Consider the following 57,671-nt stretch of genomic DNA (forward strand, 5'->3'; position numbering starts at 1 on the left):
TTGATCATGAAGTTAGCGGACTTCTTGACCGGTCCAGGGATCCGCTAACTTCATGCTCAACGCGAACGGGAGGGGTGGGGTGGGGGTGGGGGTTAGGGTTTGGGGGTGGGTGGTGAGAGGTCTGGGGCGGGTGGGCGGGTGGCGCCGCGGTGGGGGATGTTCGCGCTGGTGGTGGCCGTCACGGTGCTGGCCCTGCTCGGCGGCCTGGCCGTGATCGGGCTGACCGGCAGGCGGCCCGAACCGGCTCGTTGGGCGGCGGCATCCGCCGGACCGGTCGGTACCATCCCGACGGCGTCAGCAGCGGCCCCCGCGACCGAGCGATCGATCCCGGCCCCACCGGCCCCCGCCGGCCTGCCGGTCATCGACTACGGGCCGGCACCGCACGGATTCCCCGCCGACCCCGAACCGCAGTCGACCAACCGGCTGACCGAGGGCCTGCACCCGACGACCCGAATCGCGGCCTATGACGCCCCGGGTGGCAGGCCGAAGGCGTTCCTCGCGCCGACCATCTCCCAGGTACCGCTGAACATGCCCATCGTCGAACGCCGAGCCGGCTGGGCCGCCGTACTGCTTCCGTCGGTCAACCGCACGATCGGCTGGGTGCCACCGACGGGCTGGCGGGCCGTACCGCTGCGCGACCTGGTGGTGGTGGAGCGCCGCTCGCACCGGCTGACCTGGCTGCGCGACGACCGGGAGGTCCGGTCCTGGCCGGTGGCGCTCGGCGTCCGGGCCACGCCGACGCCGCTCGGCCGGACGTTCATCCTCGGCCGCTCGTCCGCGCACGGGAAGGTGTACGCGAACACCGACGTGTTCGCGCTCGGCGCGATGCCGGACGCGGTGCACAACGTGCCGACCGGGCTGCGCGGGGCGCACACCGGCATCCACGCCTGGTACACCGACTCGGTGCTCGGCAAGAGCGTGAGCAACGGCTGCATCCGGCTCACCCCCACCGCGCAGCGGCAACTGCTGTCCGAGCTGGTCCCCGGCACCGAGGTCGTGGTCGTCGACAGGTGACGTTCCGGACCGGCCGCCCTGCCCGGAGCTGACGGTTGGCCCCTCCCGGGCGGTCGACATCTGGCGCGGGCGACCGCACAAATTGCGGGCCTCGGTCGTTCGGGTGACCATGCTGGAATGACAGTCGCCGCCACCGTCGTCCTGATCCGCCCGCTCGGCGGCTGGCGGGACCGGCTGCGGACGTACCATCTGATCATCGACGGCGCCGAGCGGGGCGCGATCCGGCCGGGCCAGGAACTGCGGTTCGTGGTCACCCCGGGCCGGCACCGGGTCCGGGCCCGGGTCGGTCGGGCGGACGGCCCGGAGTTCGAGGTCGAGGTCGGACCCGGCGCCGAGGTCCGGCTGCGGGTCGCGGCCGACGGCACCCACCCGGCGTCCCGGCGGCCCTTCAGCCGCAGCCGCCACCCGCGACTCAGCCCGCTCGACTGAACGCGGCCGGAGCCGGGATGTGGTGGAGACGAGCACGGTCCCGGCGGTTGACACCAGACCACCACACGTCCCGGCCGGCTCTGCCGGAGTGGCTGTCCGGCGCCGGTGATGACCCGTTGCCGGCCAGTCACCGGGTATCCGGTGCCGGGACTTCAGGTTACGAGAGGCGGATCCATGGGCACGAGCAACGCGGAGGTCGTACGGGCGGCGTTCGAGGCGTACCTGGCTCAGGACCAGCGGGCGGCCCAGCCGCTGTACGGCCCGCAGCTGCGGTTCACCAGCCCGCAGGACGACCATATCGACCGGGCCGCGTTCTTCGAACGCTGCTTCCCGACCGCGAACAGGGTGCGCTCGCAGCGGCTGCTGTACCTGACCGAGGCCGACGACCGCAACGTGTACGCGACGTACGAGTACGAACTGAACGAGGGCGGTACGTTCCGTAACACCGAGCTGATCACCGTCGAGGACGGCAGGATCGTTGAGGTGCAGGTCTTCTTCGGTGGCCGGTACGGCGGCTCTTCGTAACTGACCCACGGCGAGGTCCACGATTCACCGGCGGCGCGTCCTGGGCCACGGCGGTGTGCGCCACCGGTACGGCAACTCCTGCTGCGAAAATTCCGCGACGTGTCCTGCCGGCGCCCGGGCCGTTCGACGTACTGGTAGCCAGCCAACGGACCGGACCGACCGGCGGAGCTGGCGCCGAGAGGTCACCCGGCTGGTCCGGGCCGGACCGCAGACGCTACCGAGGAGAGACGATCATGCATTTCATGCTGCTGCTCAAGGGGGACTCGACTCCGGGCACCCCGCCGTCGGACGAGCTGATCGCGGCGATGAACCGGTACGGCGCCGAGTTGGCGAACGCGGGTGTGCTGCTGGACGCCAAGGGGCTCTTCTCCAGCGCGCAGGGCGCCCGGGTCATCTACTCCAACGGTCAGCGGAAGGTGGTCGATGGGCCGTTCGCCGAGGCCAAGGAGCTGGTGGCCGGGTACTACCTGATCGACGTGAAGTCCCGGGAGGAGGCCATCGAGTGGGCCTCCCGGTGTCCGGTCGAGTACGCCGTGTCCGGTGACCAGGAGGCGGTGGTCGAGGTGCGCCAGGCGGCGTCGGAGGTCGAGGAGGCGTATCCGGAGCTGACCGACCGCCGCTGAGCCGCCCCGCCGAGACGTTAGGAGGGGGCCCTTCCTATACAAAAAGCGATAACAAGGGCCCCTTCCTTTCCCCGAAGGCGTGCTGAAATGGCAGCGTGACGGGATCGGACACCAGCTCCGTGACGCGGGCCGACAGACGGCGGGCGGCGGAGGCGATCGAAGCGGTCTGGCGGATCGAGGCCGCCCGGTTGATCGCCGGCCTGGCCCGGCTGGTCGGCGACGTCGGCCTGGCCGAGGAACTGGCCCAGGACGCGCTGGTCGCCGCCCTGGAGCAGTGGCCCGCCGAGGGCGTGCCGCGCAACCCGGGTGCCTGGTTGATGTCCGTCGGCAAGCGCCGGGCCATCGACACGATCCGGCGCCACCAGCGGTACGCGCGCAAGCTCGCCGAGGTCGGCCGGGATCTGGCCGCCGCGCCGGACAGCGGGGTGGCGGCCATGGACGCGGTCGCCGAGGAACGCATCGAGGACGACCTGCTGCGGCTGATGTTCGTGTCCTGCCATCCGGTGCTGGCCACCGAGGCCCGGGTGGCGTTGACGCTGCGCCTGGTGGGTGGGCTGACCAGCGACGAGATCGCGCGGGCGTTCCTGCTGCCCGAGCCGACCGTGGCGAAGCGGCTGGTTCGGGCCAAGCGGGCACTCAGCGACGCCGGCGTCCCGTTCGAGGTACCGCAGGGCGCCGAGCGGATGGCCCGGCTGTCGTCGATCCTCGAGGTCATCTATCTGATCTACAACGAGGGCTATTCGGCGACCACCGGCGACGACTGGATGCGGCCGGAGCTGTGCGCGGAGGCGTTGCGGCTGGGCCGGATCCTGGCGACCCTGGTCCCGGCCGAGCCGGAGGTGCACGGCCTGGTGTCGCTCATGGAGATCCAGGCGTCGCGCGCGAGAGCCCGGACCGCCCCGGACGGCACGCCCATCCGGCTGCTCGACCAGGATCGCGCCCGGTGGGACCGGTTGCACATCCGGCGCGGGCTCGCCGCGCTCGACCGGGCCGCCGAGTTGACCGACCGGGCCGGGTCGTCCGGCGGGCCCGGGCCGTACACGTTGCAGGCGGCCATCGCGGCCTGCCATGCCCGGGCCCGGACCGCCGAGCAGACCGACTGGGTACGGATGGTCGCCCTCTACGACCTGCTGGCCCAGTTGACCCCCTCCCCGGTGGTCGAGCTGAACCGGGCGGTCGCGCTCGGCATGGCGTACGGGCCGGAGGCCGGGCTGGCACTTGTCGACCAGTTGACCGGTGATCCGGCGCTGCGCTCGTACCACCTGTTGCCGAGCGTCCGGGGTGACCTGCTGGCCAAGCTCGGCCGGACGGCGGAGGCGCGAACCGAGTTCGAGCGGGCCGCCGAGCTGACCCGCAACGGCCGGGAACGCACCCTGCTGCTCGACCGCGCCGTCGCGCTGTAAGGAAGGGCACCTTCTTATCGCTTTTTGTAGAGGAAGGGCCCCTTGTTAACGCCGGTCTCCGATATCCAGATCGGCCATGATGGCCCGATGATCCATGCGACTGGCTGGCCGGACCGGGCCACGGTCCTGGTGTCCGGCGCTCCCGGAGCCGGCAAGACCACCCTGGCCCGGCCGCTGGCGGCGGCCCTGGGCTTCGCGCTGCTGGCCAAGGATGACATCAAGGAGACGCTGCACGACGCGCTCGCCCCACCGATGGGCGACCTACCCTGGTCGCGTCGACTCGGCGGAGCCGCCATGGAACTGCTCTGGGCGCTCGCGGCGCGTTCCCCGTACGTGGTTCTGGAGGCCAACTTCCGGCCGCACAGCCCGCGGGAGCGGGCCCGGATCGCCGGCTTGGCGCGCCCGCTGGTGGAGGTCCACTGTGCCTGCCCGGCGGCCGAGTGCGCCCGCCGGTACGCGGCGCGGGCCGCGCACGCGCACCCTACGCACGTGCTGAAGACGCTGTCCCTGGAGGACCTGGCCGAGTATGACGGTCCGGTCGGGCCTGGCCCGGTCGTCACGGTGGACACCACCCGGCCGGTCGACATCGCCGCCGTCGCACGCGAGGTACGCGCCCGGCTGCAAGATCAACCCGGCCCCCACGTGACCGAGGTACCCGCCCGACCGCCGGCTCCGCCCAACCCGCTCTGACCCTGCGGTACGACCGCCCGACCCGGCCCAGCCGACGCCAGCCTCGCCCAGTGCACCCGTCCCCGCGCCCGCCGTACGACTCCCCGAGCCCCCCGCCGACGGCCGGTCACTCGGGGAAGCGGCCCCATGACGAGAGTGTGCAGAGTTGTTGTCGCCAGAACCACAACAACTCTGCACACTCACCCACGCGAACTGCGAGCACCGGTCAGCGCCGGCCCGCGCGAAGCCGCGGGAGCGCCGACCCGGCGGCGAACATCAACCCGGCGGCGCGCGTGGGACCGTTGGGCGACCCGGACGGACCGCTCAACGAACCGAACCCGAAGCAGCCTCGAATTCCATTGATGCGGGTCATCGCCGCCGGTACCGTCGCCGCCGTGGCACCCGATGGCCAGCCCGTTCGCCCCAACGAGCTGACGGTCCGCCCCTACGGTGATGGTGACCTGCCCCGGCTCCAGCAGACGGTGGCGGGCTGGATCGCCGAGGCGGGCCGGTGCAGCTACGACCATATCGGCGAGCTTCCGCACCGGATCTACGAGAACCTGCGCGGCCGGCGGCCGGTGGGCGAGCTGGTCCGGCTCTGGGAGTCGCCGCCGGGCATGATTCTCGGGGTGGCCATCTGCCTGCGCTTCAACGTGGCGTTCGACGTACTGGTCGCGCCGGGGCTGCGGGGCACGGACGCCGAGCGGACCATGCTGACGGCCGCGGCGGACATCACCGCCGAGGGGGCGCACGGGCGACACATCCTGACCGACGTGTGGGATCAGGACGCGGCCCGGATCCGGCTGCTCACCGAACTGGGCTTCGCCCGGTTCCGGGTCTGGGACCACATCCGGGAGCGCGGCCTGGCGACCGAGCCAGCCGAGCCGGCGCCGCCGGCGGGTTTCCGGCTGCGGTCGGCCCGGCTGTCCGACGCCGACGCCCTGGCCGCCGCCCGTAACGATTCGTTCGCGGAGGGCTGGACCGGGGATCGCTACCGGTCCGCGGTCATGACCAGACCTGGGTACGCTCCGGAGCGCGAGATCGTCGCGGTGGCGCCGGACGGCCGGATCGCCTCGTACGCGGTCTACTGGCTCGACGAGCACAACCGGGTTGGTCACTTCGAGCCGATCGGTACGGCGCGGGAGTTCCAGCGGCGTGGGCTGGCTCGGGCGGTGATGCTGGAGGCGATGCACCGGATGCGCGTCGCCGGCATGCGGACGGTGACCGTGAACCACAACGCGGAGAACGCACCGGCCCGCAAGTTGTACGAATCCCTCGGCTTCAGCCGGACCGCCCAGACGTACGGCTATCGCCGCTCCCGCTGGCCCCGGTAGGCCGGCTCGGCGGGACCGCGGCCGCAAAGGAACGCGGCGGATCAGGCCGCCGGAAACCGCTGGGCGGACCGGGGGCGGGGGCTGCTCGAATGTGAGTTCGGCGCTTGTGCGGGACAACAGGCTGTCCCGCACAAGCGCCGAGGTCTTCACCGCCTCGAAGATCAGGCGGTGTGGCGCCTACGCCGGACCGACCGGTGGCTCATCGCGACGAGCATCGCGCCAAGGCCGACCATGGTCAGGGCGATGGCGGCATAGGTCGAGTAGTCACCTCCGGTGACGGGCAGAATGCGCTTGCGGACCGTGATGCTCGCCGAGGCAGGAGAACCCGGGCCGCTCTCGTTCGAGGTGATGGCACTCGTCGTGTTCACCTTCTTCCCGATGGTCTTGCCGGTGACGTTCACTGACACCGCGCAGCTTCCGTTGGCCGGCAGGGTGGCACCGGACAGGCTGATGCTGCCGCTACCCGCGGTCGCCACGAGCGTGCCGGCGGCACAGTTGGTCCGGGCGCCGCTGGGAGTGGCGACCAGCAGCCCGGCCGGCAACGCATCGCTGAAGGCAACACCCGTCAACGCCGTGTTCGGGTTGGGATTGGTGAGGGTGAAGGTCACCAGCGTCGTCCCCTTGACGGAGATGACGGGGTACTGGAAAGCCTTCGAGATCTTCGGCGCTTTGACGACCACCGCGAAGACCTTGATCCTCGCCGATGCCGTGGCACCCGGACCGCTCTCGTTCGAGTCGACCGGACCGGTCGTGTTGACCTTCGTCCCACTGGTCGTACCGGTCACATCCACCGAGAACGTACAACTGCCGTTGGCCGGCAACGTCGCCCCCGTCAAACTGATGGTCCCACCACCAGCCGTCGCCGTGATCGTCCCACCACCACACGAACCAGTCAGACCATTCGGCGTGGCCACCACCAACCCCGCCGGCAACGAATCACTGAACCCGACACCCGTCAACGGCGTACCCGAGTTGGGATTCCGCAGGGTGAAGGTCAGCGGCGTCGTCCCACCCGCCGGAATCGTCGCGTCCCCAAACGCCTTCGCGATCGTCGGCGCGCGGACAACCGCCGGGCGGACCGTGACGGTTGCCGAGGCACCGGCACCCGGGCCACTCTGCACCGAGGTGACGGCAGCCGTCGTGTTCACCTTCGTTCCGGTGGTCGTGCCGGTGACGTTCACTGACACCGTGCAGCTTCCGTTGGCCGGCAGGGTCGCGCCGAACAGGCTGATGCTGCCGCTACCCGCGGTCGCCACGACCGTGCCGGCGGCGCAGTTCGTCTGCGCACCACTGGGAGTGGCGACCAGCAGTCCCGCGGGGAGGTTGTCCACGAAGCTCACGCCGGTCAGCGGCGTGCTCGGGTTGGGATTGGTGAGGGTGAAGGTCACCGACGTCGTCCCGTTGACGGGAATCGTGGCGTCCTCGAAGGCTTTGGTGATCGTCGGCGGCGCGGCGACCCGGACCGTGATGCTCGCCGCGGCGGGGGTACCCGGGCCGCTCTCGTTCGAGGTGATGGCGCTCGTCGTGTTGACCTTCGTCCCACTGGTCGTACCGGTCACATCCACCGAGAACGTACAACTGCCGTTGGCCGGCAACGTCGCCCCCGCCAAACTGATGCTCCCACCACCAGCCGTCGCCGTGATCGTCCCACCACCACACGAACCAGTCAGACCATTCGGCGTGGCCACCACCAACCCCGCCGGCAACGAATCACTGAACCCGACACCCGTCAACGCCGTGCTCGGGTTGGGGTTGCTGAGGTTGAAGGTCAGTGCTGTCGTCCCGTTGGCGCCGATGGTAGTGGCGCCGAATGTCTTCGAGATCGTCGGCGGGGTGGCTACCGCAACCGTGACGCTTGCCGATGCCGTGGCACCCGGGCCGCTCTCGGTCGAGTCAACCGGACCACTCGTGTTGACCTTCGTCCCACTGGTCGTACCCGTGACATCCACCGAGAACGTACAACTGCCGTTGGCCGGCAACGTCGCCCCCGCCAAACTGATGCTCCCACCACCAGCCGTCGCCGTGATCGTCCCACCACCACACGAACCAGTCAGACCATTCGGCGTGGCCACCACCAACCCCGCCGGCAACGAATCACTGAACCCGACACCCGTCAACGCCGTACCCGAGTTGGGATTCCGCAGGGTAAAGGTCAGCGGCGTCGTCCCACCCGCCGGAATCGTCGCGTCCCCAAACGCCTTCGCGATCGTCGGCGGCGCGACAACCGCCGCACCGACGGCCACGCTTGCCGAGGCGGTGGCACCCGGACCGCTCTCGGTCGAGTCCACCGGACCACTCGTGTTGACCTTCGTCCCGCTGGTCGTACCCGTGACGTTGACCGAGAACGTGCAAGTGCCACCAGCCGGCAACGTCGCCCCCGCCAGACTGATGCTCCCACCACCGGCCGTCGCCGTGATCGTCCCCCCACCACACGAACCGGTCACGCCGCTGGGGGTGGCCACCTCCAGGCCGGCCGGCAACGAGTCACTGAAACCAACACCCGTGAGCGACGTACCCACGTTCGGGTTGCTCAGGGTGAAGCTCAGGGACGTCGTCCCGCCGAGCGGAATCGTGGCATCGGCAAAAGCCTTCGAGATCGTCGGCGGCGCGACGGACGCGGCACAGAACGGTCGGGTGATGGTGTCGTGGATCAGGGTGACGGCGCCGTTGCGGGCCAGCACCCGCCCGGTGACGGTGGCGCCCTCGCCCAGCGTCGCCGACTGCAGCGCCAGGATGGTTCCGACGAAGACGCTCCGGGTGTTCAGCGTCGCCGAGCTGCTGACCTGCCAGAACACGTTGCACGCCTGAGCACCCCGGGTCAGGCTGACCCGGCTGTCAACCGCGGTGATCAGATCGGACCCGGCCTGGAAGATGAACACCGAGTTCGGATCGTTCTGTCCGTCCAGCGTGAGGGTGCCGGTCAGCGACATGGTGGCGGGCGACGTGTAGACCCCCGCGACCAGGGTCTGGCCGCCGAGGTCGGCGCTCACCGTTGCCGTCGAGGGTTCCGCCGCGGCGAAGTTGTACGCCGTGGTCAGGGCCGCCTGGGCCTGCATCGCCGCGGTGTCACCGACGTGCGTGGCACCGTTCACCACGGGAGCGCCGGTGACCGATGTGCCCGGCCAGACACCCAGGTCTCCGTTGATGACCGAAGGACCGACCGGAGGTGGTACGTCGGTCACCGCCTGGCCGGCCAGCACCCCGTAGGTCTCGGCGACCCCCAACGGGACCGGGGCCTGGGCCCACGCCGCCGACGGGCTGAGGACGCCGACGAAGGTCGTCGTAGCGGCGACGGCTCCCGCCAACGCCATCGCAGCAGATCGACGGCGTACGCGACAAGCGCGAGCCAAACCAAGCACCGACACAGCCTTCCCACCAATCAAGATTCCGCCCGAGCAAGGTCCGGGGCGTAGGAGTTGTCAGCCAAGGCCCATCGGGCAGGAACCCCGCAAGACCTGAACCGGCAGCTTATCCGCACGAAAGTCCCGTAATAGGACGAACTCCGCTAAAATGCATGAAGGCGGCGCCCGCACCGCACGGTCTACTGACGCTGGGCGAGGAACCGCAGGTACTCGACCCGGTCGAACGGGTTGCCATCGGAGCGCGGCCGGCGCGGCGGGTCCCCGCTCACCGGTCGATCACCGCCGGGCACCGAAGACCACAGGCCCTCCCCACCGGACAGGTCGGGCAGCCGTCGCTGCGCCGCCGACTCCAGTCGGGCCGGCAGCACTCCGCTGATCCGCCAGCCGGCGGCGACCTCGTCGGTGCCGTCGATCCGGGCACCGAGCTGGGACAGGTGGGACGTGAGGGTGCCGAGCCGGTCGGCCGGAACCTCCGCCTCGAACCGCCGGCACGGCTCGAAGACCCGGGTACCGGCCTCGGCGAGCGCCTGCATCAGCACGTACGGCGCCAGGTCCCGGAAGTGCCCGGCCGTGGTGATCGGCGACCAGTAGCCGCTGTGGGTGAGCGACACCGTCACGTCGGTGACCGGCCAACCGTGACGGCCCTGGTCGAGGGCCGCCCGCACGCTCGCCTCGATGGCCTTGTGGAACGACAGCGGCAGCGAACCCAGTTCAACCTCCAGCCGGTAGTCCACCCCCGTACCGGGCTCGACCCGGAACCCGACGGTGCCGAAGAAGCCGTGCCCGATGATCTCCAGCGCGGCCCCGACGCCCACCGGCCGTTCGAGGTGGACCAGCCGGCCCGGGGCGAACTCCGCCTCGATCCCGTACGACTCCGCCAGCGTGGCGGCCAGCACCTCCCGCTGGACATCGCCGTAGAGCAGCACGCTCGTGCCGCCGTCCGGGGCGACCCGGGTCCGGATGAACGGGTCGGCGTCGGCCAGCTCCAACAGCGCGGCGTGCAGGGCCGACACCCGGCCCGGATCGCGGGGTCGGACCACGGCCTCCAGGGTCGGCGCCGGAAAGTACGACCGCCCGTCCAACCCGTCCGGCGTGCCGAGCTGGTCACCGAGGCGTACCCCGGTCAGGCCGGCCACCCGGGCGATGTGCCCGGCGGTCAACCCGATCGGCTCGCGGCCGGCGCCGGCATCCGACCCTCGGCCCGCGTCAGCGTCCGGCTCGCGGACCCGGCCAGCGTCCGACCGCTGGCCCGCGCCGGCCGGATCGAGCCGGGTCACCCGGGCGCGCGTCGCGGTGATCCGGCCGTCCGGCTCCCGGCGGTACGCGGTGACCCGCTGCCGCTCACGTAGCTGCCCGCCGTACGAGCGCAGGTAGGCCACCCGCTCACCCGTCGTGTGATGCCGCTCGATCGCGAAAACCCGGGCCCGCAGGCCGTCCTCGGCGGGTGGCGAAGCCGGCAGCAGCCGGGCGATGGCGTCCAGCAGTTCCGGTATGCCAGCGCCGGACAGCGCCGAGCCGAACAGCAGCGGCTGGACCTGTCCGGCGGCGGTCTGCGCGCGCAGCGCTTCCGTCACCCGGTCCGGATCGAGGGGCAGCTCGTCGACCAGCGCCGCCAGCAACTCGTCGTCGTGTTCGGCGAGGATCTCGGCGATCAGGTGCACCCCGTCCGAGACCACCGGCGGCCGGGTCACGCCGCCCGAGGTCGGCAGCAGCCGGGTCTCGCCACCCGAGGTCGACGGCAGCCGGGTCTCGCCACCCGAGGTCGGCAGCGGCCGATACGCGCTGTCCGCGCCGGAGGCACCGCTCTGGTCGTACCGCGGCTTGTGGGGGTGGTAGGTGGCCTCGGCCGTGCCGGGCGCGCGAACCGTGCCCAGCGGAACCGCCGCCGGGGTGAGCAGCCGGCGGACGTCCGCGACCAGTTCGTCCGGACGGGCGCCGGCCCGGTCGATCTTGTTCACGAAGATGAGCGTGGGCAGGCACAGTGACCGGAGTACCCGCATCAGCCGGCGGCTGTGCGGCTGCACGCCCTCGACCGCGGACAGCACCAGTACGGCGGCGTCGAGCACCCCGAGTGCGCGCTCGACCTCCGCCACGAAATCGCTGTGCCCCGGCGTGTCGAGCAGGTTGACCTGGCGGTCGCCGACCTGGAACGTAGCGACCGCCGAGCGGATGGTGATCCCCCGGCGCCGCTCGATGTCGCCGGTGTCGGTGCGGGTGGTGCCCTCGTCGACGCTGCCCAACCGGTCGATGACGCCGGTGTCGTAGAGCAGGCGTTCGGTCAGGCTGGTCTTACCAGCGTCGACGTGGGCGAGAATGCCGATGTTGACGGTCTCCATGGGCTGACGGGTCCTCGAAAGCTCGCGTCCGGATGGGCGGGAAGGTTTCGAGTCCTCGCATCGCCGTTCTCCCGTCGTTCGATCGGTCTCGTGGTGCGGCTGTTCTGTGGCGGTTCCGCGGGGCCCGCCCACTCTGGGCGGTCAAGCTTGATCCCGTCGTGGGCGGGCCCCGCGGAACCCAAGCCGCGGCTCGCCGGAGTGACGCTTACATGGACGGGGGCCTGCGGTCCACCGAATAACACCGGCCGATGATCGAGCCGGTGGCCGCCGCCGAGGGCGTCGGCGCTTGATTAAATCGGGCAATGTCAATAGATTGGGGATGGGCGCCGCCGGAGTCCGGCCAAGCCGGGCCGCCAGCGGCTGACAGGTCCATCCGAGCCGGGCACCTCGGTGGTACGCGCCGACGCGTACCCGCCGTTTCTCCAGCGCAACAGGCGCGCCTGCCGCGCCACGCGCCCCAGCCCGACGCCTGAAGGACCCTTACATGAGGATTTCCCACCCCCGTCTCCGCCCGGCCCTGGCGGTCACCGCCGCCCTGGCCGCCGCCGTGACAGGCACCGGAACGATCCTGCTCACCGGCCCCGCCACGGCGGCTGCCGGCTGCCGGGTCGACTACCTACCCAACGTGTGGCAGGGCGGCTTCACCGCCAACATCAGGGTCTCCCCGGGGGACGCTGCCGTCTCCAGTTGGACGGTCACCTGGACGTACGGCGGTGACGAGCATGTCGTCAACGGCTGGAACGCCACCGTCAGCCAGTCCGGCAAGGTGGTGACCGCCCGCAACGTGTCCTACAACGGCAGTATCCCGGCCGGTGGCACCACCGAGTTCGGCGTGCAGGGCACCCTCAGTTCGTCGGGCGGCATGCCGACCGGGTTCACCCTCAACGGCACACCGTGCAACGGTGCCGGACCGACCGGCGGCCCGACCACGATGATGCCGACCACCGCGCTGCCGACCAGCGCACCCCCCACCAGCACGCCACCGACCAGCGCACCCCCCACCAGCGCGCCACCCACCAGCACGCCGCCGACCAGCGCCCCGCCCACCTCCGCCCCGCCGACCGGCTGCGCGGGTGCGACCCTCTGTGACGGCTTCGAAAGCCAGTCCGGCTCGACGCCGTCCGGTGACTGGACAGTGGTCAACCCGGACTGCTCAGGAGCCGGTACGGCGACGATCGACGCCGGCACCGCGCACAGCGGCGGCCGGTCGGTCAAGGTGACCGGTGCCGCCGGCTACTGCAACCACGTGTTCGTGAAGTCCACCCGCAACCTCAGCGGCGTGGGCAGCGTCCGGTACGGCCGTCTGTGGGTACGGCACACCACCGCCCTGCCCACCCAGCACACCACCATGCTGGCCATGAACGACGCCGCGGACGGCAACAAGGATCTGCGGATGGGCGGCCAGAACGGCGCCATGCAGTGGAACCGCGCCTCCGACGACGCGACGCTGCCCGAGCAGAGCCCGTCCGGGGTGGCACTCAGCGTGCCGCTGCCGACCAACCGGTGGGCCTGCGTGGAGTTCATGGTGGACGGCTCGGCCGGTCAGCTCCGCACCTGGCTCGACGGCACCGCCATCACCGGGCTGACCGCGGACGGTACGCCGACGCACGACATCGACGGGCAGTGGTACAACCGCACCTGGCGGCCCCAGCTCACCGATCTGCGGTTCGGTTGGGAGAGCTACGGCGAGGGCTCCGACACCCTCTGGTTCGACGACGTCGCGATGGGCAGCAGCCGGATCGGTTGCTGACCTCCGAACAACCGCGCTGACCGCCACCGCCGCATCTCGAGAGGCGGCCAGTTGAGATCTTGGACGGAAACCGTTCGCTGCGAACGGTTTCCGTCCAAGATTCGTTTTCGCGGCGTGTGGTGCGCGGCGTGTGGTGCGCGGCGCGTGGTGCGCGGCGCGTGGTGCGCGGCGCGTGGTGCGCGACGCGGTGCGGGGTGCGCGGTGCGGTGCGGGGTGCGCGGTGCGGCGCGGTGCGGCGCGGGGTGCGCGGTGCGGGGTGCGCGGCGCGCGGCGCGGGGTGCGCGGTGCGGGGTGCGGGGTGCGCGGCGCGGGGTGCGCGGGGTGCGCGGGCGCCAGCCGGCGACGGCCAGGGCCGCGCGGACGGTCCCGACTCACGGACGCCAGCCGCCGGCGACCAAGGCCGCGCGGACGGTCCGACTCACGGACGCCAGCCGGCGGCGACCAGGGCCGCGCGGACGGTTCCGGCGACCTCGTCGGGTCGCGACCGGACCAGCCAGGCCGGAAAGCGCAGGATCCGATCGCCGCTGATCCAGACCTCGTTCTGCCGGCGCATGTCGTCGGCCCACTGCCGTACCTCCATGTGGTGCGCGCCGTCGACCTCCACGTGCAGGCGCCACTTCCGCCAGTACGCGTCCAGCCAGCGCACCCGCCCCGTCCCGTCGGTGCGGCGTTCCTGAAGGTCTGGGCGGGGCAGTCGGTACCGTCGGCAGAGTCGAACAAAGTCGATCTCGGACAGCGATTCGGCGCCACCGGCGATGTCGGCCAGGGTTCGCCGGATCAGGTCTCGACGGGCCACCCGCGGTAACACGTCGAGCACGGCCCGGATCTCCGCGGGTGTCGCGCGGCGCTGCTGGCAGCCGGCGGCCAGCACCGCCTGCGCGTCCCGGTCGCTGCGCGCCCAGCCGGCGGCGTCGACCAGGGCACGCGCCATCGTGGTACGCGCCGGCCGCCCGATCTGCAGGTGTTCCCTGGGCAGCAGGGTGCTCCGGTGCGCCACCACCGCGGGCATGTCCGGTGGCAGCCGGCGTAGCAGCGTACGGCCGGTCCGCCGACTGGCCGGAATCAGCACGTGCAGTGGATCCGGCCGCAGGCCGCGTACCCCACCCTCGGCCGCGGCGGTTGCCCCCGCCAGCACCGCGCCCGGACCGTCGTCGACGGCGCCGTACCCGACCCTCGCCGCTGCGGGCTCGGCGCCGCCGGTCCGGGCCCCCACCATGGCGGGTTCGGCACCGCCGGGCCGGGTCCCCGCCATGACGGGCTGGGCGCCGCCGGTTGCCAGGACCGCGACCCAGAGTTGCTGGTCGCGGGTGAGCCGACCGTTGCCGGCGAGGACCAACCCGTGGCAGACCGAGCGCCACCGCCCGGAGCGGATCCGGCCCCGGATCGCGCCTTCGCCGAGGAACCGGCGAAGTTGCCCGGTCGTGGCCACCTGGGACTGTTCGAACAACAACCAGTCGAGCGCTCCGGCGTCGTCGGCCGGCGGAACTGAGAACATCCCTCGCACTATGCGCACCAGCCGAACCCGGCGCTGCCAGATCTTGGACGGAAACCGTTCGCTGCGAACGGTTTCCGTCCAAGATCCGTTTAACGGGCCGGGGTGGGGCGGTGTCACAGGTGGTTCACAGGTCTGTGTGTTCCGTGACGTTCGGGTGACGTCGCTCCGAGCAGACTGCCGGCCATGACGCGCGCGCCGAGGTCCCTCGACTCCGCCTCTGTCGTACCGGCTGGCGAGGCGATCCCGTGATCAGGACGATGTCCCGGATACGTGTTCTGCCGGGACTCGAGTCGGCCGTGGAATCCGCCTGGTGGACCGCCGCCCGGGAGCTCCGCGGGCTGTCTGGCAACCTCCGGCGGGACCTGCTGCGGGACGCCACCGAGCCGCGCTGGTTCGTCGTGGTCACCGAGTGGGTCGACGCGGCCGCGTTGCGCGAGTACGAGCGCGGGCCCGTCGCCGCCAGCTTCGCCGAGGCCATCCGCCCGCTGACCGAATCGCCCACCGAAGCCGGCTCGGGCGAACCTTCGGCGGCGGCCTGGTCGCTCGGCTCGGCCGAGCCCGCCGGAGTCAACCAACCCGGCGGGACGGGTGGGGCCAACGGACCAGGCGAGGTGGGGAACGGAACCCACGGACCAGGCGGGGCGGGGAGCGGGGCCAACGGGCCCGGCGGGGCGGATGGTCACCGGGTCATGAGCGACCGGGCCAGCACCGACCCGACGATCTTCGTGGACGTCGAGGTCACCGTGCCGGCCGCCCGGCTCGCCGAGTTCGAGGCCGGGTACGCCCAGGTCACCGCGCGGGTAGCCGGGGTGCCGGGCTACCGGCGCGAGGAACTGCTGCACGAGCCCGGTACGGACACCTTCCACATCTTCGCGGAGTGGCGCAGCGCGACCGAGTTCTTCGACTGGATCGGCGACCCGGACCACGCGCAGCGGGAGGCCGGCCCGATCGCACCGTTCCTGCTCGACTTCCGGCGACGCATCTTCCACCCGGTGGAACTGCCCGCAGCGGGCCGGGAACCGCTTCCCGGAACCGCCCGGGAAGCACTCCCGGAAGCCGCCAGGGAAGCACTCCCGGAAGCCGATCGGGAGGCCGCCCGGGAAGCGCTCCCGGAAGCCGACTGGAAACCACTCCCGGGAGCCGGTTGGGAACCCCGCACGGAGAAGGAGACAGACGTGCAGCAGACGACCACGGACGTACTCGTCGTCGGGGCCGGGCCCACCGGGCTGACCGCCGCCGTCGAGTTGGCACGGCGCGGTGTCGCCTGTCGGCTGATCGAGAAACGGGCCGTGCCACCGGGCCACGCCGACAAGGCGATCGGCGTCCACTGCCGGACCATGGAGATCTGGGCCGAGCAGGGCATCGTGCGGGACGCGATGGACGCCGGGATCTGGCTCACCGGCAACCTGGTGTTCGTCAACGGAGTCCAGGTCGGCCGGGTGGACTGGGACCTGCCCGACCTGCCGTACGCGCATCTCGGCCTGCCGCAGTACGAGACCGAGCGCATCCTCACCGAACGGCTCGGCACGCTCGGCGTACGACCCCAGCGCGGCACCGAACTGGGCGACTTCACCCAGGACGACGACGGTGTGCTGGCCACGCTGCGCACCCCCGGCGGGACGGAGACCGTACGCGCCAAATATCTGATCGGGTGCGACGGCGCGCGCAGCAGGGTCCGCGAGCTGCTCGGGCTCACCTTCACCGGCGGCCTCGGTCAGTTCCCGCAACTGTTCATGCTCTGCGACGTCGACGTGGACTGGGACATGCCGGCCGGCCACCTGCTCCGGTTCATGCACGAGACGGACGGCGAGATGGACGGGATGCTGGTGTGCGTCCCGCTGCGCGGCGAGTCCCGGTACCGGATCGCCACCCTGGCGCCACCCCGGTTCTTCGCCCAGACCGGCGGTCAGGACGCCCCACCCGGATTCAGCGAGGAACTCGCCGAGCCGACGCTCGCCGACCTTCAGGTGGCGCTGGACCGGCTCGCCCCGCCGGGCACCCGGGCGTCGAACCTGCGCTGGTCGTCGGTCTTCCGGATCAGCCACGGCATCGTCGACCGGTACGGCCGGGGCCGGGTCTTCGTGGCCGGTGACGCGGCGCACCTGCACCCGCCCGCCGGCGGTCAGGGCATGAACACCGGCATCCAGGACGCCTGGAACCTGGGCTGGAAGGTCGCGCTGGCGGTCCGGGGCGTCGCCGGGCCCGGTCTGCTGGACAGTTACGAGGCCGAGCGTCGCCCGGAGGGCGCCGAGATCGTCGGACGGGCCGTGCGGATGGCCTTCACCGACGAGCTGGACCGTGAGGATCTCAAGCGGCAGTTCCTCCAGGAGATGGGCATGCTGCTGACGTACGCGGAAAGCCCGCTCGTCGGTGAGTCGCTGGCCGCCCCGGAGGCCCTGGCGGCCGGTCCCGGGCCCGGCGACCGCGCGCCCGACGTCGGTAACCTGTCCCGGCACGGCGTCGGACACCCGCTGCGGCTGCACGAGCTGACCGCCGGCCCCCGGCACACCCTGTTGTGTTACGCGGACGGCTCGGCCACCGACGCGCTGGCAACCGTGCCGGAACTGGTTGCCACGGTCCGTCGGCTCACCGCCGGCGAGATCGACACGTACCTGCTGGTGAGCCCGGACGCGAACGTGCCCGCCCTGCTCGACCCGCCGGTGGTGCGGGATGCCGCGGGGGAGTTCCGGGCCGGGTACGGGGTGGCTGGCTCGGCCGTCTACCTGATCCGCCCGGACGGCCACGTCGGGTTCCGCAGCCAGCCGATCGACGCCGACGCGCTCCGGAAGAACCTGCAACTGGTGTTCGGCGGCCCGCGATGAGCACGGCGCCCACGGCGCCGGCAGCCGGCCCGGCATCCACACCGCCGGCCGCCGTCCCGGTCGCCGCCACGGACCCGACCCCCGGGACGGGTGCGGTGCGCACCGTCCTGGCGATGCGGATCAGGGCGGGTTGCGAGCGGCGGTTCGAAGCGGCGTGGCGCTCGGCCGCCGAGGAGATCCGCCAGTTGGACGGGTGCCTGCGTCAGGACCTCGTACGCGACGCCGACGACCCCCGCGAATACCTGATCATCAGCGACTGGGCGGACCGGGCCAGGCTGGACGCCTTCGGCCGCAGCGAACACCGGGACCGGCTGTTGACCATGATCCGTGAACTGCGTGAATCCGCGCAACGGCACACCTATCAGGTGCTGCACACCGTGCCGAGCGAGTCCGAGGAGGCAGGATGAGCGAGTCCGCCGAACCAGTTTCTCCCGTACCCACATCTCCGGTGCCGGCCGCGGAGCTGTACACCGACGGGTTCGCGGCCGACCCCTATCCCGCGCTGGCCCGGCTGCGGGAAACCCAGCCGGTGTGTCCGGTCAGCTCGCCGCGGTTCGACTCGTACCTGATCACCCGGTTCGACGACGCCCGCGCGGCGTTGACCGACTCCCGGCTGTCGAAGGACCTGTACGGGCCGGGCGAGCACTACCTGCGGATCTTCGGCCCGAATTCGGCGGCGTTGAACAGGAACATGCTCAACTCCGACCCGCCGGAGCACAGCCGGCTGCGCCGGCTGGTGTCGCAGGCGTTCGCGCCGCGCCGGATCGAGGCGCTACAGCCCCGGGTGGCGGCAACCGTGGACCTCCTGCTCGACCGGATCGTCCCGCACGGGCACGCCGACCTGATGCGGGACTTCGCGATCCCGCTGCCGATGACGGTGATCTGCGACCTGCTCGGGATATCGAACACAGACCGGGAACCGCTGCTGGAATGGACCCAGGTGATCAGGACGTCCGGGTCCTCGGGTCGCCGGCCCGAGCAGGAACGGGCGGCCGTGCAGGAGGCCCAGCTCCGGTTGCACCACCTGCTGGCCGACATCGTCCGGGCCAAACGCGACGATCCGGGCGACGACATGCTCACGGCGCTGATCGAGATGTGCGACCAGGACGGCACGCTGTCCGAACGGGAGCTGGTGACAACCACGTTCCTACTGCTGTTCGCCGGGCACCAGACCACCGCCGACTTCCTCGGCAACGCGGTCGTGGCCCTGCTGACCCACCCGGACCAGCTCGAAGTGCTGCGCGGCAAGCCGGACCTGCTGCCCGCGGCGATCGAGGAACTGCTCCGGTTCGACGGCCCGCTGCCGGTGGCCAGCCCCCGGATCGCCACCGAGGACGTCCAGTACGGGGACGTACGCATCCCGGCCGGGTCGATCGTCGGAGTGGCGATCAACGCGGCGAACCACGATCCCGAGTACTTCGCCGACCCGGACCGGTTGGACCTGTGCCGCGAACGCGGCCCGCACATCGGGTTCGGCTACGGCCTGCACTACTGCCTCGGGGTCTCGCTGGCCCGGATGGAGGCACGGATCGGGCTGGGCGAGCTGCTGCGTCGACTGCCGGAACTGCGCCTCGGCGTACCGGTCGAGCAGTTGCGCCGGCTGCCGGCGGCGTCGCCGTTCCGGGGCCTGCTGGAGCTGCCGGTCCGGTTCTCGGTGTGAAAGGTCCCCGGTTCTCGGTGTGAAAGGTCCCCGGTCTCGGGGTGAGAGATCCCCGGTTCTCGGGGTGAAGGTCCCCGGTTCTTCGTCGGAGAAATCCGCCCGAGACCCCCGTTCGAGCCTTGAGGAGCAGCAATGGTCTTCCGGAACGTGATCGTGTGCCACATGGTCCCGGGAAGTGACAAGACGGTCGGTGACGTCTTCGACCACTACGACCGGACCACCCGACCGCAGGATCTCGGTGTGACAGGACGGCGCCTGCTGTCCCACCACGACCTTTACATCCACGTCATCGAGCGCAGGCAGGATCCCCGGATCTCCGGCCAGACCCGTGGGCTGCCGGCGTTCCAGAAGATCGCCGAGGCCATCGGTCCGTACGTGACGCCGTACCCGAAATACTGGAAGAACCCGTCCGACTCGGTCGCGAAGGAGTTCTACCGCTGGCCTCCGGAGGCCGGCGCGAGCGCGACTGCCGGCCCGGAGAACAATTCGGGTACCGGCCCGGAGAACAATTCGGGTACCGGCCCGGGGAACGATTCGGGTACCGGCCCGGGGAACGATTCGGGTACCGGCGCGGCGGCAGGTGCCGGTGCCGACCTGGACACCACGCTGACCGTGATCGTCGGCCGGTTCAAGCCGGGCGCCGAGGCCGACGTGGCGCGCATCTTCGCCGAATCCGACGCCGGGGCGCTGCCGGTCACCCTCGGCGTCACCGGGCGCTGGCTGTACTCGATCGACGACGTCTACGTACACCTGCTGGAGCAGAAAACAGCGGCGGCCGAGGCCACCCGGTCCAGCCACGCCGAGCCGGCCTTCACCCGGATCATGCAGGAACTCGGTCCGTACATCGGCCCGTACGACCCGGAAAGCTGGCACGGTCCGCAGGACTCGGTGGCCACCGAGTTCTACCGCTGGCAGGCTCCGCCGGAGTGATGGACCGGCCGGCCACCAACGCGGGCCGCCGGAGCACGGACCCGGCGGTCAGCCGTGCCACTGGCGCCACAGGGCGGCGTACGGGCCGTCCCGGTCGATCAGGTCGTCGTGGGCGCCCAGTTCGATGATCCGGCCCGCGTCCATCACGGCGATCCGGTCCGCGTCGTGGGCCGTCTGCAGGCGGTGAGCGATGGCGACCACCGTGCGGTTGTGCAGCACGGCGGCCAACGCGCGCTCCGCGGCGCGGGCGGCCCTCGGGTCCAACAGTGCGGTCGCCTCGTCGAGGATCACCGTGTGCGGGTCGGCCAGCAGCACCCGGGCCAGCGCCAACTGCTGCGCCTGGGCACCGGTCGGCGGGTGCTCGCCCAGGTCGGAGTCGAGGTCGGTGGCCCAGTCCGCCCCGACCACCCGCAGCGCCTCGCGTAGCTTGTCGTCCGGTGCCGTCACCATGAGGTTGTTCCGCAGCGTCTCACGGAACACGTGGTGCTCCTGTGTCACCAGCACCACCTGGCGGCGAAGCCGGTCCGGCGGCAGTTCGGCCACCGGCACGCCACCCACGGTCACCGTGCCACTGTGTGGACGGTCCACCCCGGCCAGCAGCCGGCCCAGGGTGGACTTGCCGGCCCCGGAGAGCCCGACGATCGCCAACCGTTCGCCGGGCTGGACCGTGAGGTCCACCTCGTGCAGCACGTCGGGGCCGCCGGGGTAGGCGTACCGGACGCCGGTCACCTCGATCCGGTCGCTCGCCGGGACGGCGGTGACCGTCGCCGGGGCGGGCGGCACGGCGGCCAGCCCTTCGATCCGGGCGAACGACGCGGTGCTGCTCTGTAGTTGCTCCAGCCAGATCAGGATGGTGTCCATCGGCCCGATCAACTGCCGCAGGTACAGGGTGGCGGCGGCGGTCGTGCCCAGCGTGATCCGGCCGTCGAGGTAGAGCAGGCCACCGAGCAGCAGCACGAGCACGACCGGGATGTTGTACGACGCCTCGGCCACCGGGAAGTACACCGACCGTAACCGGAGGGTGGCCAGCCGGCTGCGCCTGGTCCGCGCGATGGCCGCCTGGCCCACGGTCAGCCGCGACCGGTGCAGGCGGAATGCCTCGATGGTGCGTGCCCCGGCGGTGGTCGCGGCCAGTTCCTCGGCCAGTTCCGAGTTGGCCGCCCCCTCCTCCAGGTACGCGTCGCGAGCCCGACGCAGGTACCAGCGCCCGGCGAAGATGAGGCCGGACAGCCCGAGCAGACCCGCCACACCCAGCAACGGGTTGAGCACGACCACCGCGCCGACCAGGAACAGGGCCTGCATGCCGGCCACGGAGACGTTGGGCAACACGTCCCGCAGGCTGCCGGCGACCGCGTCCACATCGGTCGTACCCCGGGCGGCCAGATCGCCCGGGGGTACCCGCTCGATCACCGAGGCTGGCAGACTCAGCGTGCGGGACAGGAAGCCGTTCCGGATGCGCGCCGCGGTTCGCTCGCCGAACCGGTAACCGACCAGCAACGCCCACCGCGCGAGGACCGTCTGGGCCAGCGCGCACAGCAGCACAGCGGCGGCCAGCAGGTCGATCCGGGCGTGGGCGTCGCCGGGTCCGGTGACCGCGTCGATGATCCGACCCAGCAGGTACGGTGCGCCCAGGGCGGCCCCGGCGGCCAGCACGTTCAGCAGCAGCGTGCCGGCGACGGCCCGCTTGTCGGCGGCGATCAGCCGCCCGGCCGCCCGGGCGAGCTGACGGGTGTCGGCGATCGGCAGCGTGCCGGTACTCATCGCACCTCCTCGACCAGGATGGGTGTTTCCCCGCTGAAGGTGCGACTGACCAGGTCGCGATAGCCTGGCTCGCGTTCCGACAGCTCACGGTGCTTCCCGGCGGCGGCGACCCGACCGTTGACGAGGTAGAGCACGACGTCGGCCCGATCCAGCAGCACCGGCGACGTGGTGGCCAGCACCGTGCCCCGACCGGCGCGGGCCGCGATCAGCCGGTCGGCGATGGCCGCCTCGGTGTGCGCGTCGACCGCCGAGGTGGGCTCGGCCGCGAGCAGCATCTCCGGGTTGGCGTGCAGCGCTCGGGCCAGCCGGACCCGCTGCCGCTGGCCACCGGACAGGTTCCGGCCGTCGCGCTCGATGTGGTGGTCGAGCCCGGCGATGTCGGTCGCCACCGCGGCCGTGATCGCCCGCCGGACCGCGTCGTCGTCGCCCTTCGTGTGGCCCGCGACCACGTCCCGCAGGGTTCCGGCGAACAGGTCGGCCTCGTGATCGGCGACCAGGATCCGCTCACGCACCGCAGGTTTCGCCACCTCCGCGATCCGGTAGGGGCCCCAGGTGGCGGCGGTCTGTCCGTACCGGCCGAGCCGGTCGATGATCACGGCCCCGTCCTCGGGCCGGGCCGATGCGAGCACGGTCAGCTGACCCGGCTCGGCGACCACGCCGGACTCCGGATCGCGTAGGACGCTCGGGCCGTCCGGGGCGGCGCCGTCGCCCGGTTCCTCGATCGGCAACCGCAGAAACGCGATGATCCTCCGCGCGGCGATCACCCCTCGGCTGACGTCCCCCGCACTCATGATCAACATCCAGGTGGGTACGACCAGCACCGCCACGTATCCGTACACGGCGACCAGCTCGCCAACGGTGAGCTGGCCACGGACCGTGAGCCGCGCGGCGAGCCAGGTCACCACGGCGAGGAAGATCGTCGGCAACCCGTCGCCCAGCGCGATGATCCAGCTCAGCGCCCCACCCACCCGATAGCCCTCGGCCTGCACGGCCTTCGACTCGGCGGTGTACCGGCGCAAGTGGGCCTCCTTGCCGCCGAGGCCGTTGAGGATGCGCAACCCACCGATCACGTCGACGAGCCTGGCCGCCAGCCGGCCCTGCCGGTCCCGGTACTCACCGCCGGCGGTGTTCAGCCGGTTCAGCAGCGGCCCGAGCAGCACGCCGAGCACCACCACCCCGCCCGCCACCACGAGCGCGACCATTCCGGACACCCGGGTCAGGAGCGTCATGACCACCGCGTACGCGATGATGGCGCCCACTCCGGGCCCGGTCACGGTCAGCGCCCGAGCGACCAACCACACATCCGCGATACCGATGGTGACCACCTCGCCCGCGGTGATCCGCCGGGGTAGCGCCGCGCCCAGGTCGACCGCGTGGGTCATGACCGCGTCAACCGTGCGCAGCCCGCCGTCCAGGCGGATCTTCGTCATCGTCCGGTGCCGGAGGATGCCGAGCGCGGCATTGGCCACGCCCACCACGAAGACCGCCGCGGCCCAGATCACCAGGGGCTCCACCTGCCGCGGGCGCAGGCCACGGTCGATCGCCTGGGAGATCAGGTACGGCGTCACCGCCAGGCTGATCATCCAGAGCGAACTCCACAGTCCGCCGAGGATGATCCGCCGCTTCTGCCGCCACGTCAGCCAGCCCAGGTATCGTCCCGGTCCCCCTGTCCACACCCACCCATCCTGTCCGATCGGCGGGCGAAGACCGAACCGGTTATCCGCTCGGGTCGACTCCCGGACCGCGAGACACTGATCACCTGACCCACCGATCGAGTCATCCGCATCTTCGGAAAGGATGACGGAATGCTTCGCACGCCTCGCGCGCTCCTGCTGGACTTCGGCGGCGTCCTGGTCGACGCACCGTCCCAACCCGCGGCCCCGCCCGAACTGGTGGAACAGCTCGGCCGGCTCGTCGCCGGGATGGTACCCGTCGAGCGGATCACCACCGACCTGGCCAACGGGGCGCGGGCGTACGCGCGGTGGCGGGACGAGGTCGGTCAGGGGGGTGACCCGGTCGAACTGCCGCACGCCCGGGTATGGGCGGACTTCGTCACCCCCACCTGGCCCCCGGCCGCCCGAGCCGCCGTCGAGCGCCAGGCCACCCCGCTGGCGTACGCCTGGACCTGGCGGGGCAGCTGGCAGGTGCGCCCCGGCATCCCGGAGGCGCTGCGGGCCGCCGCCGACGCCGGCCTGCCACTGGCGGTGGTGAGCAACACCCTGTGCGGCGCCGCCCACCGTGACTTCCTGGCCGCCGCCGGCCTGTCGGGCCTGTTCGGCGCCGAGTTCTACAGTGACGAGGCCGGTGTCCGCAAACCCAACCCGCGACTCGCCGAACTGGCCGCCGAGGCCATCGGGGTACCCGTCGGGGACTGCTGGTTCATCGGTGACAGCCTGAACCGGGACATCGCCTGCGCGCGTCGCGCCGGCACCCGGGCGGCGATCCTGATGCGCTCGCCGCGCACCGACCGGGAAGCACCGCAACCCGACCTGACTCCGGACGCCCGGGTCGAGGACGGCCACGGCCTGCTCGCGCTGCTCCACGAGGCGCTGGGTGAAGCGGCTCGATGATCAGGCTCGCCGCCGATCGGAGCTGCCGGTCGACTCCCGGCCCTCGGCGACCCGGCTCGGCAGTGATCGAGGCAGCCCGAACCAGGGCAGCGTGTTGTTCTCGAAACGGGTCATGGCGCTGATCCGGCCGCCCGCGAGAGTGAGCACGTAGAGGCCGGTCCCGTGGCTGAGGCCGTCGGGGGTGCGCAGGTACGCGCCGAAGGCCGGCTGGCCGTTGGCCCGGGTCGGCACGAGGTCGAATCTCCGGCCGGTGCCGAACAACGTGGCACAGAAGCCCGCCACAGCGTCCCGGCCCGCGTACTCGAAGGGCACGGGTGGCATCGAGACGAAGGCGTCGTCGGTCAGCAGGGCCACCAGGGCGTCAAGATCGGCTGATTCCCACGCCTGGACGAACCTGGCCACGATCGCCTCCTCGGCGGGCGAGCCGGCGGCGGGCGGCGGTGTGACGTCCGTCATGGGCAATCGGTGCCGCATGCTGCCGCGCGCCCGTTTGAGGGTGCTCTTGACCGATTCCACCGTCCAATCCAGCATGTCCGCCACCTCGCCGGTCTGGAATCCGAGGACGTCGCGCAGGACCAGAACGGCGAGCTGGCGTGGCGGGAGGGTCTGCTGGGCGGTCAGGAAGGCCAGGGAGATGGATTCGATCTGCTCGTACCGGGCCTCCGGTCCCAGCGGTACGTCCAGCGCCCCGTCAAGCAGTGCGTCGGGGAACGGTTCGAGCCAGGGGACCTCGCCGAGCCGGCTCGGTTCGGGCGGTTCGACGTTGGGCACGTCCCACGCCTTGGCGGCCCGCCGGCTGGCCGAGCGCCGGGCGTTGAGGCAGCGATTTGTCGCGATGCGGTAGAGCCAGGTACGCAGCGAGGCCCGCGCCTCGAACCCGCCGAGCCCCCGCCAGGCGGCCAGCAGCGTTTCCTGGAGCGCGTCCTCGGCGTCCTGCAACGATCCGAGCATCCGGTAGCAGTGCACCTGCAACTCGCGGCGGTACGGCTCGGTCAGCTCCCGGAAGGCGTCGCCGTCGCCGGCACGTGCCCTTGAGATCAGGTCGGCTTCCACATCCCCATCCTCTGCCCAGTCCTCGTCGCACTTCCGGTACCGACACCGGACAACTGCCGAACGGGGCGGTCGGGACGCGCCACTTTTCTGGCGACCCGGTGTCTACCTCATCGACAACGTCGACCGAGGGAGATCGCAATGGGGAGAATCGTCATCACCGAGAACATCTCGCTGGACGGGATCGGGGGTGGTGGACGCCTCCTGGAGTGGGTCGGGCGGATCGGCGGCGAGGCCGCCGAGGTCCTGCTCGACGAGGCGCTGAACTCCACGGCCCTGCTGTTGGGCCGGCACACGTACGAGTTCTTCGCCGGGCGTTGGCCAGCCCGGGACGGCGACTACGCGAACCGGCTCAACGCCATGCCCAAGTACGTCGTGTCGTCGACCATCGACGAACCCAGGTGGAACAACTCGACCGTCCTGCCGCCGGGCGATCCGGTGGACGCGGTGTCGGCGCTGACCCGACGGTTGGACGGGGACATCGTCGTCTACGGCAGCATCCAGCTGGCGCGCACACTGCTCGAACGCGACCTCGTCGACGAGCTGCGACTGATGATCTACCCGGTCGTCATCGGGACCGGTCAACGCCTCTTCGGTGACACCGGCGACCCGAAACGTATGCGTCTGGTCCACACCCGGACTGTCGCTGACGGACTCGCGCTGCTCACGTACCAGCCGGTTCGAGAACCGGAAGGCGACCGCGACAGTCTCGGCTGACCGCGCCGTGGTGGTTCGGCCTGGCTGGCACGGTGGCCGATTCGGCACCGGCCGGTCCGGCCGGACCAACGCCGGCCGATGGTTCCTGAGCGAGCGTCGCAGCACGCCGGAAGTCGCAGCACGCCGGAATCAGATCAGCGGTAAAGGTGGAGCCAAGGGGACTCGAACCCCTAACCCCTGCCTTGCAAAGGCAGTGCTCTGCCAGTTGAGCTATGGCCCCGCGGGCGGAGTCGCCCGGCTGGGGCAGTCCGCTGTGCGGTTCAGCGCAGGTCGGGCGCGGTGGTGGCCTCGTGCCACAGGGCCCGCTCGTCGTTGCTCGCCTTGACCTTGCGGACGACCAGCGCGGCAACACCGACGATGCTGACGACGACCAGGAGCTTCTTCAACATGGGGCTGTCCCTCACGCTTGATGCCGGTCCGATGGTGTTCGAGGTGTGGGGCTAGCTGGAATCGAACCAGCGACCTCAGAGTTATCAGCTCTGCGCTCTAACCGACTGAGCTATAGCCCCGTGTGGCGACGAGCAAGGTTACCGTACGTCCGGATCCGCGCCCAAATCGGGGTGGGACCGCGACGCCGGGTCCGCGCTCGGGCCGAACATACCCGGGTACGCCTCGCCGGGACCACCGCGTTTCCCGTGGTCCCGGCGAACAGGCCGATGGTGCGATCAGTCCCGTTCCGCGAGGGTGACCTCGATGCCGCCCACCAGATCGGCACAGACGTTGTAGATGAACGCCCCCAACGTGGCCAGGGCGGTGAACAGCACCACGTTCACCAGACCGATCAGCGCGGAGGTCCCGATCACGCCCTTCGCGGTGATCCGGAAGCTGCTGGTGCCGGAGCCGCCGCCGGCGCTGACCAGATCGGTCAGGCTGCTGTTGACGGCCTTGAAGACACCCATCGCGTCCAGCGCCAGGTACAGCACCGAGGTCGCGACGATCACCACGATGAACAGCACCACCGACACGGCGGCGGAGAACTTCATCACCGACCACGGATCGATCCGCTTGAGGTTCAGCCGGGCCCGGCGCGGTCCCCGGGAGGCGGCCGAGTTGACCGTGTTGCGGGCGGCCCGTACCGCCTCGGTCACCCGGGCGGCGCCGACGGCCGCGGCACCGCCGATGGTCGCCGGCCGGAACGTGCCGGTGCTCGCCTGGCCCTGCTGACCCGGGCGGGAATCGACCGGGGCACCGCGGCCACTCGGCGCCGTGCCGGGTCGGGCACCGCCCGGCCGGGTGGCGGTCGACCCCAGACGGGCACCGTCGGAGCCGGCGGGTCGACCGGGGGCACCGGCCACGGCGCGGTCCTCGCGGGTGGGCTCCGAACTGGCGGCCGTCGGTACGGCGGCGGTCATCGGGGCGGTGGCGCCGACCGCCGTACGATCATTCGCCGATGTCTTGCCGCTCGACGTGGTGGAACCACCGCTCGACGCCTTGCCGTCCGACGTGGCTGAACTGCCGCCCGACGTCGCGGAACTCGACGTGCCGGGGCCCGACTGGTCGCTCTCGTCCGCACCGGACTCACCATCGGCGTCCGGAGCGCCAGGCGGCGGCGCCATCCCGGGCGCCCTGGTGAACTTCGGGGACGGCGAGTCGGCGGGGACTGCCGCCCGGCCGACCGCCGCGCGGCCGGTCGCCGGAGACGGCCCGCCGCCGCTGGCGGCCTCCTCCTCGACCGGGGTGGTCGAGGCCCCCGCGGTCCCCGACTTCGCCTGTGTCTCCGTCATCAACTAGTCCTGTTCGTCAGGCTCGTCGGCATTGCGAGCAATGGCCACGATTGTTACGCCGTCTGGAAGGTCCATCAACTTGACCCCCATTGTGTTCCGATCGCGAGTACGACGTACAGGCTTCACGGGAGTCCGGATGACACCGCCGTTGCTGGTGATCGCGAACAGCTCGTCGTCCGGACTGATCACGACCGCACCGACCAGCCCGCCGCGCCGCTCAGTGATCTTCGCGGTGAGCACACCTTTACCTCCCCGGCCCTGGACGGGGTATTCCTCGATCGGAGTACGTTTTGCGTACCCTCCGTTGGTTGCCACGAGGACGTCCAAGCCCTCCTTGACCACCTCCATGGCCAGCAGGACGTCCTCGTCGGTGAAGCGCATCCCGATGACCCCGGATGTTGCCCGGCCCATCGGACGCAACGCCTCGTCCGTGGCATTGAACCGTATCGCCTGTGCGTTCTTGGATACCAACAGGAGGTCTTCCTCCGGTCCCGCCAGCGCCGCGCCGACGAGTTCGTCCTCGTCCCGCAGGTTGATCGCGATGATCCCGCCGGAGCGATTGGAGTCGAACTCCTCCAGCCGCGTCTTCTTGACCAGCCCCTTCTTGGTCGCCAGCACCAGGTACGGCGCGACCTGGTAGTCCGGGATCTGGATCACCTGCGCGATCTGCTCCTCCGGCTGGAACGCCAGCAGGTTCGCGACGTGCTGGCCCCGCGCCACCCGGGTCGCCTCGGGCAGCTCGTACGCCTTGGCCCGGTACACCCGGCCCTTGTTGGTGAAGAACAGCATCCAGTTGTGCGTCGAGCCGACGAAGAAGTGGCTGACGATGTCGTCCTGCCGCAGGGTGGCACCGCTGACCCCCTTGCCGCCCCGACGCTGCGAGCGGTAGAGATCGACCTTCGTCCGCTTCGCGTAGCCGGTACGTGTGATAGTCACCACAACGTCCTCGCGGGCGATCAGATCCTCCATCGAGACCTCGCCGTCGAACGGCACGATCTTGGTCCGCCGCTCGTCGCCCCACTTCGCCACGATCTCGCCGAGCTCGTCGGAGATGATCTTCCGCTGCCGTTCCGGCTTGGCCAGGATGTCCTGGTAGTCGGCGATCTCCAGCTCGATCTTGGCCAGCTCGTCGACGATCTTCTGGCGCTCCAGCGCGGCCAACCGGCGCAGCTGCATGTCCAGGATCGCGGTGGCCTGGATCTCGTCGATCGTGAGCAGCTCGATCAGGCCCTGCCGGGCCTCCTCCACCGTCGGCGACCGCCGGATCAGCGCGATCACCTCGTCCAGCGCGTCCAGCGCCTTCACCAGACCACGCAGGATGTGCGCCCGCTCCTCGGCCTTGCGCAACCGGTACGCGGTCCGGCGCCGGATCACCTCGAGCTGGTGCTCGACGTAGTACCGGATGAACTGCGCCAGGTTGAGCGTCCGCGGCACCCCGTCGACCAGCGCCAGCATGTTCGCGCCGAACGTCTCCTGGAGCTGGGTGTGCTTGTAGAGGTTGTTCAGCACCACCTTCGCCACGGCGTCCCGCTTGAGGACCAGCACGATCCGCAGACCGGTACGCCCGGACGACTCGTCCTTGATGTCGGCGATACCGGTGAGCTTGCCGTCCTTGATCAGCTCCGCGATCCGCTCGGCGAGGTTGTCCGGGTTCACCTGGTACGGCAGCTCGGTGACGACCAGGCTCGCCCGGCCGCGCCGATCCTCCTCGACCTCCACCACGGCCCGCATCCGGATCGACCCCCGACCGGTCCGGTACGCGTCCCGGATCGGCCCGGTGCCCACGATCAGACCGTGGGTCGGGAAGTCCGGCCCCTTCACGATCTCGATCAGCGCGTCGAGGGTGTCCGCCTCGTCCACATCCGGGTTCTCCAGGCACCACTGCACGGCCGCGGCGATCTCCCGCAGGTTGTGCGGCGGGATCTTGGTGGCCATGCCGACCGCGATGCCCTCGGAGCCGTTCACCAGCAGGTTCGGGATCCGCGACGGCAGGATCGTCGGCTCCTTGGCCCGGCCGTCGTAGTTGTCCTGCAGGTCGACGGTGTCCTCGTCGATGTCCCGCAGCATCTCCATGGCCAGCGGGTCCAGCTTGCATTCCGTGTATCTCATGGCCGCGGCCGGATCGTTTCCGGGCGAACCGAAGTTTCCGTTGCCGTCGACCAGCGGGTAGCGCAGCGACCAGGGCTGGGCCATCCGGACCAGCGCGTCGTAGATGGCCGAGTCGCCGTGCGGGTGGAACTGACCCATCACGTCGCCGACGACCCGGGAACACTTCACGTAGCCCCGGTCCGGCCGGTAGCCGGAGTCGAACATCGCGTACAGGATCTTGCGGTGGACCGGCTTGAGCCCGTCGCGCACGTCCGGCAGCGCCCGACCGACGATCACGCTCATCGCGTAGTCGAGGTAGGACCGCTGCATCTCCACCTCGAGGCCGACCGGCTCGATGCGGTCGTGCACGACGGCGGTGGCCTGGTCCTCGGGGGTGTCAGCCGGCTCGGGAATATCCGTCACAGTCAACCCTTATCAGTAGCAAAGCCGCATCCAGCCTGTGGATAACGGCTGTGGAAACCAGAAAAGCTGTGGATAACCATGTGGAGGACCGGCCGGCCAGGGGTGGCCGGGCCGGTCCACCAGGGGTCAGATGTCCAGGAACCGCACGTCCTTGGCATTGCGCTGGATGAACGACCGGCGCGCCTCGACATCCTCACCCATCAGCACGCTGAACAACTCGTCGGCCACGGCGGCGTCGTCGAGGGTGACCTGCCGGAGCGTACGGGTGGCCGGGTTCATCGTGGTCTCCCACAGCTCGGGGTAGTTCATCTCACCGAGGCCCTTGAACCGCTGGATGTCGTCCGGCTTGGCGTTCGCCTTCTTCTGCTGGCGCAGCGCGATGAGGCCGTCCCGTTCCCGGTCGGAGTAGGCGTACTGCGCGTCGTCGCCCTTGCGGTTCCACTTGATCTTGTAGAGCGGCGGGGCGGCCAGGTAGACGTGACCCAGCTCGACCAGCGGCCGCATGAACCGGAACAGCAGGGTGAGCAGCAGGGTCTGGATGTGCTGGCCGTCGACGTCGGCGTCGGCCATCAGGACGATCTTGTGATATCGCAGCTTCTCGATGTCGAAGTCGTCGTGGATGCCGGTACCCAGGGCGGTGATCAGCGCCTGGACCTCGTTGTTCTTCAGCACCCGGTCGATCCGGGCCTTCTCCACGTTGAGGATCTTGCCGCGGATCGGCAGGATCGCCTGGGTACGCGGGTCGCGGCCCTGCTTCGCCGAGCCACCGGCCGAGTCGCCCTCGACGATGAACACCTCGGACTCGCGCGGGTCGGTCGACTGGCAGTCGGCCAGCTTGCCCGGCATCGAACCGGACTCCAGCAGCGACTTGCGCCGGGCCAGCTTGCGGGCCTGCTGCGCGGCGATCCGGGCCCGGGCCGCCTGCGACGCCTTCTGGATGATGGTCTTGGCCTCGGCGGGATTGCGGTCGAACCAGTCCACCAGCCACTCGTTGCAGACGCGCTGCACGAAGCTCTTCACGGGGGTGTTGCCGAGCTTGGTCTTGGTCTGGCCCTCGAACTGGGGCTCGGCCAGCTTCACCGAGATGATCGCGGCCAGCCCTTCCCGGATGTCCTCGCCGGAGAGCTTCTCGTCGCCCTTGAGCAGCTTCTTGTCGGCGCCGTACCGGTTGACCACGCTGGTCAGCGCGGACCGGAAGCCCTCCTCGTGGGTGCCGCCCTCGTGCGTGTTGATGGTGTTGGCGAAGGTGTAGACCGACTCGCCGTACGACTCGTTCCACTGCATGGCGATCTCGACCGCCATGCCCTGCTCCTCGGCGCCGAACTCGACAACGGTCTTGTGGATCGGGTTCTTCGAGGCGTTGAGATGCCGGACGAAGTCGGCGATGCCGCCCTTGTAGCAGAAGGTGACCTCGCGCGGCTTGCCGTCCTCTTCCTGGACCCGCTCGTCGCGCAGCGAGATGGTGAGGCCGCGGTTCAGGAAGGCCATCTCCTGGAGCCGCCGGTAGATGGTCTGGAAGTCGAAGTCGACGGTCTCGAACACGTCCGGGTCGGGCCAGAACGACACGGCCGAACCGGTGCGGTCGGTGGTCTCGCCCTTCTCCAGCGGGCCGGGCTTGGAGTTGGTGTACCGCTGCCGCCAGACGAACCCGGACTTGTGGATCTCAACGGCCATCCGGGTGGAGAGCGCGTTCACCACCGAGACGCCCACGCCGTGCAGACCACCGGAGACGGCGTACGACTTGCCGTCGAACTTGCCCCCGGCGTGCAGCACGGTGAGCGCCACCTCGACACCCGGCTTCTTGAGCTTGGGGTGCAGGTCGACCGGGAAGCCTCGGCCGTTGTCGGTGACCTGGACACCGCCGTCGGCGAGCAGGACCACCTCGATGGTGTCGCAATAGCCGGCCATCGCCTCGTCGACGGCGTTGTCCACAACCTCCTGGACCAGGTGGTGCAGTCCCCGCTCACCGGTCGACCCGATGTACATGCCCGGTCGCTTCCGGACGGCCTCCAGGCCCTCCAGTACCGTGATCGACTCGGCGCCGTACTCCTGCTTCTTCTGCGCTGCCACCCTGGCCACTTTCTCGCGCCGTACGCCCTGGTGGGCGCGGTGCGCGGGTTCGGCGGTCGGCCAAGGGGTCTCGGCACAGTGGTCCGCCCGGTTGACTGTCCGGTTACGATCCGTCCTGCGCCGATCGCCGGCGGTCGCCCGCGGATCGCGATCGGATCGGTGTCGGCCCGGATGGGCGGTCCGGGCCCCCGCCCGCGCCGCCAATTTGGGGTCGACACCTCGTCTCGCCCTCAATCCTACTGTGCCGGGACGACAGAATGCCCACTCGGCACCGCTGGAGAGGCACCTCAGATCGCCGTAGCGCCCCGAACCGTCCGGGGCGCTAATCCCCCTACAGGCACCGGCTCGGATCAAGGTCGCTCGAACGGCCGCCACCGGCTCGCCGCGACCGGCCCCGGGGTCGCGGCGACCCTGGGCCGTGCCGTAACTTTGCGTGGCCCCCCGTGGATCTGGCGGTCGAGCAGGACCGATCCGTACGCGCTGGAGAAGGTGACGCCCAATGGGGCTGGACAACGTCGCGGTGCAGTGGCCACGTACCGGCCGATTCTACGATCCCGTGGCTCCGGCCGAGTTCGTCGACTTCGGTGACCTGGCTGAGGCGCCGGATGTCGCCGCGCCGACCGCCGCGCTGGCCGGCTACATCGCCAAGACCGGTTCGGTACGGGCCACCGCGTACACCGAGTTGGTGGACCTGCTGCTGGGGCTGGACGGCGTGCTCCACGCCACGGAGGCGGCGGCCGAGGACGAGGACCCGGTGATCGACCCGGACGGTTGTGCCTGGATCGCCGGCGGCCTGGAGCGGTTCGTCAACGGGCACCGGGGCGAAATCGTGACGTTCGACACGGTAACCGAGGTACTCCAGGCGACCCTGTCCGGCGGCCGGCTCGCGGAGCAGCAGCTGCGCTGGCTGGACCAACGGCTCGACGCGCTCCGCGACGATTCCGGGGCGGCGCCGCAGTGGAGCTTCCCGCGTTCCGAGTTGGCGGTGCTGGCCGGCTTCTACCGCCGGTGCGCCGACCGCGGCTTCGCGATCTACGCCGACTCCTGATCGGGAAGCGGTCGCTTCCCTTCCTCGCCCCCTCAGCCGTAGGTGTCGCGCGGGCCGCGACCCCGGACCCGGCGCGGACCCCGGGACCAGGACGGGGCCGCCGGACCGTGGATGTTCAACCGGCGCACCACGTCGTGTCCGACCACGGTGGCGATCTGACGGAGCAGGGACCCGCTCAGCAGCCGTAGCTGGGTGGCCCAGGCGGTGGACTCGGCCTCCACGGTCAGCTCGCCGTCGACCAGTTTGACCGGCCGGCTGTGCTCGGCGATGTCCGCGCCGACCACCTTCGCCCAGGAGCCGAAGACCGTGGCCTCGGCGGTGGGCCGCTGCCAGCCGCGGGCCTTCATCAACCGCGCCAGCACCGTGCCGAGCAGTTGCGGGTCGCGCGGGTCGGGACCGGGCCCGGAGTAGCCGCGCGGACGCCCGCGCCGAGTCCCCGGACCGCCGCGACCGGTCGGGTCGGTCCCCGTGCCGTCGGCTTCGGCCGGGTCCGGCGAGCCGGTTCCGGTCCGCCGCCGCGGCCGGGCCGTCTGCCGCCGCGCCAGCGCCGCCTCCAGCACGGCCCGGGCCAACTCCGGCCCCGCCGCCCCCGCCTGTCCCGCCCCCGCGCCGCCCCCCGGCTCCCCACCATCGGTTCGATCTGGTTGATCATGAGGTTGACTGCGCGACACGCCGGACGGACCCCCGGTAACTTCATGATCAACCCGGGGGGGGCGAGGGGTGGGGGGGTGAGGGGGTGGGGTGGGGGGTGGGGGGTTAGTTGGCATGGTGGACCGTGCCTTCGGCTACGTCGAAACGGGCGCCGCGTAGCGCCGCGGGTACGTCGTCGGCGACCGCGCACGTCACCAGCAGCTGGGCGGCGCCGCCGACCAGGCCGGCCAGCCGGTCCCGGCGGCCGGTGTCCAGCTCCGCGAAGACGTCGTCGAGGGCCAGCACCGGCTCGATGCCGTCGGCCCGGAGCAGTTCGTACGCGGCCAGCCGCAGCGCCAGCGCGTACGACCAGGACTCGCCGTGGCTGGCGTACCCCTTGGCCGGCAGCGGACCGAGCGCCAGGTGCAGGTCGTCACGGTGCGGACCGACCAGGGTGACGCCGCGATCCACCTCGCTGGACCGGGCTTCCACCAGCGCGGTCGCCAGCGCCGACCCGATCGCGGCGCGATCCGGGCCGTCGTCGGGCAGCTCCACCGACGGTCGGTAACCGATGGTGGCACCGTGCCGGCCGGCGGCCACCGCGTCGTACGACTTGGCCAGGTGCGGGGCGAGCGCGGCGACGAGTTCCAACCGCCCGGCCAGCAGCTCGGCGCCGTACTGCGCCAGGTGGACGTCCCAGACGTCCAGCGTGCTCAGGTCGCCCCGCCCGCCACCGGTCTTCCGGGACAGATACGCCGTACGCAGCAGCGCGTTGCGCTGTTTGACCACCCGCTCGTAGTCGGCGCGCACCCCGGCGTACCGGGGGGCGCGGGCGACCAGCAGTTCGTCGAGGTACCGGCGGCGCTCGGCCGGGTCGCCGCGGACCAGTTCGAGGTCCTCGGGCGCGAACAGCACCAGCCGGAGCGCCCCGAGCACGTCCCGGGCACGACGCACCGGGGACCGGCCGAGCCGGACCCGGTTGGCCTTGCCGGGCACGATCTCCAGCTCCACGAGCAGCTCCCGGCCCTCGTGCTGGATCGCGCACCGGATGACGCCGGCGGTGGCACCGGCCCGGACCAGCGGGGCGTCGGTGGCGACCCGGTGACTGGACAGGTTGGCGACGTAACCCAGCGCCTCGATGAGGTTGGTCTTGCCCACCCCGTTGGGGCCGACGAAGACGTTGCCTCCGGGTTCGAGGTCGATGCCGACCCGTTCGTACGACCGGAAGTCGACCAGTTCCAGCCGTCGGACGTGCACAGCGGACCTCTCTCGTTACGCCGCCGGTCAGCCGTCGGCGGGGGTGACGGCGTGGCCGCCGAACTGCTGGCGCAGCGCGGCCACCGCCTTCAACGCCGGCGAGTCGACCTCCCGGGAGGCGAAGCGGGCGAACAGCGCGGCCGCGATGACGTTCACGGGTACGGCGAGCCGGATGGCCTCGTCGACGGTCCACCGGCCCTCGCCGGTGTCCTCGGCGTAGGCCCGCAGGGCGACGAGCCCCGGGTCCTGGTCGAGGGCCCGGTCCATGAGGTCGAGCAGCCAGGACTTGACCACGCTGCCCTCGCGCCAGGACTTGATCGTGCCCGGCACGTTGGTGACCAGTTCCGACTTGGTGAGCAGTTCGTAGCCCTCGGCGTAGGCCTGCATCAGGCCGTACTCGATGCCGTTGTGCACCATTTTGGCGTAGTGTCCCGCGCCGACCGGTCCGGCGTGCACGAACCCGAACTCACCCTCGGGCTTGAGCGCGTCGAAGATCGGCATGAGCCGGCCGACGTGTTCCTCGCTGCCACCGGCCATGATGGCGTAGCCGTTCTGCCGGCCCCAGACGCCACCGGAGACGCCGGCGTCGACGTATCCGATGCCCCGTTCGGCGAGGCGCTCGGCGCGGGGGCCGTCCTCGCTGAACCGGGAGTTGCCGCCGTCGACGACGACGTCGCCTTCGCCGAGCAGTCCGGCCAACTCGTCCACGGTGGCGTCGGTCACGGCGGCCGGCACCATGATCCACACTGCGCGCGGAGCGGAGAGCTTCTGCACCAGCTCGGCCAGGCTCGCCACGTCGCTCACCTGTGGGTCGCGGTCGTAACCGACCACGTCATGTCCGGCTGAGCGCAGTCGCGCCCGCATGTTGCCGCCCATCCGGCCGAGACCGACGAGGCCAAGCTGCATGTCCAGTTCCTCCCCAGAGCTGACGGATCAGCGATGTCAGCGGCTGACCCGGATCGGCATGATGAGATACCGGTACCCCGGGATGACCTCGCCATCCTCGGATGCCGGGGAAATCACAGCCGGCTTGAAGGCGTCCACGAATGACAGCCGGGCGGTCGCCGCGCCGAGATTCTGAAGCCCGTCGATGAGATACTGCGGGTTGAAGCCGATCGTCATGGGTTCGCCGGTGAAGGTCGCGTCCATGGCCTCGCTGGCCCGCGCCTCCTCGGTGCCACCGGCCTCGACCACGAGCCCGTCCGCGCTGAAGCTGAGCAGGACCGGCGTGGTGCGCTCGGCGACCAGGGCCACCCGTTTGACCACCTCGACCAGGGCGGCCACCGGCACCCGGGCCTCGGCGTTCGAGGTGGCCGGGAACAGGGACCGGACCGGCGGGTAGTTCGCGCCGTCCAACAGCCGGCTGGTGGTCCGGCGGGTGCCACCGGCGAACCCGATCATCCCCTCGCCGGCACTGCCGTGGGCGAGGGCCAGCGTCACGTCACCGCCGAGCGGGCCCAGGGTCTTGGCGGTGTCGTTGAGGGTCCGGGCGGGTACGAGGGCGTTGATGCTGATCTCGGGGTCGTCCGGCTGCCACTGCAGCTCGCGCATCGCCAGCCGGTACCGGTCGGTCGCGAGCATCACCAGGTTGGACCCGTTCAGCTCGACGCGTACCCCGGTCATCATCGGCAGCGTCTCGTCCCGGCCGGCCGCGATCGCGACCTGGGCGACGGCGGTGGCGAACGCCGCCGCGTCGATGGTGCCGGCGCTCTCCGGCATCTCGGGCAGGGTCGGGTAGTCCTCGACCGGCATGGTCGGCAGGGTGAAGCGCGCGCTTCCGCAGACCAGTTCGAGATGGGCGCCGACGGCCGCGATGTCCACCGGCTTGGCCGGCAGGGCCTTGGTGATCTCCGCGAGCAGTCGACCCGAAACCAGGGCCGCGCCGTCGGCGTCGCCGTGTACGTCGACGGTGACCTGGCTGGACACCTCGTAGTCGAAACCGGAGACCTGCAGGGTGCCGTCGGCCACGCGGAGCATCACACCGGCCAGTACCGGTACGGACGGGCGGCTGGGCAGGCTCTTGGCCGTCCATGCCACCGCATCGGCGAGCGCGTCGCGCTCCACTCGGAACTTCATGCCCTGCCTCCGCCTCGACGTCAGCGACCACTGTCTCATGCCGGCGACGCTGCACCGGCCCGGCCAACCGTGCGGGTCTGCCTCGCACCTTAGGACGCGGGGGCATCGGCTGGGTACCCGACCCGGCGACCGCCCGCCAGATTGTGACCCATCGGGGCACCGGCTGGCCAATCCACAGAATGCCCAACGCCGATGATTGCTTTTTGTTCTCTTGAAGAGATAACTCATCGTCTTCATCGGTGCTGTGCAAACTGTGGAAAACTCGCGTAATCCCAGGTCAGCGCGTTGCGGGGCGGTGGGTTGCCTGTGGACGGGGCGGGGAAAAACCCCCTTCGTCATCCACAGCCGGCGACCGTCCCCACGTTGTCCACCTTCGTCCACCGGTTATCCACCGGTTATCCACCGGGTTTCTCCCCAGTGTTGTGGACAACGTTTCCTCACCCAGAACCGGTTCATCCACAGAACCTTCAACAGCTCATGCACAACGCAACATAATTCTGTGGACGCCTGTGGACGACCGGCCCGTCATCCACAGGCTCGTCCCCAGCTTTTATCCACAGCCTGTGGACCGCAGTCGTCCGCTCACCATGAGTTATCCACACTGGTGGACAACCACCTGTGGATGGCTGTGGACAGCTGTGGACGAAGCGCTGAGAACTGGGGACAAAAATTCCCGGGGGACGAGACGCCCAGGGTCAGGAGGTCTGCTTGATCCGGTTGGTCAGCTCGGCGATCTGGTTGTAGAGCGACCGACGCTCGGCCATCTGCTGCCGGATTTTGCGGTCGGCGTGCATCACCGTGGTGTGGTCGCGGCCGCCGAACGCCTGTCCGATGCGCGGCAGGGACAGGTCGGTCAGCTCCCGACACAGGTACATGGCGACCTGCCGGGCGTTGACCAGGACCCGGGACCGGGAGTGGCCGCGCAGATCCTCGAGGCTCACCCCGAAGTAGTCGGCGGTGGAGACCATGATCTGGTCCGCGGTGATCTCCGGCCCGGCGCCGTCGGGAATGAAGTCCCGCAGCACCTCCTCGGCGAGCGACAGCTCGACGGTGGACCGGGTGAGGCTGGCGAAGGCGGTCACCCGGATGAGGGCACCCTCCAGCTCACGGATCGAGTTCGACACCCGCGAGGCGATGAACTCCAGTACGTCCGGCGGCGCGAACAGCCGTTCCTGGGCGGCCTTCTTCTGCAGGATCGCGATCCGGGTCTCCAGGTCCGGCGGCTGGATGTCGGCCAGCAGGCCCCACTCGAAGCGGGTCCGCAACCGGTCCTCCAGGGTGGCCAACTGCTTCGGCGACCGGTCGGAGGTGATGACGATCTGCTTGTTCGCGTTGTGCAGGGTGTTGAAGGTGTGGAAGAACTCCTCCTGGGTCCGCTCCCGGTTCTCGAGGAACTGGATGTCGTCGATCAGGAGGATGTCCACGTCCCGGTACCGGCGCTGGAACGCGCTGGTCTTGTCGTCCCGCAGGGAGTTGATGAAGTCGTTCGTGAACTCCTCGGTCGAGACGTACCGCACCGAGCGCGCGTTCCCGAGGGTGGTGGCGTAGTGCCCGATCGCGTGCAGCAGGTGGGTCTTGCCCAGCCCCGAGCTGCCGTAGATGAACAACGGGTTGTACGCCTTGGCCGGGGACTCGGCGACCGCGACCGACGCGGCGTGGGCGAATCGGTTCGAGGAACCGATGACGAACGTCTCGAACATGTACTTGGGATTCAGCCGGTTTCCGGGGTTGGCGTCCGGTACGCCGGCCGCCCGTCGCTCACCCCGGGGCGCCAGGCTGTCGCCGTACCGGTGCTCGGGCCGGTCCACCGGGCGCGGATCCGGACGTTGGTCCGGACGCGGGTCGGGTCGGCGGTCGGCAGCGCCCCGACCGGTGGGCGGGACCGGGCGGCGCGGTTCCGGGTACGGCGCCGCGAACAGGGCCTCCTGGCCACCAGACGGTCCGATCCGCGGGGTCGGCTCGGCGGGCCGGACGGCCTGGGCCGAACCGGTGGGCTGCTCCGGAAGCGTCGCCTGGCGGTCGTCCGGCCGGCGGTCCCCCGGGCCCGGCTGGCGGAAGCCGGCGTCGTCGTCGAGGTTGGCCGCCCGGTAGTCCCCGGCCGGGTCGCGGTACCCGCCGGCCTCGTCCCGGTATCCGGGCGGCGCGCCGCCCGGGTCCGGATATCCCGGCACCGCACCGGAGGCGTCGCGATATTCCCCCGGGCTGCGGTACTCCTCGGCGTTGCGGTACTCGCCCGGGCCGCGGTACTCGCCGGTGGCCGGGTCGGGTCGGGTCTCGTCGAGGGCTCCCGGCAGCGCGGCGGTGGGTTCGCGTCCGTCGACCACGTACGGGGTGGGGCCCGGAAAGCCGCTGGGGTCGACGACCACGGCGGTGCCGTAGACGGTGCCGGCCGACCGGCCCGAGCCGTCCTCCGGAGCCCGGACCGTCACCGCGACCTGGATCGGCCGGCCGAGCCGGCGGGAGAGCACCTCGGTGATCGAGGGCCGCAACCGGGACTCGATCACGTCGCGGGTGAAGGAGTCCGGGACGGCGAGCAGCGCGGTGTCCTCGACGATCGCGCGGAGCCGGGTCAGCCGGAGGTACGCGCGCTGCTGGGCTGACCCGATCTCGTCGGCCAGTTCGTCGGTCGTCGCCAACCAGACCGCGGCAAGGTCGATCGTGTCGGCCACCGTCGCGCCACCCCCTAGCCTCTGCGTCCCCCGCGGCCCCGACCGGGTGTCCCGATCGGCAGTCCCGGCCTGTTGCCGCGCTCGAACAGGCAGGATGTCGCAACCACGGTCGACACGTCGACCGCTGTCCACAAGTTATCCACAGCCTGTGTATCGACCGATTGTGGCTCCCCCATCGCACGTTCGTCCGACCCCCACGCGTGTCCCTGGACTCATGACGCGGGCTCACCGTGCGAACGATTTAGAAGCTTGACCGGTTTTGCGTGGTAGCTCCGCTGGCCCCAGACGCAGACCGGCAAACGGGCACGCTAACAGCGTTGTCCACAACCCTTCAACCGCCGGCCGTCCCCGGTTCCCCGCCCCGGTCGAAGGCGGACGGTACGTCCGTTGTAAGGTCACCCGCCGCGTTGCCGCCCCGACAATCCGTATCTCCGGTTCGGAGCGCCGCTCCCGGCGCTCGACCCGCCGTCCGTCCGTCGAACCGGTCCATCGGTCGAACCGGTCCATCGGTCGAACTGGGTCGGTCGGTCGAGTTCCGCCCATCCAGCCAGGGCCATCATCCCCGATTGACCGCGCTGGTACCCGTGCGTAGGGTAAAGCGGCTGCCCTGTTGCCCTCTGCTAGGGTAGTGAGTGCTTGCTGTTCGTGGTGCCCGTCTGTGGCGTCGGACAGCATCAGGACATCTGACAGCACCAGCACACCCGGCACCAAGAGGCACCGGCCAGCATCATGCCGGACCGCACCGAGGTGCCGGACCGACCGGTGACCGCCCCAGCGGCGGTTGACGCCAGACCACCACACGCACCGGCCAGGACCGGGACGTACGAAGACGGAGAGCCTGACGTGAGCAAGCGCACCTACCAGCCGAACAACCGCCGGCGCGCGAAGACCCACGGCTTCCGGCTGCGCATGCGCACCCGGGCCGGCCGTGCCATCGTCGCCAACCGGCGGTCCAAGGGCCGGGCGCGCCTGTCGGCCTGAGCGCCGACCGGCGACTTCCCGCCAGGACGAGGCAGTCGTGCTCTCCGCCGCACACCGACTGCGGCACAGCAGCGACTTCGCCGCGGTGATCCGGGGCGGTCGACGGGCGGGACGCGGCGCCGTTGTCGTCCACCTTCGTACCTCCACACCGGTGGCCAGCGGGTCGTCGGAGTCAGAGCCGGCACCGGCCGGTGGAGCGGAAGAGTCTTCCGCACCACCCCGGGCCGGCTTTGTCGTGTCCAAGGCCGTCGGTGACGCCGTGTGCCGGAACACCGTCCGACGTCGGCTACGCCACCTGGTCCGGGACCGGATCACCGACCTGCCCGCCGGGGCCACCCTGGTGGTCCGGGCACTGCCCGCCGCCGCGGCGGCGCCGTACGAGCGCCTGGCCGCCGACCTCGACGCGGCGCTCGCGGCGGCCCGCCGACCCGCTCGGAGGTCCCGGTGACCAGCATCACGGGGCCCGACGGCACCCCTACGGTGGGTGCCCGAGTGCTGGCAGTGGCCATCGTCGCGTACCGTCGTTGGATAAGCCCGGCACTGCCGGCTCGCTGTCGGTTCTACCCGTCGTGCAGCGCGTACGCCCTGGAGGCGGTGACGCGGCACGGTGCCCTCCGGGGGACCGGTCTGGCGCTCCGGCGGCTGTTGCGGTGCCACCCCTTCCACCCCGGTGGATATGACCCGGTGCCGGAGCCGGGCGGTCGCCGCCGTGTTGACGTGACTGGAGCCTGAGAATTGCTGAGTCTCGACTGGATCTACTGGGCGATCTCATGGATCCTGCTGCGCTGGCATTCGCTGTGGGACGCCGTCGGGGTGTCGGCCGGTCAGGTGATCGGCACCAACTGGGCCTGGATCCTCGCCATCATCTTCCTGGTGGTGACCGTCCGGATCATCCTCTTCCCGATCTTCGTCAAGCAGATCAAATCCCAGCGGGCCATGCAGGCTCTGCAGCCGAAGGTCAAGGAGCTGCAGGAGAAGCACAAGGGTGACCGGGAGACGCTCCAGAAGGAAATGATGGAGCTGTACCGGAAGGAGAAGGCCAACCCGTTGATGGGCTGCCTTCCGATGTTCCTGCAGATCCCGGTCTTCCTCGGCCTGTTCCACACGCTCAAGCGGCTGCATCCCGACAACGTCAAACACAAGACGTCGTACGGCTGGACAGCCGATCAGTTCGACAACGCGACCCACGCGAAGCTGTTCAACGCCCCCATCTCCGGGCGGTTCGGCTCCACGGCGGCTGAACTGGCCAATCTGGGCGCCAGCCCGACCACCGTGAAGATCGTCGCGGGCATCCTGGTGGCGATCATGATCGCCACCACCTACCTGACCAGCCGCCAGATGATCCTCAAGACCGGCTGGGCCGAGGACCCGCAACAGAAGATGGTGCAGCGGTTGATGCTCTACGGCATCCCGGTCTCGCTGCTGGTGTCCGGCTCGATCTTCCCGATCGGTGTGATCATCTACTGGGTCACCAACAACCTGTTCACTCTCGGCCAGCAGCAGTGGGTGCTCCGGAAGTTCCCACCGCCGCCCACCCCGGGCCGGACGGTCGGCAAGGCGACCCCGGCGAAGGCACCCGCGAAGCCGACCGGCCGTGGCCCGGTCAAGCCGGCGCGGGCCGGTGCGACCGCCGGCGCCGGCACCACCGCAGACCAGCCGGCCAAGCCCGCGGGGCTGTTCGGGCGTGGCAAGGCCAACGGCGCGGAGCCGGCCGCTGAACCAGCCTCGCAGTCCCGGGCGTTGGCGCCGAAGCCGGGCGCCAAGCCGGTCAATCCGAAGAAGAACCGCCCGGCGAAGCGTCGGTGACGGGCCGAGGCCGCCGCCGGAATCCGACGGCGCGGCGGCCACCGGGACCGTGCCGCGGCCGTCGCGCTGACGCCGGATCCGGATTCGGCCCCATTGAGCCGGGGTGACGGGCGAGGATGCCCGCGTAGGACGTGCCCGTACAGCACGGCGGTTTCCGCCGGGCTCGGCGGGAACCGCGAGGACCGTACGGTCCCGATCGAATACGGAGATGACACGGTGACCGAGACGAGCACGCCCCGTGCTGAGCAGCCGCTGGACGAGGAGACCGACCTGGCCGTGGCCGGTGTCGGCGAGCCGGATCTGGACGAGGACGAGGACGAGGTCGACGAGGACGACGACGAAGACGCTGAGGACGACGAAGAGGACGACGAAGACGACGACGAAGACGACGAAGACGAGGACGAGGACGGCGCCGAGCCGACCGCGGCGGTGAGCGCCTCGACGGGCCCCAATGACGGCGAACTGTTCCGGCAGAGCGAAATCGCCGCCGACTACGTCGAAGGGCTGCTGGACATCCTCGACTACGACGGGGACATCGACGAGCTTGTCTCCGGCGGTCGGCCGATGGTCGAGGTCGTCGGGGGCCGGCTCCAGGCGCTGGTCGGGCAGCGCGGCGCCACGCTGGAGGCGCTCCAGGAACTGGCCCGACTCGCCGTCTTCCGGCAGACCGGGTCGCCCAGCCGGTTGCTACTCGACGTCGGCGGATACCGCGCCACCCGTCGCAAGGAACTGACGGCCGTGGCCAAGAACGCCGTCGAGAAGGTCCGGGAGTACGGCGAGCCGGTCCGCCTCGACCCGATGAGCGCGTTCGAGCGCAAGTGCGTACACGACGTGGTGAACGCGATCAGCGGTGTTGAGAGCGAGTCGGAGGGCGTCGAGCCCAACCGGCGGATCGTCGTGCGTCCGGTCGACTGAATGAGTGACCCCACGCAACCAGCGGCCGGCCCGGGTTGTAACCCCCCCTGGCCGGCCGCTGTCGGTCCCCCATCAGCCGGGCCCGAGGCCGCTGCCGGTTCCGCGCCCGCCGATCTGCCGCCGGCTGCTGCCGGTCCTTCGTCGGCTCGGGCCGAGGCCGCCCGCGTCCTGCTCGGCGATCGGCTTCCACTCGCCGAGGCGTACGCCGGACTTCTGGCCACGGACGGCGTCGTGCGCGGCCTGATCGGTCCCCGCGAGGCACCCCGGATCTGGGACCGGCATCTGCTCAACTGCGCCGCCGTCGCCGAACTGGTTCCGCCGGGCCAGACGGTGGTGGACATCGGATCCGGCGCGGGGCTCCCCGGCCTGGTCCTGGCAATCGCCCGGCCCGATCTGTCGGTGGTACTCGTCGAGCCGTTGGCCCGGCGGGCCACGTTCCTCACCGAGGTCGTGTCGACGCTCGGCCTGGACGCCACGGTGACGGTGGTCCGGGCCCGCGCCGAGGAGTACGTGAGCGTGAGCGCTCGCCCCGCCGACGTGGTCACCGCCCGCGCGGTGGCACCGTTGGACCGGTTGGCCGGTTGGTGTCTTCCGCTGCTCGGGGTGGGTGGCCGGCTGCTGGCGCTGAAGGGCGCCTCGGCCGCGGCGGAGATCGCCGAGCACGAGGCCGCGGTGCGGCGCCTCGGCGGTGGCGCACCGATGATCCGGAGCTGCGGCAACGGATTGGTCGAGCCGCCGACCACAGTGGTCGAGATCACGCTGGACCGGGCCGTCCCGGGTGTCGGCCGGCGGACCGCCCGGAGCGCGAAGAATGGCCGCGCCGTCAACGGCGGCCGGGGCGGGCGATCCCGCCGGTCCGGCTGAGGTCCACCCGGACCTTCCGGCTCGGGCGCCCCGGCGCTCCGAGCTGGCCTGGCCCTTCCCACCGGCGCGACCAACCGCGACGAGCTGGCGGCTCCCGGCGGTGTCGCGTTCTGTGGTGATCCTGGAGGGTCCGGGTGGCGCCGGATGATTCCTGGCGTACGGGCGGGACGGGCCGGCGTCGGCCGACCGGCTGACCGGCCGGCACCGGCCAGCCGTGGTCTGCGCCGCCCGTCCACCGTAGGCTGACCGCGCGTCGATAGAGTGGACCGAGCGGCGGGCCGCGGCGTCGAGAACCCTGCCGCTCCTCGCCCGGGCCACACGCTTCGCCCGTACGCGGACATCGGAGCGCTGCGGCGCCGACACCCATCCACAGCGGCTGGTAGGGATGACACGGTGCAGGACAACGGTACGTACGACGAGTCGAACGGCGTCCGATCCGGCATGGACCGGGACGCCACTGTTTCACGTGAAACCGGCTTCGACGGTTGGTCGAACGGCGACCGTTCCCGGCTGACCTACCATCACTCCGTCAACGGCGAAGCGGTTCCTCGGCCCCGGGCGACACGGGCGGACGTACCAGCGGAACACTGGCCGGACCGCCACCCGGCGGCCTCCGACAGCCCGACGGTCCGGGTCGATCCCTCGGTCATCATCGTGGAGCCGGCCGGCTCCGCCGCACCGGCCGGGCGGGCGGCGCGACCTGCCGCTGATCCACCGGCACCAGCCGTGGGCCAGGCCGGTGTTCAGCCCCGGCCGACGCCGGACGCTTCGAGCCGGTCGGCGGCCCCGTCCGATGGAGACACCATGTCCACCGGAGAGCCGTTCCCCGCGGATGCGCCACCGAGCGCGTACGTTTCTCCGGAAGCCCCGCCCCAGCAGGATGACGATCCCCCTTTGGCTATGGAGGCATTGCGCGCCGTGCAGATCCTTAATCCGAGTGGCGAGGTGACCATGCCCCGCCCCGACCAGCCTCGGATCATGTGCGTTGCCAACCAGAAGGGCGGGGTCGGTAAGACCACCACCACGGTCAACCTGGCCGTGGCCCTGGCCCTGCACGGCAACCGGGTCCTCGTGATCGACCTCGACCCGCAGGGGAACGCCTCGACCGGGCTGAACGTGCCGCACCACACCGGGGTGCCGGACGTGTACGACTGCCTCATCGACAGCGTTCCGATCGCGGAGGTCGCCCAGCCGGTCGAGGGAATCCCGAACCTCTGGTGCGTACCGGCGACCATCGACCTCGCCGGTGCCGAGATCGAGCTGGTCTCGGTCGTGGCCCGGGAATCCCGGCTGGCCCGCGCGATTGCCGGGCACCCCGAGCCGTTCGACTACGTGTTCATCGACTGCCCGCCGTCGTTGGGCCTGTTGACGGTCAACGCGCTCGTGGCGGCCCGCGAGGTGTTGATCCCCATCCAGTGCGAGTACTACGCACTGGAAGGGCTGAACCAGTTGATCAACAACATCAATCTGGTACGCCAGCACCTCAACCCGGCGCTGGAGGTCTCGACCATCCTGCTGACCATGTACGACCGGCGTACCCGACTCGCCGACGCGGTGGAGCAGGACGTCCGGAACCACTTCGGGGACAAGGTGCTGCGGGCGGTGATCCCGCGCAACGTCCGGGTTTCGGAGGCTCCGAGCTACGGCCAGTCGGTGATGACCTACGATCCCGGATCGCGGGGCGCGACCAGCTACTTCGAGGCCGCCCAGGAGATCGCGGAGCGAGGGGTCCGGGCCACCGCCGGCCGGAATGCCTGAGGAAATGAGTGGGAGGCAGGGCATGAAGAACCGTCCGCGGGGCGGGCTCGGGCGTGGACTGGGCGCGCTGATCCCGACCGCCCCCGTGCAGCCGGTCGGCGCGGCGGACCCCGCCTCCGTCGAGCAGCCGGCCGACGGTGCCCCCGGCTCCGCCGAGTCACAGTCGACCGCCGACCCGACGACCACCTCGTACCGAGCCCCGGCACCGATCGGCTTCGACTCCCAGTTGGCGCCGGTGCCCGGTGCCAGGTTCGCGGAGATACCGGTCGGGTCGATCGTGCCGAACCCCAAACAGCCCCGCCAGGTCTTCGACGAGGAGGCCCTGGCGGAGCTGAAGAGCTCGATCGAGCAGGTCGGGTTCCTACAGCCGATCGTGGTCCGGCAACTCAACGATGAACAGTACGAGCTGGTGATGGGTGAGCGGCGCTGGCGAGCCGCCCAGGCCGTCGGCCGGGAGTCGATTCCGGCGATCGTCCGGGACACCCGCGACGACGCGATGCTCCGCGACGCCCTTCTGGAGAACATCCACCGGGCCAACCTCAACCCGCTGGAAGAGGCAGCCGCGTACCAGCAGCTGCTTGAGGAGTTCGGCGCGACACACGAGGAGCTGGCCCGCCGGATCGGGCGGAGCCGCCCGCAGATCTCCAACACCCTCCGGTTGCTCAACCTGCCGCCCCAGGTGCAGCGCCGGGTCGCCGCCGGGGTGCTGTCCGCCGGTCATGCTCGGGCGTTGTTGAGGCTGGAGGACGGCTCGGCCCAGGACGCGCTGGCACACCGCATCGTGGCTGAGGGGCTTTCCGTACGGGCCACCGAAGAAATGGTGTCGCTGACCATCGGGGACGATTCCACCGAGAAAGCCGCTCCCGCGAAGCGCCGACCCAAGCCACACGCGCCAGGGCTGACCGATCTCGCTGACCGGTTGTCCGACCGCTTCGATACGAGGGTGAAGGTCGACCTCGGGCGCTCCAAGGGGAAGATCACCATCGAGTTCGCCACCGTGGACGATCTGGAGCGGATCGTCGGCCTCATCGGCGTGGACGAGCAGCCCGGGGAGTGACCGCGTGGGCGATCCGGCTGTGTCGGATCGCCCACCGTCCACGGCGACGCCACCAGCCCTTCGGGAGCTGAAAATCCAGGCGTACGGAAGCCGCCGACAGCGCCAGCCGGACCAGCACCTGGATGCCGGCGGTCATCAGCACGATCTCGCCATCGGGAGCCGGGCCTGGCAGCGGAGGCCGGACCGCTCAGGCGGTTCTGTTTCACGTGAAACGGTCGCAGGCAACGGTGCCGTTGTGACGGCTGACCGCAGACTCACGGAGCCGAAGCAGCATCTGTTGCGGCGGTCAGGCTGCGGACCGGTTGATCTTGCTGCGGTCGGTCGGCATTCCTGGATTGCGAGGAACCCTGGGCTTGGTCCTGGTGCCCTGTGTCAAAGCCCTGGCCGGCCTGCGTCAGGCCCAGGCGGCGTCCGACGGCGTTGACGGCTCGTCCGGATACGACTCCGGTATCCGGACGAGCCTCCGCCTTGCCGGACGCCGCCCTGGCCTCCGCTGGACTCCGCCTCGGCTCGACCGAAGACTCTGCCCCAGGCCCTGGTCGTCTGCGCAGAGTTGATGACAGGTAGCAGAGTTGATGGCCAGGTATCGGTGTCTCCCCGATCGAACGGGATGCCGGTGCGGTGCGATGGGCGAGTCCCCGCCGATCCTGAGTGCGGCGGGACGGTTGGGGCACACGACGGACCCGTGTCCCGGCCCGCCACCGACGGATCGTGCCAAGGATCGACCGGTTCTTCGGCCCTCCCAGGGCGATCGATCGTTCGGCCCGCGAGGATCTGCGGCGGCCAGTGGTAGTCAGCTCGGTTTCGGCTCAGCATTCAGCCCGGCGGGGCACGCCGGCCCGTCCCTGAGCCCGAGTGGGCGTACGGGCCCGTTTCACGTGAAACATCGCGTCGAGGAGGGACCTGGTGCCGGGTCCGGCTCGGCCGGATGTTGGACCCCGGTACGGTTCCAGCCGACCTCGCGCGTCGACCCGGGCCGACCCCGACTTCGGACCTCGGACCTGACCTTGAACCCCGGACCCGACCTCGGACCCCGGACCGCCGGTCTGGTGCAGGGCGGCCGGCTGGAGAATCACTTCTCGTGTCCGCCGTTACGGTCCGCTGCCGCGCTCAGTCGACGCGGCATCGACGGGACCGCTCGTCTCGGCCGGCCGTCAGGCGGGTGACGCGGATCGTCGGAATTCGGGTGTCGGGCCCGAGGAGGGGCGATGACCGGCTTCCGGGTCGATGTTTCCAAAAGATATCCACAGGCGCACACGCATGGCTACACGGGGTTTCACGTGAAACGAGGGTGCCTGTGGATAACCCCTGTGGATTACCGGAGCTGCACCCAACCTGTGGATGACACCCCTGTCCACGGCGAGTGTGGTCGACGCACACTGGTCGTTCTGCCCATCCGACCCCGGGTCGCGTCAGAGAAAACCGCCACTCAGCGTGAGCGCCGGGCCTGGTCGTCCGTGGGCTGATCCGGTCGTTCCGGGCTCCACTGTCGGTCCCGGGAGTGCCTGGACCGGTACTCAGCGGCCGAGCCCCGTCGGCCATCCCGAGCGCCGATCCGGTGAACCATCGGCCCTACTTGACCGCCTACGGAAGTCCGATCGACCGCTACTTGACCGCCTACGGAAGTCCGATCGACCGGCCCCGACCGAGACCCTTTCGGGGTGGGGACAGCCGTCGGCAAAGGGGCTAGGGTCAGCCTCGTGCCCCACACCCCTCCCTCTCTTCCCGACTTCACCAGATGGCCGTCCTTTCCCTTCGAGGGCGACCTGCGAGTCAAACAGGTAAACGATCCAGTGGCCGTCGAGCCACCCCGCAAGGGCGAGGATGCTGGCGAATGTACGGCGTGCGGCGCGCCCGATGAGGCGTACATCTGGGTCAGCGACCGCTGGCGGGTCCGCACCATGGACCGGCCTACGGGCCTGCCGGTGGTGCTCATCCTGGAGTCACGGTCGCATCTTGATCTCGGCGATCTCCCGAACCTGCTGGCGGCCGAGCTTGGGGTGATGACCGTCCGGCTCGAACGCGCCATCCGGTCTCTGGACGGTGTGGCGCGGGTCCATGTGAACCGCTGGGGTGACGGCTCCGCTCATCTGCATATCTGGTTCCTCGCCCGGCCGTACGGCCAGCTCCAGCTGAGGGGCACCTTCCTGTCGCTGTGGGACGCGATCCTGCCGCCCATCCCGGAGACGAAGTGGCGGGAGAACCTTTCGATGGTCGCCGCGTGGCTGGCCGAGTTCGGTGGACGCCCACTCGCGGAACCGTCGCGGATCCAGTGGCAGGCGCCAGCCAGCTTCACGACGCAGATCCTGCCGATCGACTCCGAGTCCATCGCCGCCGAGGCCGGTCCCGAACCGGTCACCCGTACGACCGCGGACGAGCAAACCACCCCGGCCGGATCGGCCAGCGAACCGGTTGTCACCGGCTCGACCAGCGAGCCGCATGCCACTGGCTCGGCCAGCGAAGCGGCTACCACCGGGTCGGCCGGGAAACCGGCTCCGGCCGGGCCGGTCGACGATCCGGCGGGGAGTACTGCGGCTGACCGGCGGGTGGCGGACGGACCGGCCGAGAGTGGCAAGGCCGAGGGTCGTCACGCCGAGGACGGGTTGGTGGGGGACGACGCGCTCCGAGCGAGGAACCAGAGCGACCCGATGAGCGACCAGAGCGCCGGGCCCAGCACGTCCAGGGTGAGTGGTACGCCGAGCGCCCGGCGGACGGACAGTGGGCAGAGTGCCCCATCCACCGGCGAGGAGGACCCGACCGTGGCCACCACGACCACCGGTCGGACCAGCAACACCACGAGCGAGCGGGCCACCGCCACGGACCCACGGACCACTACCGGCCCGGGAACCAACGCCGCCACCACCGACCCAGGGAGCACGGACCCAGGGAGCGCAACCAGCCCGGGGAACAACGCCGGGGCCACGAATCCTAGGGGCGACGGTGCGGGTTCGAGTGGCGTCACCGGATCCGGAAGCGACGGAGGCCGAGTCGGCCCCACGGCGGACCGGGACTGAGGCGTCGGTGGGTAGCACCACCGTCGAGGGCACCGCGCTACCCGAGCCGTCAAGGGTGCTGTTCCACGTGAAACAGCGCCGTTGACGGCTCGGGTACATCCACACCGAGGTGGGCCGGACGCTGGAGACGGCTCGGCGCCGCGCCAACTCCGGCGGTGATGCCATCGACCCGCCGGCAGGACGGCCGCGCTGGGTCGCGCGACCGGACGGGGCTCACCAGGATTCTGGTACGAGCTGTCAGCTCGCCCGGGTGGCAGCCCGGGAGACAAGCGTCCCGAGCAGGGAACCGAGATCGAGTCCGGCGGCCTTTACGGCGAGCGGCAGCAGTGACGTCTCGGTCATGCCGGGCGAGACGTTCACCTCCAGCACGTGCACCTCGCCGGCCTCGTCCACGATGAGGTCGACCCGGGACAGGTCGCGCAGGCCAAGTGCCGTGTGTGCGGCCACCGCGGTCTCGGCGACCCGCTCGGCGACCTCGTCCGGCAGTCGGGCGGGTGTGTGCCAGGTGGTGAGCCCCGCGGTGTATCGGGCCGCGTAGTCGTAGACCCCATCCTGCGGAACGATCTCGACCGCCGGCAGTGCCCGAGGCCCGTCACCGAGGTCGACCACCGACACCCCGAGATCCATCCCCGGGACGTACCGCTCGACGAGCGCGGTTGAGTCGTACGCGAAGCAGCCCACCATCGCGGCCGGCAACTCGGCGGCATCCCGGACCACGGCGGCACCCAGACCCGATCCGCCCTGCGCCGGCTTGACCATCAACGGCAGGCCCAACCGGTCGACGATCCGGTCGAGCACGGCGACGGCACCGAGTTCCGAGAACCGGTCGTGCGGCAGGGCCACCCAGTCGGGCGTGGGGATACCGGCCTCCCGGAGCACCGCCTTGGCCGATGGCTTGTCCCAGGCCAGCCGGGACGAGCGGGCATCACAACCGACGTACGGCACCCCGCAGAGATCCAGCACGCCACGTAGCGAGCCGTCCTCGCCGGTGGCGCCGTGCAGGGCGATCACCACGGCGTCCGGCGGGTCTCCGGCGAGCGTCGGCAGCAGGGCCGAGTCGGCGTCCCGCAACTCGGCCTCGATCCCGGAGGATCGCAGCGCGTCCAGCACCCGGCGACCTGATCGCAGCGACACGTCCCGCTCGTACGACAGTCCACCCGCCAGCACCAGCACGCGGAGTTCGGTGACGGCCCGGTTGCTGTTGGGGCTGACCCGCGTGGCGGGCACGGTCGATTCGTCGACGGAGTTACTGCTCATGCGGGAATCATGCCAAGTGGGTACGCGGGTCCCGGGGGTCGACCCCGGTGCGACCGCCGATGGAGGTGCCGAAGACGCGACGCATCGCGATCTCCTCCTCCATCACCCCCGACAGGCGACGGACGCCCTCCCGGATCCGCTCCGGGGACGGGAACGAGAAATTGAGCCGCATGTTGCCCACGCCCGACCCGTCGGCGTAGAAGCCGATGCCGGGCACGTAGGCGACCCGGGCGGCGATCGCCCGCGGCACCATCGCCTTCGCGTCGAGGCCCTCGGGCAGGGTGGCCCAGACGAACAGTCCGCCCTTGGGCTCGGTCCAGGTGGTGCCCTCGGGCATCAGATCGGTCAGCGCGGTGAGCAGGGCGTCGCGGCGTTCCCGGTAGATCTCCCGGTAGACCTTCAACTGTTGCCGCCACGGCATCGTGGACAGGTAGGTGGTGATGGCGGCCTGAGCGAAGGCGCTCGGGCAGAGCACCTGGGCCTCGTTGGCGATCACCAGCTTGTCGCGTACCGCGTGGGGCGCGAGGATCCACCCGACCCGCAGCCCCGGTCCGAACGTCTTCGAGAACGTGCTCAGGTAGAAGACGCCCTCCCGGCGCCTCGCCCGCAGCGGTGCCGGCGCCTCGCCGTCGAACCCCAACTGGCCGTACGGGTCGTCCTCCACCACCAGCAGTCCGGCCCGCTCGCAGATGTCCAACACCCGCTCGCGGCGTTCCTCGGTCAGGGTGACGCCGGCCGGGTTCTGGTAGGTCGGGATGGTGTAGAGGAACTTGACCCGCCGGCCCGACCGCGCGGTCTCGGCGATGGCGGCCTCCAGCGCCTCCGGCACCAGGCCGTCGGCGTCCATCGGTACGTGTACCACGTGAGCCTGGGCGGACTGGAACACCCCGAGCGCACCCACGTAGGTCGGCCCCTCGGCCAGCACGACGTCGCCGGGATCGAGGAACAGCCGGGCGATCAGGTCGAGGGCCTGCTGGCCGCCGACGGTCACCACCACGTCCTCGGGGGACGCGCCGCAGCTCGCGTCGATCCCGGAGAGTGCCATGACCTCGCAGATCCGTTCGCGCAACTCCAGCGTGCCCTGGCCGATGCCGTACTGGAGAGTGCTGGTGCCGTGCTCGGAGGCGAGCCGGCCCATCATCTCGCCGACGGCGTCCAGCGGCAGGGCGTCGATGTACGGTGCGCCGCCGGCCAACGACACGACCTCCGGACGGCTCGCCACCGCGAACAGGGCCCGGATTTCCGATGCGGTCATCCCGCGTACCCGCTGGGCATACCGGTCGGTGTAGTCGTCGAGCGTCGTGCCGGTCACTGACATCACCTCGATCGTGTCGCCAGCCGTCCGGCGACAAGGGCGAAACCGCTGGTTGATCGATCGTAAACCCTCTGTACCCGTGGAGTACCCCTACCTTGAGCCCGGTCCACATGGCGGACCGGGGGAATTGCCGCCGTCCCCTCCCGGGGGATGGCGGTTCCGGCGTACGATCGCTCGTCGGGGGCCAGGAGACGGCGGGATGCCGATTCGCGACATTCCGACCTCTCCCCGGAGTGTGGGGATACGCCAATGTCACGACGGCTGGTCAGCCTGACCCTCGACACGCTCGAGGATCTGCCCCGGCCCTGCCGGCGGTGCGTCTACTGGGAACTCGACCCGGTGGCCGCGGACCGGGCCTGTGCCGCCGGGGACCCGGCGCTGGAAAAGGAGGCCTGGGTCTCCCAGACGCTCCTGGAGTGGGGCTCCTGCGGCAAACTCGTGTACGTCGACGGTATGCCGGCCGGCTTCGTCATGTACGCCCCGCCGGCCTACGTACCGCGATCCATGGCCTTCCCCACCTCGCCGGTCTCGGCCGACGCCGCGCTGCTGACCACCGCGCACATCGTGGCCGCCTTCGCCGGTGGCGGGCTCGGCCGGATGCTGGTCCAGGGGGTGGCCCGTGACCTCACCAAGCGCGGAGTGAAGGCCATCGAGGCGTTCGGGGACGCGAGGTTCGGCGAGGCGGACGACGAGGCGAGCGGCTGCGTGGCGCCGGCCGACTTCTTCCTGTCGGTGGGCTTCAAGACGGTCCGGCCACATCCCCGGTATCCCCGGCTGCGGCTGGAGCTGCGAACCGCGCTGTCCTGGAAGTCCGATGTCGAGTACGCGCTGGAGAAGCTGCTCGGCTCGATGAGCCCGGAGACGCTGCTGCGACCCGTCCGCCCGGCCACCCGCTCCACCGTCGGCTGACCGGACGGCCCCGGCTTCACCGTCGGCTGACCGGACGGCCCCGGCCTCACCGTCACGCCGCCCGGCCGGCTGGCCCCGGCTGCCAGCGGGGCCGAGTCGGACCGGCTGGTGGGGAACCGCCCCGGACCCGGGTGCCGCGGTTCGGCTAACGGACCGCCCCGGACGCCAGGGCCGAGCGCAACTCCCGGACATCTATCGACCCGGTCGGCACGTCCTGCTCCACCGGGAAGTACATCCGCTGCACGGCGGCCACCACCGCGTCCACCGTGCGGTCCCGGAATCTCGGATCCACCAGCCGCGCCCGGTCCAACGGTGAGGTCAGATAGCCCAGGTCGACCCGCACCGCGGGCATCCGGGTCAGCCGGAGCAGTTCCCAGGTCTTCGCGTGCGTACGGCAGTCCCGCAGCCCCGTCCGGGCCACGATCTCCCGCAGCACCAGCCCGGCCAGGCGTTCACCGGCGGTCGACGTGACCCCGCTGCCGGTGCCGTAGTGGTACGCGGCCACACCGTCGGCCTCCGGATTGGCATGCCCGTCGACGTGCAGCGAAATCAGCAGGTCGCCGCCGAGTTCGTTGGCCAGGCCGGCACGGGCCAGGTCGGACAGCGCGGCCGTCGGCGCCGGCCCTCGGGTCAGGTGTACCCGCATCCCCGCCGCCGCCAGCCGACCCTCCAGGCGACTGGCCAGGTCGTACGCCAGATCCGCCTCGGTCCACCGCAGCGCGCCCTCGGGCACCACCACGCCCGGATCCACCCCGCCGTGCCCCGGGTCGATGACGATCACCTTGCCGACCAGGTCGGGACCCGACTGCCGGAAGGCGTCGGCCTCGCGCAGCCACTGCGGGCGTCCGCCAACCACCTTGCGACCCAGCCGGCGCAGCGCGTTCATGGTCTGCGGTCCGCAGGCACCGTCGGGGGTCAGCCCGACCTCGCGCTGGAACTGGGCCAGCGCCCGCGCGGTCCGGGGACCGTAGATGCTGTCGGCGTAGCCGACGTCGTACCCCATTTCCAGCAGGCGTTCTTGGAGCGCCCGCACGTCCTCGCCGCGCAGCGCGGTCGGGACGGCGTGGTAGAGGGTTCGCGCGCCCAGCCGCCACCGCGCGGCCTCCAGCGCCCGCCACGTCTCGGCGCCCACCCGCCCGTCCACGCTCAGCCCACGACTCTGCTGGAACACGCGTACGGCCTGCTCGGTGGCCTCGTCGAAGTCGTCGGCACCCCCGGACCGTCGATCGAGCAGATCCAGGCCGACCAGCAGGCCACGGATCTCCCGTACGGCCGGGCTGCGGTCGCCACGTCGAATCGGGCGCACGGTTGACCTCCTCTGCCTGTCGTGGCGGCAGCTTCCGGAGCCTAGCGCGGGACCGCGCGGCATCCCGGTGGTTCCGCCCGGTACCTCGGCTTTCCCGGAAAATCAGGTACCTCGGGTTTCCCGGAAAACAAGCGTGCGCCCGCATCCGGCGGGATGCGGGCGCACCGGTGACACGATTCAGCGGGTCACAGCGCCGCTTCGATCAGGCGGACCAGGTCCCCCTTGGGCTTCGCGCCGGCCACCGACTGCACGGGCTGACCACCCTTGAAGACCGTCAGGGTCGGCACCGACATCACCCGGTACGCCATGGCGGTTTCCGGGTTCTCGTCGATGTTCAGCTTCACGATGGTGACCTTGTCGCCCATCTCGCCGGCGATCTCCTCCAGCAGGGGAGCGACCTTACGGCACGGAGCACACCATTCGGCCCAGAAGTCCACCAGGACCGGCTTGTCGGACTGCAGCACAGCGCTGGCGAAATTGGCGTCGGTGACCGCCTGTGTTGCTCCCACTGAACCCTCCTCGGGGTGTTTGGTACGGGGTTGTTCAGACTTCCAACGTTGCGAGGAACCGCTCGGCGTCCAGTGCCGCGGCACAGCCGGTGCCGGCCGCGGTGATCGCCTGCCGGTAGGTGTGATCCACCACGTCGCCGGCGGCGAAGACACCCGGGATGCTGGTGTGGGTGGTCGGGGCGTCGACCTTGACGTAGCCGTCGGCGTCCAGCTCGACCTGATCACCGAACAGTTCGCTGCGCGGGTCGTGACCGATGGCGACGAAGACACCCGTGACGTCCAGCACCTTCGTCTCCCCGGTGTGGGTGTTGAGCACCCGCACCCCGGTGACCTTGCCGTCCGCGCCCAGGACCTCCTCGACCACGGTGTTCCACTCCACCCGGATCTTCTCGTTGGCGAGCGCCCGGTCCGCCATGATCTTGCTGGCCCGGAACTCGTGGCGCCGGTGGATGATCGTGACCGTGTCGGCGAACTTGGTGAGGAAGGTGGCCTCCTCCATCGCCGAGTCCCCGCCGCCGACCACCACGATGTGCTGGTTGCGGAAGAAGAAGCCGTCACAGGTGGCACACGACGAGACGCCGTGGCCGAGGTATTCCTGTTCGCCCGGCACGCCCAGCGGGCGCCAGGCCGAACCGGTGGCGAGGATGACCGCGCGGGCCCGGTAGACGGTCTCGCCGACCCGCACCACGTGGGTGGCGTCGGAGCCGGGCCGACCGGTGTCGACCAGTTCCACCGAGGTGACGTCGTCGGTGAGGAACTCGGCGCCGAAGCGCTCAGCCTGCTTGCGCATCGAGTCCATCAGCTCCGGACCCATGATGCCGTCCGGAAAGCCGGGAAAGTTCTCCACCTCGGTGGTTGTCATCAGGGCGCCACCGGACTGCACGCCCTCGATGATGAGCGGGTTGAGGTTGGCGCGCGCGGCGTAGACCGCCGCGGTGTAGCCGGCCGGCCCCGAGCCGATGATGATCAGGTTGCGGACCTCGTCCACTGCCGTCTCCCGATGTGTGTGTGTCCGACCGGTGCGGCGGGTACGACCGGCCGGCGCGGTCGGTTCGCCTGTGCCAGCCGGCCACTGCTGAGCAGAACTCATCGTACGGACCGGAGATTCCCCAGTCGGGCATCCGGTGGGTCACGTCACGTGCTGGGGCAACGCGTCGGTCGCCGGCGCACTCACCCTACCGGTCCGGAATGGCGGGTGTCCGCACCGGCCATGGGCCGGCCACACCCCGGTCCGGCCACCCAGACCCATCGCGCGGCCGTGGCGTCGGTGAAGACGATCACCAGGGACGGCTCACCCTGGTACGCCGCCAGATCGACCCCCTGCACCGTGATCGCCCCGGCGCCGTGCTCGACGGCCACGGCGGCCAGACAGTCGTCCAGGTCCGGACCGGCGGTGAACCGGCTCAGCTGGGCGGGAGCAGTCGGGACCGGTTCGCGTTCCGGTCGCAGACCCGGCTCCGAACCGTCCTGTTCTGTCGGATCTTCACCGGCGCTCGACGGCCCGGTTCCGCTCGGGTCCTCGCCGACCCCTGGCGCTCCACTCAA

General features: G+C 70.7%; 44 protein-coding genes, 2 tRNA genes and 3 pseudogenes (1 of these 49 running past the window's edge). 26 read left to right on the forward strand and 23 right to left on the reverse strand.

Translation table 11 applies throughout. From position 1 onward, the window contains the following. Positions 1-138 precede the first annotated feature (138 nt). From ACXN5W_RS10265 to ACXN5W_RS10295, 7 genes are all read left to right on the forward strand, one after another. On the forward strand, positions 139-1,014 hold the full coding sequence (locus ACXN5W_RS10265) for a L,D-transpeptidase (protein ID WP_473157967.1): 876 nt from the start codon (positions 139-141) through the stop codon (positions 1,012-1,014). Between the two features lie 117 nt (positions 1,015-1,131). After that, positions 1,132-1,443 carry a hypothetical protein gene (locus tag ACXN5W_RS10270; protein WP_473157968.1) on the forward strand — a complete coding sequence of 104 codons (312 nt, stop codon included), beginning with the start codon at positions 1,132-1,134 and terminating at the stop codon, positions 1,441-1,443. Between the two features lie 174 nt (positions 1,444-1,617). After that, positions 1,618-1,968 (forward strand): nuclear transport factor 2 family protein, encoded by a 351-nt coding sequence (locus ACXN5W_RS10275; RefSeq protein WP_473157969.1) that lies wholly within the window; start codon positions 1,618-1,620, stop codon positions 1,966-1,968. A 233-nt stretch (positions 1,969-2,201) separates the two neighbouring features. Next, on the forward strand, positions 2,202-2,591 hold the full coding sequence (locus tag ACXN5W_RS10280; RefSeq protein WP_473157970.1) for a YciI family protein: 390 nt from the start codon (positions 2,202-2,204) through the stop codon (positions 2,589-2,591). A gap of 95 nt (positions 2,592-2,686) precedes the next feature. After that, positions 2,687-3,994, forward strand: a complete 1,308-nt coding sequence (locus tag ACXN5W_RS10285) for an RNA polymerase sigma factor (RefSeq protein WP_473157971.1) — start codon at positions 2,687-2,689, stop codon at positions 3,992-3,994. A gap of 87 nt (positions 3,995-4,081) precedes the next feature. Then, positions 4,082-4,684 (forward strand): P-loop nucleotide/nucleoside kinase family protein, encoded by a 603-nt coding sequence (locus tag ACXN5W_RS10290; protein ID WP_473157972.1) that lies wholly within the window; start codon positions 4,082-4,084, stop codon positions 4,682-4,684. A 341-nt stretch (positions 4,685-5,025) separates the two neighbouring features. Then, positions 5,026-5,997 carry a GNAT family N-acetyltransferase gene (locus ACXN5W_RS10295; protein WP_473157973.1) on the forward strand — a complete coding sequence of 324 codons (972 nt, stop codon included), beginning with the start codon at positions 5,026-5,028 and terminating at the stop codon, positions 5,995-5,997. A gap of 161 nt (positions 5,998-6,158) precedes the next feature. On the opposite strand, the gene ACXN5W_RS10300 is transcribed toward ACXN5W_RS10295, so the two are convergent. Then, positions 6,159-9,308, reverse strand: a complete 3,150-nt coding sequence (locus ACXN5W_RS10300) for a DUF7933 domain-containing protein (protein ID WP_473157974.1) — start codon at positions 9,306-9,308, stop codon at positions 6,159-6,161. Between the two features lie 230 nt (positions 9,309-9,538). Beyond that, a complete protein-coding gene (locus tag ACXN5W_RS10305) occupies positions 9,539-11,695 on the reverse strand; it encodes a GTP-binding protein (RefSeq protein ID WP_473157975.1) in 2,157 nt (718 codons plus the stop codon). A gap of 484 nt (positions 11,696-12,179) precedes the next feature. Between ACXN5W_RS10305 and ACXN5W_RS10310 the strand changes: the two genes are divergently transcribed. Further along, positions 12,180-13,445 carry a cellulose-binding domain-containing protein gene (locus ACXN5W_RS10310; protein WP_473157976.1) on the forward strand — a complete coding sequence of 422 codons (1,266 nt, stop codon included), beginning with the start codon at positions 12,180-12,182 and terminating at the stop codon, positions 13,443-13,445. A 418-nt stretch (positions 13,446-13,863) separates the two neighbouring features. On the opposite strand, the gene ACXN5W_RS10315 is transcribed toward ACXN5W_RS10310, so the two are convergent. Then, entirely contained in the window at positions 13,864-14,940 is a 1,077-nt protein-coding gene (locus ACXN5W_RS10315; protein ID WP_473157977.1) for an endonuclease domain-containing protein, read from the reverse strand. A gap of 257 nt (positions 14,941-15,197) precedes the next feature. On the opposite strand from ACXN5W_RS10315, the gene ACXN5W_RS10320 reads away from it, so the two are divergent. From ACXN5W_RS10320 to ACXN5W_RS10335, 4 genes are all read left to right on the forward strand, one after another. Further along, positions 15,198-17,762, forward strand: a complete 2,565-nt coding sequence (locus tag ACXN5W_RS10320; RefSeq protein ID WP_473157978.1) for an FAD-dependent oxidoreductase — start codon at positions 15,198-15,200, stop codon at positions 17,760-17,762. Between the two features lie 113 nt (positions 17,763-17,875). Then, the gene (locus ACXN5W_RS10325; protein ID WP_473157979.1) at positions 17,876-18,169 is read left to right on the forward strand and encodes a putative quinol monooxygenase; all 294 of its coding nucleotides are present in this window, start codon (positions 17,876-17,878) and stop codon (positions 18,167-18,169) included. Then, positions 18,166-19,422: a cytochrome P450 family protein gene (locus ACXN5W_RS10330; protein ID WP_473157980.1), complete on the forward strand. Its 1,257-nt coding sequence runs from the start codon at positions 18,166-18,168 to the stop codon at positions 19,420-19,422. Before ACXN5W_RS10325 ends, ACXN5W_RS10330 begins: the two co-directional genes overlap by 4 nt. 132 nt (positions 19,423-19,554) lie before the next feature. Next, positions 19,555-20,352, forward strand: coding sequence for a TcmI family type II polyketide cyclase (locus ACXN5W_RS10335; RefSeq protein ID WP_473157981.1), 798 nt, complete (start codon positions 19,555-19,557; stop codon positions 20,350-20,352). Positions 20,353-20,400: 48 nt separating this feature from the next. On the opposite strand, the gene ACXN5W_RS10340 is transcribed toward ACXN5W_RS10335, so the two are convergent. Both ACXN5W_RS10340 and ACXN5W_RS10345 read right to left on the reverse strand, forming a co-directional pair. Then, positions 20,401-22,113 (reverse strand): ABC transporter ATP-binding protein, encoded by a 1,713-nt coding sequence (locus ACXN5W_RS10340; RefSeq protein WP_473157982.1) that lies wholly within the window; start codon positions 22,111-22,113, stop codon positions 20,401-20,403. Further along, a complete protein-coding gene (locus ACXN5W_RS10345) occupies positions 22,110-23,696 on the reverse strand; it encodes an ABC transporter transmembrane domain-containing protein (RefSeq protein WP_473158052.1) in 1,587 nt (528 codons plus the stop codon). The genes ACXN5W_RS10340 and ACXN5W_RS10345 overlap by 4 nt, the downstream gene beginning before the upstream one ends. A gap of 222 nt (positions 23,697-23,918) precedes the next feature. Between ACXN5W_RS10345 and ACXN5W_RS10350 the strand changes: the two genes are divergently transcribed. Then, the gene (locus tag ACXN5W_RS10350) at positions 23,919-24,683 is read left to right on the forward strand and encodes an HAD family hydrolase (protein WP_473157983.1); all 765 of its coding nucleotides are present in this window, start codon (positions 23,919-23,921) and stop codon (positions 24,681-24,683) included. Here the strand turns inward: ACXN5W_RS10350 and ACXN5W_RS10355 are convergent, their stop codons facing one another. Further along, a complete protein-coding gene (locus tag ACXN5W_RS10355; protein WP_473157984.1) occupies positions 24,684-25,736 on the reverse strand; it encodes a sigma-70 family RNA polymerase sigma factor in 1,053 nt (350 codons plus the stop codon). A 138-nt stretch (positions 25,737-25,874) separates the two neighbouring features. Between ACXN5W_RS10355 and ACXN5W_RS10360 the strand changes: the two genes are divergently transcribed. Beyond that, on the forward strand, positions 25,875-26,450 hold the full coding sequence (locus tag ACXN5W_RS10360; RefSeq protein WP_473157985.1) for a dihydrofolate reductase family protein: 576 nt from the start codon (positions 25,875-25,877) through the stop codon (positions 26,448-26,450). A 147-nt stretch (positions 26,451-26,597) separates the two neighbouring features. Here ACXN5W_RS10360 and ACXN5W_RS10365 read toward each other — a convergent pair. From ACXN5W_RS10365 to gyrB, 6 genes are all read right to left on the reverse strand, one after another. Continuing rightward, positions 26,598-26,670: transfer RNA gene (locus tag ACXN5W_RS10365), tRNA-Ala, on the reverse strand. Between the two features lie 40 nt (positions 26,671-26,710). Next, positions 26,711-26,839, reverse strand: coding sequence for a DLW-39 family protein (locus tag ACXN5W_RS10370; protein ID WP_473157986.1), 129 nt, complete (start codon positions 26,837-26,839; stop codon positions 26,711-26,713). A 46-nt stretch (positions 26,840-26,885) separates the two neighbouring features. Beyond that, positions 26,886-26,959 (reverse strand) — tRNA-Ile (locus ACXN5W_RS10375). 156 nt (positions 26,960-27,115) lie between these two features. Continuing rightward, complete coding sequence (locus tag ACXN5W_RS10380; protein WP_473157987.1) at positions 27,116-28,174, reverse strand: DUF3566 domain-containing protein; 1,059 nt, start codon at positions 28,172-28,174, stop codon at positions 27,116-27,118. A gap of 3 nt (positions 28,175-28,177) precedes the next feature. Next, positions 28,178-30,685, reverse strand: a complete 2,508-nt coding sequence (gene gyrA / locus ACXN5W_RS10385) for a DNA gyrase subunit A (RefSeq protein ID WP_473157988.1) — start codon at positions 30,683-30,685, stop codon at positions 28,178-28,180. A 126-nt stretch (positions 30,686-30,811) separates the two neighbouring features. Further along, positions 30,812-32,755: a DNA topoisomerase (ATP-hydrolyzing) subunit B gene (gene gyrB, locus ACXN5W_RS10390; RefSeq protein ID WP_473157989.1), complete on the reverse strand. Its 1,944-nt coding sequence runs from the start codon at positions 32,753-32,755 to the stop codon at positions 30,812-30,814. 499 nt (positions 32,756-33,254) lie between these two features. On the opposite strand from gyrB, the gene ACXN5W_RS10395 reads away from it, so the two are divergent. Continuing rightward, the gene (locus ACXN5W_RS10395) at positions 33,255-33,803 is read left to right on the forward strand and encodes a hypothetical protein (protein ID WP_473157990.1); all 549 of its coding nucleotides are present in this window, start codon (positions 33,255-33,257) and stop codon (positions 33,801-33,803) included. A gap of 32 nt (positions 33,804-33,835) precedes the next feature. Here the strand turns inward: ACXN5W_RS10395 and ACXN5W_RS10400 are convergent, their stop codons facing one another. The 5 genes from ACXN5W_RS10400 to dnaA form a co-directional block, all read right to left on the reverse strand. After that, positions 33,836-34,474, reverse strand: a complete 639-nt coding sequence (locus ACXN5W_RS10400; RefSeq protein WP_473157991.1) for a DciA family protein — start codon at positions 34,472-34,474, stop codon at positions 33,836-33,838. 85 nt (positions 34,475-34,559) lie between these two features. Further along, positions 34,560-35,690 (reverse strand): DNA replication/repair protein RecF, encoded by a 1,131-nt coding sequence (gene recF / locus ACXN5W_RS10405; RefSeq protein ID WP_473157992.1) that lies wholly within the window; start codon positions 35,688-35,690, stop codon positions 34,560-34,562. Between the two features lie 27 nt (positions 35,691-35,717). Beyond that, positions 35,718-36,596 carry a phosphogluconate dehydrogenase (NAD(+)-dependent, decarboxylating) gene (gnd, locus tag ACXN5W_RS10410; protein ID WP_473157993.1) on the reverse strand — a complete coding sequence of 293 codons (879 nt, stop codon included), beginning with the start codon at positions 36,594-36,596 and terminating at the stop codon, positions 35,718-35,720. Between the two features lie 36 nt (positions 36,597-36,632). Then, complete coding sequence (gene dnaN / locus ACXN5W_RS10415; protein ID WP_473157994.1) at positions 36,633-37,766, reverse strand: DNA polymerase III subunit beta; 1,134 nt, start codon at positions 37,764-37,766, stop codon at positions 36,633-36,635. Between the two features lie 695 nt (positions 37,767-38,461). Further along, a complete protein-coding gene (dnaA, locus tag ACXN5W_RS10420) occupies positions 38,462-40,435 on the reverse strand; it encodes a chromosomal replication initiator protein DnaA (protein ID WP_473157995.1) in 1,974 nt (657 codons plus the stop codon). Positions 40,436-41,278: 843 nt separating this feature from the next. Between dnaA and rpmH the strand changes: the two genes are divergently transcribed. From rpmH to ACXN5W_RS10470, 10 genes and pseudogenes are all read left to right on the forward strand, one after another. Beyond that, the gene (rpmH, locus tag ACXN5W_RS10425) at positions 41,279-41,416 is read left to right on the forward strand and encodes a 50S ribosomal protein L34 (protein WP_095567445.1); all 138 of its coding nucleotides are present in this window, start codon (positions 41,279-41,281) and stop codon (positions 41,414-41,416) included. A 37-nt stretch (positions 41,417-41,453) separates the two neighbouring features. Further along, the gene (gene rnpA / locus ACXN5W_RS10430; protein WP_473157996.1) at positions 41,454-41,864 is read left to right on the forward strand and encodes a ribonuclease P protein component; all 411 of its coding nucleotides are present in this window, start codon (positions 41,454-41,456) and stop codon (positions 41,862-41,864) included. Between the two features lie 44 nt (positions 41,865-41,908). Then, positions 41,909-42,148 carry a membrane protein insertion efficiency factor YidD gene (gene yidD / locus ACXN5W_RS10435; protein ID WP_473158053.1) on the forward strand — a complete coding sequence of 80 codons (240 nt, stop codon included), beginning with the start codon at positions 41,909-41,911 and terminating at the stop codon, positions 42,146-42,148. Between the two features lie 6 nt (positions 42,149-42,154). Then, positions 42,155-43,222 carry a membrane protein insertase YidC gene (gene yidC, locus ACXN5W_RS10440; RefSeq protein WP_473158054.1) on the forward strand — a complete coding sequence of 356 codons (1,068 nt, stop codon included), beginning with the start codon at positions 42,155-42,157 and terminating at the stop codon, positions 43,220-43,222. A 216-nt stretch (positions 43,223-43,438) separates the two neighbouring features. Then, on the forward strand, positions 43,439-44,137 hold the full coding sequence (locus tag ACXN5W_RS10445) for a Jag family protein (protein WP_473157997.1): 699 nt from the start codon (positions 43,439-43,441) through the stop codon (positions 44,135-44,137). Next, complete coding sequence (gene rsmG, locus ACXN5W_RS10450; protein ID WP_473157998.1) at positions 44,138-45,001, forward strand: 16S rRNA (guanine(527)-N(7))-methyltransferase RsmG; 864 nt, start codon at positions 44,138-44,140, stop codon at positions 44,999-45,001. 441 nt (positions 45,002-45,442) lie between these two features. Then, complete coding sequence (locus ACXN5W_RS10455) at positions 45,443-46,759, forward strand: ParA family protein (RefSeq protein ID WP_473158055.1); 1,317 nt, start codon at positions 45,443-45,445, stop codon at positions 46,757-46,759. A gap of 22 nt (positions 46,760-46,781) precedes the next feature. Further along, positions 46,782-46,889 (forward strand): annotated as a pseudogene (locus ACXN5W_RS10460) (ParB/RepB/Spo0J family partition protein); the annotation flags it as partial. Between the two features lie 96 nt (positions 46,890-46,985). Next, a pseudogene (locus ACXN5W_RS10465) lies at positions 46,986-47,816 on the forward strand (ParB/RepB/Spo0J family partition protein); the annotation flags it as partial. 1,700 nt (positions 47,817-49,516) lie between these two features. Further along, a pseudogene (locus ACXN5W_RS10470) lies at positions 49,517-50,425 on the forward strand (hypothetical protein); the annotation flags it as partial. 642 nt (positions 50,426-51,067) lie between these two features. Here the strand turns inward: ACXN5W_RS10470 and ACXN5W_RS10475 are convergent. Together ACXN5W_RS10475 and ACXN5W_RS10480 are read right to left on the reverse strand one after the other, a co-directional pair. Then, positions 51,068-52,087 carry a D-alanine--D-alanine ligase family protein gene (locus tag ACXN5W_RS10475; protein ID WP_473157999.1) on the reverse strand — a complete coding sequence of 340 codons (1,020 nt, stop codon included), beginning with the start codon at positions 52,085-52,087 and terminating at the stop codon, positions 51,068-51,070. A gap of 7 nt (positions 52,088-52,094) precedes the next feature. After that, positions 52,095-53,399 (reverse strand): aminotransferase-like domain-containing protein, encoded by a 1,305-nt coding sequence (locus ACXN5W_RS10480; protein ID WP_473158056.1) that lies wholly within the window; start codon positions 53,397-53,399, stop codon positions 52,095-52,097. A gap of 252 nt (positions 53,400-53,651) precedes the next feature. On the opposite strand from ACXN5W_RS10480, the gene ACXN5W_RS10485 reads away from it, so the two are divergent. Beyond that, positions 53,652-54,311 carry a GNAT family N-acetyltransferase gene (locus ACXN5W_RS10485; RefSeq protein WP_473158000.1) on the forward strand — a complete coding sequence of 220 codons (660 nt, stop codon included), beginning with the start codon at positions 53,652-53,654 and terminating at the stop codon, positions 54,309-54,311. Between the two features lie 145 nt (positions 54,312-54,456). Here ACXN5W_RS10485 and ACXN5W_RS10490 read toward each other — a convergent pair whose 3' ends face one another. From ACXN5W_RS10490 to ACXN5W_RS10505, 4 genes are all read right to left on the reverse strand, one after another. Further along, positions 54,457-55,617, reverse strand: coding sequence for an N-acetylmuramoyl-L-alanine amidase (locus ACXN5W_RS10490; protein WP_473158001.1), 1,161 nt, complete (start codon positions 55,615-55,617; stop codon positions 54,457-54,459). A gap of 185 nt (positions 55,618-55,802) precedes the next feature. Then, positions 55,803-56,126, reverse strand: a complete 324-nt coding sequence (trxA, locus tag ACXN5W_RS10495; protein ID WP_473158002.1) for a thioredoxin — start codon at positions 56,124-56,126, stop codon at positions 55,803-55,805. A 34-nt stretch (positions 56,127-56,160) separates the two neighbouring features. After that, positions 56,161-57,114: a thioredoxin-disulfide reductase gene (gene trxB / locus ACXN5W_RS10500; RefSeq protein ID WP_473158003.1), complete on the reverse strand. Its 954-nt coding sequence runs from the start codon at positions 57,112-57,114 to the stop codon at positions 56,161-56,163. Positions 57,115-57,296: 182 nt separating this feature from the next. After that, positions 57,297-57,671: the end of a hypothetical protein gene (locus ACXN5W_RS10505; protein ID WP_473158004.1), read on the reverse strand. The gene runs 765 nt beyond the window's last position; 375 of the gene's 1,140 nt are visible here — the last part of the coding sequence; the start codon falls outside the window, past its right edge; the stop codon is at positions 57,297-57,299.

The organism is Plantactinospora sp. A48, from assembly GCF_055793945.1.

Excerpts from the sequence above, each read along its gene's own strand:
- ACXN5W_RS10360 (WP_473157985.1), top strand. The coding sequence starts at position 25,875 with ATGGGGAGAATCGTCATCACCGAGAACATCTCGCTGGACGGGATCGGG.
- dnaN (WP_473157994.1), bottom strand. The coding sequence starts at position 37,766 with ATGAAGTTCCGAGTGGAGCGCGACGCGCTCGCCGATGCGGTGGCATGG.
- ACXN5W_RS10275 (WP_473157969.1), top strand. The coding sequence starts at position 1,618 with ATGGGCACGAGCAACGCGGAGGTCGTACGGGCGGCGTTCGAGGCGTAC.
- ACXN5W_RS10380 (WP_473157987.1), bottom strand. The coding sequence starts at position 28,174 with ATGACGGAGACACAGGCGAAGTCGGGGACCGCGGGGGCCTCGACCACC.
- gnd (WP_473157993.1), bottom strand. The coding sequence starts at position 36,596 with ATGCAGCTTGGCCTCGTCGGTCTCGGCCGGATGGGCGGCAACATGCGG.
- ACXN5W_RS10395 (WP_473157990.1), top strand. The coding sequence starts at position 33,255 with ATGGGGCTGGACAACGTCGCGGTGCAGTGGCCACGTACCGGCCGATTC.
- ACXN5W_RS10340 (WP_473157982.1), bottom strand. The coding sequence starts at position 22,113 with ATGAGTACCGGCACGCTGCCGATCGCCGACACCCGTCAGCTCGCCCGG.
- ACXN5W_RS10305 (WP_473157975.1), bottom strand. The coding sequence starts at position 11,695 with ATGGAGACCGTCAACATCGGCATTCTCGCCCACGTCGACGCTGGTAAG.
- ACXN5W_RS10330 (WP_473157980.1), top strand. The coding sequence starts at position 18,166 with ATGAGCGAGTCCGCCGAACCAGTTTCTCCCGTACCCACATCTCCGGTG.
- ACXN5W_RS10455 (WP_473158055.1), top strand. The coding sequence starts at position 45,443 with ATGGACCGGGACGCCACTGTTTCACGTGAAACCGGCTTCGACGGTTGG.
- ACXN5W_RS10310 (WP_473157976.1), top strand. The coding sequence starts at position 12,180 with ATGAGGATTTCCCACCCCCGTCTCCGCCCGGCCCTGGCGGTCACCGCC.
- ACXN5W_RS10320 (WP_473157978.1), top strand. The coding sequence starts at position 15,198 with ATGTCCCGGATACGTGTTCTGCCGGGACTCGAGTCGGCCGTGGAATCC.
- ACXN5W_RS10270 (WP_473157968.1), top strand. The coding sequence starts at position 1,132 with ATGACAGTCGCCGCCACCGTCGTCCTGATCCGCCCGCTCGGCGGCTGG.
- ACXN5W_RS10315 (WP_473157977.1), bottom strand. The coding sequence starts at position 14,940 with ATGTTCTCAGTTCCGCCGGCCGACGACGCCGGAGCGCTCGACTGGTTG.
- ACXN5W_RS10345 (WP_473158052.1), bottom strand. The coding sequence starts at position 23,696 with ATGATCAGCCTGGCGGTGACGCCGTACCTGATCTCCCAGGCGATCGAC.
- ACXN5W_RS10295 (WP_473157973.1), top strand. The coding sequence starts at position 5,026 with ATGCGGGTCATCGCCGCCGGTACCGTCGCCGCCGTGGCACCCGATGGC.
- ACXN5W_RS10485 (WP_473158000.1), top strand. The coding sequence starts at position 53,652 with ATGTCACGACGGCTGGTCAGCCTGACCCTCGACACGCTCGAGGATCTG.
- ACXN5W_RS10325 (WP_473157979.1), top strand. The coding sequence starts at position 17,876 with ATGCGGATCAGGGCGGGTTGCGAGCGGCGGTTCGAAGCGGCGTGGCGC.
- ACXN5W_RS10290 (WP_473157972.1), top strand. The coding sequence starts at position 4,082 with ATGATCCATGCGACTGGCTGGCCGGACCGGGCCACGGTCCTGGTGTCC.
- ACXN5W_RS10350 (WP_473157983.1), top strand. The coding sequence starts at position 23,919 with ATGCTTCGCACGCCTCGCGCGCTCCTGCTGGACTTCGGCGGCGTCCTG.
- ACXN5W_RS10300 (WP_473157974.1), bottom strand. The coding sequence starts at position 9,308 with ATGGCGTTGGCGGGAGCCGTCGCCGCTACGACGACCTTCGTCGGCGTC.
- rsmG (WP_473157998.1), top strand. The coding sequence starts at position 44,138 with ATGAGTGACCCCACGCAACCAGCGGCCGGCCCGGGTTGTAACCCCCCC.
- ACXN5W_RS10370 (WP_473157986.1), bottom strand. The coding sequence starts at position 26,839 with ATGTTGAAGAAGCTCCTGGTCGTCGTCAGCATCGTCGGTGTTGCCGCG.
- ACXN5W_RS10475 (WP_473157999.1), bottom strand. The coding sequence starts at position 52,087 with ATGAGCAGTAACTCCGTCGACGAATCGACCGTGCCCGCCACGCGGGTC.
- ACXN5W_RS10280 (WP_473157970.1), top strand. The coding sequence starts at position 2,202 with ATGCATTTCATGCTGCTGCTCAAGGGGGACTCGACTCCGGGCACCCCG.
- ACXN5W_RS10335 (WP_473157981.1), top strand. The coding sequence starts at position 19,555 with ATGGTCTTCCGGAACGTGATCGTGTGCCACATGGTCCCGGGAAGTGAC.